This window comes from Bacillus sp. SH7-1 (assembly GCF_008042405.1).
GTDB classification, from domain to species: Bacteria; Bacillota; Bacilli; order Bacillales; family Bacillaceae_G; genus Bacillus_A; species Bacillus_A thuringiensis_N.
The window spans coordinates 1-46,187 of record NZ_QNUD01000058.1 but is presented as its reverse complement, the minus strand read 5'-3'; the positions used below and the strand labels follow the sequence as shown (position 1 = coordinate 46,187).

Genomic DNA, 46,187 nt, shown 5'->3' with positions numbered 1-46,187 from the left:
CAACAGGAGCAACGGGAATAACAGGAGTAACAGGAGCAACGGGGATAACAGGAGTAACAGGAACAACAGGTCCAACTGGAGTTATTGGCCCCATAACAACAACTAATTTATTATTTTACACTTTTTCAGATGGAGAAAAACTTATATATACAGATTCAGATGGGCTAGCTCAATATGGTACAACTCACATATTATCTCCTGATGAGGTTTCGTACATTAATTTGTTTATTAATGGAATACTTCAACCACAACCATTATATCAGGTTAGTACTGGTCAGCTAACTTTATTAGATAATCAACCACCATCACAAGGTTCTTCAATTATTTTGCAATTTATCATTATTAATTAAAAAAGACAGATTCTTAAATGAAAAGAATCTGTCTTTTTGCTCTACATTAAAGTAGTTAAAACTAAGTGACGATAAATTCGATTGTAATTGGAATTCCACCGTCTAATGCATCTCCGCCAGGAATTGTAATAGCACCAGTAGGTCCAGTAGTAACACTGGAGTTCACACTAGGTTGAAGAATGCCGTTTACATATAAGTTGTAATACGTAAAAGTCGGAAAAGCAGTTGCAGTAGTACCAGCATCGTTTAAACAAGCTGTAGCAGCAATTGCAAAAGCTGCACCTGTTCCTGTTCCAGCTCCTAATGTAGATGTAAATCTTCTAGATGCCATAAATGGTTGAATAATTGGCAATTAATTCTCACTCCCTAAATTGTTTTTTGGAACGAAGTATAGAATAACTTGTCCGCTATATTGTATGAAAGTTTTTGATAATAGAAACGGCTTCATGATAATAGAGAGAACACAATTTTAATAAAGATATTATTGTTACTTATCTGAAAAGGTGGTGTTATTACTTGTTGGTTATATGCTAATGTTTAGTTTTTATATTCAGATTAAAATGTGCTTTTGGACCTAAGAGATAAACGTGGAAAAATAAAATAAACTCTTAAGTTTAGGTGTTTAATCTAAGCACTCAATTATTAAAAACATATAATTAATATGTGAGTCATGAACATAATTAAATGACGTTTTCAAGTTTGATTATCATTCATGTTTCCTATTTTAAGAGAAACATATAACTCAACTACTTTTTTCAATCGCATCTTTTATAGTACTTAGAATAGGAAAACACTCAACTATAAGAAAAGTAAGGAGGAAATAAATGAAACATAATGATTGTTTTGATCATAATAACTGCAATCCGATTGTTTTTTCAGCAGATTGTTGTAAAAATCCACAGTCAGTTCCTATTACTAGGGAACAATTAAATCGATTAATTACTTTACTAAACTCATTAGTATCAGCTATTTCAGCATTTTTTGCAAATCCAAGTAATGCAAACAGATTAGTGTTACTCGATTTATTTAATCAATTTTTAATTTTCTTAAATTCCTTATTACCTTCCCCAGAAGTTAATTTTTTGAAACAATTAACTCAAAGTATTATAGTTTTATTACAATCTCCAGCACCTAATTTAGGACAATTGTCAACATTATTGCAACAATTTTATAGCGCCCTTGCACAATTCTTCTTCGCTTTAGATCTTATCCCTATATCCTGCAACTCAAATGTTGATTCTGCAACTTTACAACTTCTTTTTAATTTATTAATTCAATTAATCAATGCTACTCCAGGGGCGACAGGTCCAACAGGTCCAACAGGTCCAACGGGCCCAGCAGGAACCGGAGCAGGTCCAACGGGAGCAACAGGGGCAACAGGCCCAACAGGAGCGACAGGTCCAGCAGGTACTGGTGGCGCAACAGGTTTAACAGGAGCAACAGGCCCGACGGGAGCAACAGGTTTAACTGGTGCAACAGGCTTAACAGGCCCAACAGGAGCGACAGGTCCAACAGGAGCAACAGGCCCAACGGGAGCAACAGGTTTAACAGGAGCAACAGGAGCAACAGGAGCAACAGGAGCAACTGGTGCAGCTGGTGGCGGAGCTATTATTCCATTTGCTTCAGGTACAACACCATCTGCGTTAGTTAACGCGTTAGTAGCTAATACAGGAACTCTTCTTGGATTTGGATTTAGTCAGCCTGGTGTAGCATTAACAGGTGGAACTAGTATCACATTAGCATTAGGTGTAGGTGATTATGCATTCGTAGCACCACGTGCAGGAACTATCACGTCATTAGCAGGTTTCTTTAGTGCAACAGCTGCATTAGCTCCAATATCACCTGTTCAAGTGCAAATACAAATATTAACTGCACCAGCAGCAAGTAATACGTTTACAGTACAAGGCGCACCTCTTTTATTAACACCAGCATTTGCCGCAATAGCGATTGGTTCTACAGCATCAGGTATCATAGCTGAAGCTATTCCAGTAGCTGCTGGAGATAAAATACTGTTATATGTTTCATTAACAGCAGCAAGTCCAATAGCTGCAGTAGCTGGATTTGTAAGTGCAGGTATTAATATCGTCTAGTTTGTTACAACGCCTGTTTGAAATTTGAATTGGCGTTTGTATATAGCCCATCCTAATTTTATTAGGGTGGGCTATATTTTATAGAAAGATAGCTGATAAATCAATTGAGGAATTCCTCTTTGTTAAGTTGGGGTAAAAGGAACAGCAAAATGTATAATTTACACTTTATTGTTTATAAAATAAGTTATAAGATTTGAAAAATTTTCTATAAATAAAAAAGATGAATTCTATTAAAAATAGAATTCATCCATAGAATAAACTTGTATACAGGGAAGTAAATTATTTATCGTGAGCGTTGAAATGCTATAGTTCAAATTAGTAATAAACTATTTGTTTTTATTACAGTTACATCCTTTTTTCTTTACATAGCCTTGCTCGGCTAAATCTCTTTGCGATTGGGAATTGGAAGATTGAGAATTTGAAGACTGAGAGGATGTTGATGAACTACTATTTTTATTATGAGAGTAGTTTTTTCGATAGTTATAATTACTCATAGTACTATCACCTCCAATTAAATATATAACTATTATATGTATGTACTCTATTAATTGTTACGATAAAAAATAGGAATGGGGATATACAATAAAAAATCTCCTACGTATTTTCCGAGGAGATAAATAATTGTCCTGTCATAATATAAATTAATATCCCCAGTAAAGAGGAAAATAATACGAATCTTGGTAATATAAATTTTGTTGTGGATTAGGAGGCTGAGTTGTTGGGTTTATCGTTCCACGGTTTTTATTACAATTTACTGGGGGACCAATTACTGTAGTGGATTGAATAGGGGATACCGCTTGTTTCCATTGTTGCTCATCGAGACAGTAAGTATGGGCCATTATATTAGCGGGAGTTAATCTTAAAATATCAGAACCAAAAATAACTTCTGGTGTTGGGGCATCGAAAATTGCTAATAAATGAGTATTATCTGCTGTAGCAATTTCATAATGCCACCACGCTTGTGGAATGTTGGCAACTTGCCCTGGTTTTATCGGTAAGTTTAATAGTTGATTCGTAAAAGGATTAAGTAAAGAAACAACCGCAGCTCCTGAAATACAGTAAACCAATTCAGCTGCATTTTGATGAATATGCGGTTCTACAACATTACCTGAACTTAAATAAATATCTAATAAAGAAGTGTTTTTTAACGTATTTAATTGTTGCATGCCAAGTACATTTATATAATTGTGGGCATCTTTCTGAAAAAAATTACTTTTATTTAAATCATAAGTGAAATTAGTTGAGGGGGAGGTGTAGTCGATATTGGAAGTCAATTGTATTACCTGCCTTTCTATTAGTAAGTAAGGTTACAAAATTAGGATATGTGTCTAGTGTTTGTTATGTGCAGTTGTTGGTATCATAATAAATTTACCTATTTCATAAAGAGTATGGGGCGTATTTCGTATCTTAAATAACAGACCAATACTTTTTATAAGAAGCATTGGTCTGTTATTTAAGATAGTTTTTGCTGAATAATTAATTATGATTTAAAGACATTTTATTTGGTCTGTTATTTAAGATAGTTTTTGCTGAATAATTAATTGTGCTTTAGCGGTATTGGCGTAATTTAGCCACTCTAATGCCAAGTTCTGTTTTAAGTCAAAATAGATTTCTATGACGTCAAAATGAGATACCTTTGTTTTAAGGGGAACAAGTATACCATTTATTTTTGCTTTTTTCATGTTATGTGCAATTTTTGGAAATGCAGAGAAAGTAAAATCAATAATTGTAGCACCATCTGGTAAATAAATAGGTTGTAAATCTGAAGTATAAGCCGTTATGGTATTTTCAAATAGTTCATACGATACTAGATTGTGGAACGCAATTGGATCTGTAGTTAATAAATTGTTATTCACAATTATATCATTCATTATTTTAAAAGATATTGCTTGAACATTTGCAGTTCTATTATTCAATAAAGAAAAAATGCCGTTATCTTTTAATGTTTTTGCTAATTGTGTTTGAATGATAATTGTTTGTTCAGTATTATTCATATTGACTTTAGTTTTTAAATTGTTATTAAAATAGCTATTTTCAAGTGCTATATTGTCTTCGAAATAGTTTATAGTTGGATTGTATAATTGATGTATCATTCCAAGAATTTTATAGCAATCTAGTACACTTGTAGTTGTAATACAAATTTGTGAAACCTCTGATACGTTTTGTATTTCTTGTAATTGTGAGTAAGCAGTATAAATCGGAGGGAACTCATAGCTTATTTCAAATGAAAGGTTAGTATCACAAAAAGAATGAATTCCTTTGCTTAAATCGGTTATATTTTTTTGAAGGTGTGGAACATATCCCGTTAAGAATTTAAGTACCTTGCTATATCTTTCTTTATGTAGATATTGAAAAGCAAGATTTTCTAATTCATATTGGATTGTATATAGTCCTAGTCGCTTTGCAAGTGGCGCAAAAAGTGTTAATGTTTCATTCGCATATGCTACTTGTTTTGCGGGTTTTTTAACACTCAATGTTTTTATATTGTGAAGGCGATCTATAACTTTAATAATGCCAACACGTATATCTTGTTGAGAGGCTAGTAGCAGCTTTTTAAAATTAATTGCTTCGTATAATGTTTTCTTTTGATCTTGTTGTTTTTTTCCTTTTGTTAATCCATTTACAATATATTGAATAGTTGCACCAAAATACGATTCAATTTCTTCTAAAGAATGTTCTGTATCTTCTACAACATCGTGTAATAACGCAGCAATCAAAGTTGTAATGTCAGCTTTATAATTTAGCAGTATTTCTGCAATTGCGAAAGGATGAATAATATATGGTTCTCCAGTTTGACGGTATTGTCCATCATGCGCTTGCTCTGCAAAATGTATAGCTTTTTTCAAGAGTTTTAATTCATTAGATTGTAGATAATTTGCCTTTTGTAATAATACCTCGCTCATATAAATCCGTCCCTTAAAATTATTTTTAATAGTAATTCTATATAATAGAATTAATCCCCTTTGAAATTATTTTAATTATGTAAAAAATAAAGGTATTGAGATTAAACTATATTCGTATATCCATTCATACTTTAGATTGATGGAAAAAAGTAATGGACGTGTTAATTTAATATTACATCAATCATTAATAAGGAGTGAAGATTCATGTCATTTAGTGAAATGATTAGAAATGAAGTGCTTGGCTGGGCAGGTGTCTCTGAAAAACCGCATCGATTTGGTGGCATTGAAATAAATTATGGTAAGAAAGAACTTGGTCATCTGCATGGAGATAAGTTAGTTGATTTACCATTTCCAAAGTTAAAGCGGGATGAATTAGTAAACCAAGGATTGGTCAAACCACATCACGTATTACCCGAATCAGGGTGGATAAGTTATTATATAAAGAGTGAAGAGGATATACCATTTGCAATTGAGTTATTTCGTATGCAATATGACAGAATAAAAAAATAATGAAATAGAATAGATGAGTAAAAATATATTTTCATGTCACATCCCTCCTTAATCGTTCGTCTTGTATGTAGAACGATAAGGAGGGATTTTATTATGAAGAAATTTGATGTAGCAATTGTTGGTGGTGGCCTTGCTGGATTAACAGCATCTATATATTTGGCGAAAGCTGGGAGGAAAGTGATTGTGTTAGAAAAGTCCAGTCGCTTTGGTGGTCGAGGGATGACTATAAATAAAAAGGGGATCTGCATGAATCTTGGTGCACACGCCTTATATAGAGGAGGAGCAGCATTTTTAACTTTTAATGAGCTCGGTATGAATCTTCCAGGTGGAATGCCATCTACAAAAGCACATGGAATATGGAAAGGGGATCTATTCACCATCCCAACAGATTTCCGCTCAATTTTATCAACACCACTACTTTCGTGGTCTGCAAAAGTACAATTCTCACGTCTTATGATTCGTTTAGGGGGTTTAGATGTAAGAGAAGTTCAAAAAGTGAGCCTAACTACATGGGCAGAAAATGAAATAAAAGATCCGATGGTTCGCAATATATTTTATGCGCTATGCCGAACAACAACATATACGTTTGTTCCTACAATACAATTAGCATCATCTGTACTAAAGCAAATACAGCTTTCGATAAAAGAAGGGGTATTTTATGTAGATGGTGGCTGGGAGACGATAATAACAAAATTAAGAGACATAGCAAATCATGCCGGGGTGCAATTTTTGGCAAAAAAGCATGTTTTGGAAATAGAGCATTACGAAGATAAACAAAGAATATATTGTTTTGATGATGAGGTGTTTGAAGTAGGGACAGTCATTGTGACGACTCCACCGAAAGAAGCTTGTAACATAATAAAAGGTGCAGAAGGAACAAGTTTGCATAGATGGAGTGAACAATCGGTACCGGTTACCGTTGCTGCATTAGATATTGGTTTGAGACGATTACCAAATCCTACACATCAATTTGCATTAGGGTTAGATCAGCCTATATTTTTCACGAATCAATCAAGAGCAGCTAAATTAAGTGATGATGGATCAGTTGCAGTGAGTTTAATTAAGTACCATAATCCTATGCTAGAGATGAATCATATTCATGATGATAAAGAACAGTTAGAAAGCACGATGGAGTTGTTACATCCAAATTGGAAAAGAGAAGTTGTTGCACAGCAGTATTTACCGAAAATAACAGTAGTATATGATTTTCCTCATATTAACCGAGTTGAAACCCCAGGTCCTAATATCCCTGAAATGCCAGGTGTTTACGTTGCAGGTGATTGGGCTGGGCATGATGAAATATTAGCTGATGCTGCGGTAGCGAGCGGGAAACGTGCAGCGTTACACATTTTAAAGCAATTAGAAAGCGAGGGTGTTCATCATGGAAACGGAGCAATTATATGAAGCGTATCAACCATTATTATTTTCGTTATCATATAGAATTCTTGGAAGTGTTATGGATGCTGAGGATATCGTTCAGGATATATTTATCTCGTTAAATAATATAGAGGATCTTCAGTCTATAGAAAATATGAAAGCATATTTGTGTAAGATGGCGACAAATCGTTCAATTGATAAATTACGTTCGGCAGCGCATAAACGTAATGTGTACGTGGGGATGTGGTTACCAGAGCCACTTGTAGAAGAGAGTGATGAGCCATCAGAGTCATTTGTAATGAAAGAATCTCTTTCCACAGCATATTTATTACTTTTACAACAACTGTCTGAGGTAGAAAGAATTGTTTTCATATTGAGAGAGGTTTTCAGTTATGGATATGAAGAAATAGCTTCGATTGTTGATAAGAGTAGTGTGAACTGTAGGAAGATCTTTGAACGTGCACGAAAAAGTATATTGGAGAAGCCGAAGCAATCAACATTAAGTACGAAGAAGATGGCTGATTATGTTGAAAAGTTTGTATCATCATTACAGTGCGGGGATGCGCAAGGCATGTTAGAAGTATTAAAAACAGATGCGATATTGAAAGCAGATGGTGGTGGGAAAGTTACGACTGCGATTCATCCGATTTATTCTGCGGATCGAATTATACGTTTGTTCTTTGGGATTGCACAACGATTGACAGAAGAGTACACTGTTGATTTCAAAATAGTAAATGGTATGCCAGGAGTTATAGTTACAATAAATAATAAAATAACTTATGTTCTTTCTTTTGCATTTGAGGATGAGAAGATTTCAAACATTTATATGGTGGTTAATCCTGAGAAACTTATGCATTTAAATGTAAAAATATAAAAAACGCATTTCTTCAGAAATGCGTTTTTTATTATTTTTCTAACATTTCAAGAGGTACATCTTTTTCGCCAGCTACCTCAAATTTAATTTCCCCGTCTTCTTCATAAATACGTGTAATAATCGGTATAGTAATCATTAATTTTTTATGCTGCTTTCGTTTTCGAGCAGCATCTAAGCTAATCACGTTCATTTGTAAGCATCCTTTCTTCTAGAAATATATAAACAAAGAAAATGCGTCCGAAAAGGGCGCTTAATTGAATTTGAAATACCGATTCATTTAAATGGGGTTTATATAATTTAATAACTGCAATTTTAATATGAAATAATATGAATGGAATAATTGCACGTAGAAATTAACTTTACCAAAAAACGAAACAATATGCTATAAAAAATTATAAATCTTTGTCATATAACAGGAAAAAGGATTTCGTTTCGCATATAATAAAAAGTAGACGGGCAGCAAGAGCTTTTTCATCATATTGCTTGGAAAGGCGATGAAAAAATGGATACGTTAGATTCATTATTATTTCAACTTGAACAATATGGAGAAGAGCATGATCGAAATAAAAAAACACGGGAAGAAAAATTGCGGAATATTACTCGTGAGATGGGACGATTTTTATCAATTTTAGTAAAAGGGTGTAGCGCAAAAAACATTTTAGAAATCGGAACTTCTAATGGCTATTCTACATTGTGGTTAGCTAATGCGGTAGAAGAAACAAATGGAAATGTAACAACTGTAGAGCTTTCTTCAGAACGAGTTGGAGAGGCACTTGTCAATTTTGAAAAGGCAAACCTTTTACAAAGGATTGATGTTCATAATCAAGAAGCAGGGGCATTTTTAGATGCGCAATTAGATCATTCATTTGATTTTATTTTCCTAGATTCAGAGCGTACGCAATACATGTGGTGGCTTGAGCATATAAAACGCATTTTACAACCAAAGGGTTTTCTTGTTGTTGATAACGCAACCTCTCATACAAGTGAATTAGCAGAGTTTAGAAAAATGATAGAAGAAGATGAAATGTTTGAAACGGTTTTATTGGCATTTCAAAATGGAGCATTTGTAGCGCGTAAGAAGAAATAGGATATAGCGTAATATAATTATCACATTGAAAAAGGGTGTATGTCAAAACATTGAGTACAGTAGGATAGGAAGAACTTAATTTATATACGTAACATACGAAGAATCCGCCTTCAGCATGTTGTTCTCTAGGTCTTAAGTCTGAGGAAAATAATGTTGAGAACAGGTATACTTATAGTAAGAAACAGGGAATGACTGCATAAGCAGGTATTTCTTGAAAATTGATTTCATATAGGCTGTTTGCACATGAAATACAATATATTAGATGAAATATAGTGCACATAAATTCGCACATATAAATAAAGGAGCGATTTTGTTGACTGAACTCGAGAAAAAAGAACCTGTATCGATTGTGAAAGATAATAATGTAGAAGTAGTGGTTGATACAGTAATAAAAGATGCAGAACTAGAGGAACTGAATAAAGAAGCTGATCTTTATGTACAAAAGTTAAATAGCGAGCAAAATACGGATTTATCGAAAGTATTGTCTCAGCTAGGAGATTTAGGGGATAAAGAGCAACAAGCAGCAGGACAAACGTTATCAGCTCTAAAACGCCCTGTAACAGCGATGATGAATGGGAAAAATGAAGAAATTCCAAATACATTGTTAGAATTACGAAAAGTAGTGTCGGAGCTTGATCCGAATTCATTAAAAGCAAGTGGTATGAAGAAAATTATGTTTAAAGTATTCAAGAAAAATCCACTTGAAACATACGTGCATAAATATCAATCTATAGATAAGCAAATTGAGGAGATTATTAGATCCCTTCTAATTGGCCGTGATAACTTACAAGAAGATACTGTTGGCCTAGAGATGCTTAAGGAGCAATCGCACGATAAAATTCACGCTCTTGATAAACAAGTATACTTAGGGAAAAAACTTGCTGGTATGCTCGAAGCCGAGAAACAAAATCCAGAACGTCAAAGAGACATTCCATTAATTAATGATGCATTAGAAAAGATACTCGTACGTACCCGTAATATGCAGCAAGCGAAAAGCGTGTTATTACAATCTATCGCATCTGTAGACATCATTAAGAAAAATAATGAAAAATTAACAGAAGCAATTCGTAATGCAATTACGATGACGCAAAACGTTGTAACAGTTTCAGCTGCTATCCAACTAGCATTAACGAATCAACGTAAAACAATTGATGCTGTCAATGCGACAAATGAAGCAATTGAATCAATGGTATTAAGTAACTCACAAGCATTAAAACAAAATACAGAAGAAACAACAAAACTTCTTGAAAATCCTGCTATTAGCATGGATAAATTACGTGAATCATTCCAAAATGTGTTCGCTGCGATTGAGGCATCTGAAAAATCGTCAGAACGTATTATTGAGTCAAGTAAGAAGTTCGTTATTGAACTAGACACATTTAATGATGAGATGAAGCAGAAACTTATTCAGCGTCCAAGGAAATAGCAGATTATTAGAGGAGGTGAAAAAATGAGTTTCATTCAAACAGTACTATTACTACTCGGTACTTTGCTTTTAATAGCATTTACTGTCGTTGTTTTAGTCGTATATTTCGGGCGGAAACTGTATTTTTCATGGACGAAGCCATATAAAAGAGCACACGAATCTTTAGAAAAGTTATCGAATAAATCATTACCATTTCTACAAGAATTTACACAGCACCCACTCTTTTATCGCTGGATTCGTACGGAAGGAAAAAAAGAGCAACATATATTAAACACTCTTTTCTGTGCATCGGGCCAACGTACGAGAGAACAAGTATTCTCAATGTTACCGAAAGAAAAACAGAAAAAAGTACATGTAATGGCAAAAACAACGAAAAAACTTACAAACGAAGATATTGATGTAGCGGCTATGAAAGTAAAAGATTTTTTAAGACAAGAAACGCAGCAAACAGTAAAGCCGACAGACTTATCGTTTTATAAATTGTATTTTTATGATCGATATCCAGATGCATTAAACACAATTCAAGCTTATAAACGCTCAATAAATCCTTCATTACAAAGAACGGTTGATGATATTACAATTTCAGTATTGAATGCACTGCCGTACTATCAAGAGCAGCGTATGTTTGAACAACAACATAAACTTGAAACGTTCTTAATGAAAGATTTAACAGCGATATTATCTTTAGTGGTACAATTACCGCCATCACAACGACCAGAAAAAGAAGAAGAATTAAAAATCTACTTGCAAAATTTCCAAAAAGAAATGGAAGTAGTCGAGCGGGATATTCGTGACTCGATTGATCACGATTTGAATGTGAAGATGAGAGCAGCGACTGAGAAGTTTAAGAATAAATAAAAAGGCGCCTTAAAAGCTATAATACTTAGCTTTTAAGGCGTTTTTTATTAACTATTATTTTGCTTTAACGGTAGTATGACTAGAAGCAATACTTTCATTATGCAATCGATCAACTGCAGTTACTACATACGTATACGTTTCTCCAGAAATAGCTGTTTTATCTACATAAATTTCTCCAAGTTTTGTTTTTCTTACAGTAGTAAGCAAATTTTTTGGGTTTTGTATATCTACTTCATTTTTTCCATTCATGCGGTAAATAGCGTAATAAGCAGAATCATTCTCTCTATTATCAATGATACCTACAGCGATACCTTCATCTCTTGGGATAGCACCTTTTAAAGTCGGTTGTTTTGGTGGATTGTGATCAAGCCAAGGCATAGGCGGGATTAATGCAGGATGTTTATATAAGTCGTTTGTGAGTCTATCTTTCACTCCGAGTGGATTGTTATTAATATCTTTTAAGCTAAAATGCATACTACCTTTTATTTCAGGGAATAACCGGTTTAATGCAATCTGCCTTGGATATTCTTCCGGATCAAACCAGGCGGGGACAGAGTTATTATTAATTTTATAGGCTGCCTGACCGATGTATAGGTGAATCGGTTTATTATTTGTTTCTTTTACCCACCAATCTACTAATATGTCATATGCAGCGGGAGTGAAACCTATATTCCAATATATTTGCGGTGTAATGTAGTCAATGTAACCTTTTTGTATCCACTCACGTGTATCAGCATAAAGATCATCAAAGTTTCTTTGGCCGGCAGTTGTGTTTGAGCCAGTAGGATCATCAGCTATATTTCGCCATACGCCAAATGGGCTAATGCCAAACTTTACGTATGATTTTTCTTGTTTGATAGTAGCATGTAAATCTTTTACAAGCTCATTTACGTTGTCACGTCGCCAATCTTCTATATTTGTAAATTTACCGTTATTATATGTTTCGTACGTTTTTTGATCGGGGAATTGTTCGCCCGCTACTTTATATGGATAAAAATAATCGTCCATATGCAACGCATCAATATCGTAATTTTGTACGATTTCTAAAGCACCTTCAGTTATAAACTTTTTCACTTCTGGAATGCCAGGGTTGTAATATAATTTTCCGCCATAAGGTACAACCCAATCCGTGTGCTGTCTTGCAGGGTGATTATTTGATAATCGATTTATATCAGTGTGATTCATCGTTATTCGGTATGGATTAATCCATGCGTGGAATTCTATATTTCTTTTATGTGCTTCTTCAATCATAAATGCTAGTGGGTCGTATCCGGGATCTTTTCCTTGTATGCCCGTAATGTATTCAGACCAAGGACCGTAATTTGAAGGGTAAAAAGCATCAGCGGTTGGTTTTATTTGTACAACGACTGCATTCATACCGGTGTTTTTTACATTGTCTAATAATTTAATAAATTCTTGTTTCTGATTTTCGATGGGTAAGCCAGTCTTTGAGGGCCAATCAATATTAAGAACAGATGCGATCCATACAGCACGTAATTCGTGTTTTTTGTACGTAGTATTTACTTCAGCATAAGTAGAGTGAGGGGAAATGAAAGAGAAAGGGATGAACAAGATGACGATACAACATATCATAAATAAACGTTTAACGATCATTTATACGCCTCCCTATCATATGATTATCTAAGATAATATACGAGGTGAGGTTGGCCTTGCAATAGAGAAAATTGCATATTGAAACATTAATTTAATAGGAAAAATATTTTTAATGAAATTTACTTTCAATATAACTAAATTCATTTACTACTTCATATGCTTGTTAGTAAAGTGAAACTTCCTTTCATTTGAAGGGTAGTAAATTATAAGTATAGGAGGATTCATAAATGAAGGTTTTGTTCGTTTGTTCTGGAGGAATGTCCAGCGCAATTGTTGTAAACGCTTTAAAAAAAGAGGCGGAGAAAAAGGGTATGAACATGGAAGTGCATGCGATTGGAACAAGTGAGGTGGAAGAAGAAGTAAAGAATGGTTGGGATGTTGTAATGGTTGCACCACAAGTAAGACATCGATTTGACTCTGTAAAAAAATTTGCAGAAGAGGAATCTATTCCATGCGGTATTATACCACCGCAAGCATATACGCCGCTTGGTGGACCAACTTTATTAAAAACTGTAAATGATTTAATTAGTTAGGGGGAAGTGTTATGAATAAGTTTGTCACGTTTCTTGATAAAAACTTATCTGGACCGATGGCAAGACTTTCTGAACAGAGACATTTACAAGCAATCCGTGATGGAGTTATTTCAGCATTACCATTTATTATTGTAGGAAGTTTCTTTTTAATCGTAGCATTTCCACCATTACCGAAAGATAGTTTCATATCAGTTTGGGCATTAAAGAATCAAACAAGTATATTAATACCATATCGGTTAACGATGTTTATTATGTCTTTATATATAGCATTTGGAATAGGATATAATCTAGCGAAGAGTTATAAGTTAGATGCTTTGTCGGGAGCGCAGCTTGCAGTATGTTCACTGCTATTAACATTAACGCCTGAATTAATTGATAAAAAAGGATTTATGCTTCCGATGACAAATCTCGGAGGTCATGGATTATTCGTGACGATGATTGTTTCTATTTTATCCGTAGAGATATTAAGGTTTTGTAAGAAGAAAAATGTAATGATTAAAATGCCAGAACAAGTACCGCCATCTGTGTCGCGTTCATTTGAAGCACTTATACCTGCTGCATTCGTTATTATTATAATGAGTCTAGTAACTGTCGTTTTTAGCATTGATTTACACCATGTTGTTGATAAATTAGCAGCGCCATTAGTAAAAGCTGGGGATAGTTACTTCGGTGTAATGATTCCAGTGTTTTTAATTACGTTTTTTTGGTCATTCGGAATCCATGGTGTGTCGGTTGTTGGAACTGTTGCTCGGCCATTATGGGAAGTATACCTAGGGAAAAATGGTGAAGCAGTTGCTAGTGGAGCAGATCAGTTGCCATTTATTTCACCAGAGCCGTTATATCAATGGTTTATATGGATTGGCGGTTCTGGTGCGACATTAGGGCTTGTATTAGCTATGATTGTATTCGGTCGATCAAAATATTCGAAAGCATTATCAAGAACTTGTATTGTTCCGGGTATTTTTAATATAAATGAGCCAGTCATATTCGGATTACCGATTGTACTAAATCCAATTTTAATTATCCCATTCATCATTACACCACTTGTAACGGCAACTGTTGCATATTCAGCAACTGCGATGGGATTTGTAACACCAACACATATTATGCCACCGTGGACATTACCAGCTCCAATTGGTGCGTATTTAGCTACAGGCGGAGATTGGCGTGCAATAGTATTAGTTTTTATAAATATAGCAATATCGTTCCTTATATATTTACCATTCTTTAAAATGTACGACAAAAATATGCTTGAAATTGAGAAGAATGGTGAAGGCGAATCTGTTAATCCATAATCGTTATGCTTTAATTTATGAGTGATAGGTATTTTGCCTATCACTTCTTTCACATGAAGTCCAGAGAGGATGAAATGGAATGAATATAAAATTTAGTTATAAAGGTGTATTTTTATTATTATTTGGAGTGATATGTGCGAATTTACTTTTTGTGCCTTTATTAAGAATGCTACATCTATCACAAATGCATAGTATATGGCTCGTTACAAGCATTGCGGCAAGCATTTTGCTTACAGTAGTTGTTTCTTTCATTGATGGATCGTTTGCATCGAAAGCTCAGTTGTTTTTTAGATTTATATTCTTTTCGATCGGTTGTACGTTTGTAACTTACATGATTGTTTTTTAATAAATAGGAGGTCACGCATGTTATGTATATTGCAGGGGTAATGTCCGGTACGTCATTAGATGGAATAGATGTAGCGCTCGTTCGTATAGAAGGGAGTGGTGTAGATTCTAAGGTTAAACTCATCCATTTTACTACAGTTCCATTTCGTAATGATATAAAAAGTGAAATACAACAAGCATTATCAATAGAAAATTCAAATGTCCAACTCATATGTAGTTTAAATTTTAAGTTAGGTTTATGTTTCGCCAACGCTGTAAAAGAAGTTTGTAAAGAGGCCAATTTTTCTTTGGAACAATTAGATTTGATAGGTTCTCACGGACAAACGATTTACCATCAGCCAAAGCAAGATGGCAATATGATACCTTCCACATTGCAAATTGGGGAACCAGCAGTAATAGCATACGAAACGAATACGACGGTTATCTCGAATTTTCGAACGATGGACATGGCAGCAGGGGGACAAGGTGCACCACTTGTGCCATATTCAGAGGTCATTTTGTATCGTCATCAAACTAAAAATAGAATGCTACAAAATATTGGCGGGATTGGTAATGTTACAGTAATACCAAGTCACCTAAGTGATAAGAGCGTTATAGCTTTTGATACTGGTCCAGGGAATATGATAATTGATGAAGTATGTAAAAGATTATTTCAGTTGTTATATGATCAAAATGGTAGGATTGCAAAACGGGGAGTAGTTGTAGATGAAATTTTAACTTATTGTATGAACCATCCGTTTTTGAAAATGAATCCACCAAAATCAACAGGGAGAGAACAGTTTGGAGAAGAATTTGTAAGTGAATTATTGAAGCGATATGAAAAGCATAGTAAAGAAAATATATTGACGACTGTCACGATGTTTACAGCAAGTTCAATTGTTCATCATTATAAGGAGTTTATTCTGCCGTATTATGAAATCGATGAGGTGATATTAGGTGGTGGCGGCAGTTATAATAACACACTTGTTGAAATGTTGCGAAATGGATTGAAGGAAGAAAAGTGCGCAATTTTTATTCAAGAAGATTTAGGGTATTCTTCTGCAGCGAAAGAAGCAATTGCCTTTGCAATTTTAGCAAACGAAACGTATCATCGTAATCCGAGTAATGTGCCAAGCGCAACAGGTGCAAAGCAATTTGTAGTTTTAGGGAATATAACATTCCCGCCAATATGAAGAAAATGAGGCGAATATATATGAAGTATATGATTGGAGTAGATGGCGGGGGAACGAAGACAGAAGCAATTGCCTTTGATCAAGACGGAAAGGAAATTATAAGGGGTAAGGGCGGTTTTGGAAATATATTAATAGATTTTGAAGAAGCTCTTGTGCATATTATGGAAGCAATCGATCATTGCCAGAAAGCTTTAATAAATAACAATTGCGTTTGTATTTGTTTAGGATTAGCAGGTATAAGTGGAGCAAATACAAATGAATTAATATTACGTCTACAAAAGAAGTACGGAACACAAATTGAAGTTTTTAATGACGCAATGATTGCACATGCAGCTGCTTTACAAGGAAAGGATGGAATTTTAACAATTGGCGGCACAGGTGCGATTTGTCTAGGGAAAAAAGGAGAAGTGCACGAGTATAGCGGTGGATGGGGACATATTTTAGGAGATGAAGGAAGTGGATATTGGATTGCATTACAAAGTTTAAAGAGAATGGCAAATCAATTTGATCAAGGCGTTGCACTTTGTCCATTAAGCTTAAGGATTCAAGATGAGTTTCAACTTTTGACGTCGTCTCATATAAAAAGACTAGTTTATAGTTCTTCAAAAGATAAAGTTGCAGCAATTGCACCATTAGTTATTCAGGAAGCGAGAAATGGGAATGATGATGCACATGAAATTATGATGCAAGCTGGTAAGGAATTAGCGAGAATTACAGTAAATCTTTATAATAAGATGCAATTTGAGTTTGCAACTCCCATTGCAGTAAGTGGAAGCATATTGCGTTTAGTTCCTGAAATATATACTGAATTTAAGAAATGCTGCGTAAAGAGTATAGGAGAAGTTACCTTTGTATCACAATCAGAACCAGCAACGAAAGGAACCTATTATTTAATGAAGAATATATATTTTAAAAAATAGAAGCATGAGAATTTTTGTATGATTTGTAAATATATGATGTTAAAATGTATAAAGGGATGTAGATAAAAAAGTACAATATACATAGTCCTTGAATATTGTATAAGTACTCCTACGTAGAAAGTGAATGATTACATGATTAATAGTATGCAATTTTTGTATTTGGTGGCTTCTTATTTATTTGGAAACATATTGACCGCTTATATAGTCACGAAATGGAAACATAACGTTGATATTCGGGATGAAGGAAGTGGTAATCCTGGCGCAAGAAACATGGGGCGCGTATATGGAAAAGGGTATTTCGTTGCTACATTTTTAGGTGATGCAATTAAAGGGGCAATTGTAGTTTCTATTGCAAAATACCTTTTTGAAGATTCTACATTTATAATGTTAGCTTTACTGGCTGTTTTACTTGGACATATTTATCCAATTTTATTTAAAGGCAAGGGCGGTAAAGGCATTTCGACATTTATTGGAGGGCTAATCGCATTTGATTACTTGATAGCGCTTACTCTTGTTGTTGTTTTTATTATTTTTTATTTAATCTTTAAAGGATTTACGAAGCCAGGTTTAATTACAATCGCTTGTTTGCCAGTTTGCATGATTTTGTATTCGTACTCTATTGTTACGACTATTTTAAGTGCTCTCATAATTGTATTTATTTTATATGTAAACCGAGAATGAAATGAACTTTTAATAAGTGGAGTAAATCTCCACTTATCATTTTATTAAATATAAAAAGGAGATAAAACATGGGGTTAATTTATAAAGTTGCTGATAAAGCTTGGGAATTTGAAAGTATACATAAATTGAATTATAAAACATTTGTAGAAGAAATTCCGCAACATGAAGAAACGAAAGAGCGTGTTCGTATAGATCGTTTTCACGAAGAAAATACATATTTAATTTGTTTAGATGACGATAAGTTAGTAGGTATGGTTGCGTTGCGAGGAAAACGACCATTCTCGTTAGATTATAAAATTTCAAATCTAGATTTTTATTTGCAAGAACATGGAGAAAATGTATATGAAATTCGTTTACTTTCAGTAGAACGTGAATATCGAAATGGGAGAGCGCTGTTGGGATTAATTCGTTTTCTACATCGTTATCTGCTTCTAAATGGATATGAATTGGCACTCATTTCTGCGACAACACGTGAACTACCTTTATATGAGCAAATGGGATTCAAACCTTTCCATACGTTAGTTGGTACAGAAGAAGCTGCTTTTCAGCCCATGTATGTAACACCTGCTATGTTTGAAGAATCAAGTGTTGGGGGGATTATGACGAAAGAATATACGTTTTTACCTGGCCCAGTAGACATTGAAGCGAATGTCCAAAAGGCATTTTCTACGAAGCCTGTTTCGCATCGCTCTAAGTCATTTCAAGTGACGATGGGCAATGTAAAGAAACGATTACTGCAGATGACAAAAGCAAAGCATGTACAAATAATGTTAGGAACAGGGACGTTAGCGAATGATGCAATTGCTTTACAATTACGTTCTTTAAAAGGAAAAGGACTAGTATTAACAAATGGGGAATTTGGTAATAGATTAGTTGGACATGCAACACGTGCACAATTACATTTTGATACGTATAAAAAAGAAATAGGAGAACCGTTTATTTATACAGAATTAGAAAAGATAATGGGAACTGGAAATTATGAATGGCTTTGGTTTGTTCACCATGAAACATCAACTGGAATGTTAAATGATTTAGACGAGCTGAACACCATTTGTAACAAGCACGAAATGAAACTTTGTGTAGATTGTATCAGTTCGATTGGAGCAATACCGATAGATTTAAAGGATGTATATTTTGCAAGCGGTGTTAGTGGAAAGGCAATTAAATCGTTTACTGGAGTATCTTTCGTTTTTCATAATCATAATGTGAAAGTAAACGAGACATTACCGGCCTATATGGACATTGGTATGTACGAAGAAAATGAAAGTATTCCATATTCTCATTCATGGAATTTAATTTATGCTTTGCAAGAAGCATTAAAGAGATTTGAAGTTGAAACAGCATTTGTAAAAATAAAAGAGACATATGATTATATGGAAGAAGCTATTACAAGTATAGGACTAAACCTTGTTTCACTTAAAGAACATGCCGCACCAATTATACTTACGATTCAATTAGATGAGGATCAGTCTTCTAAAACAGTAGGTGATGCGTTAGCATTACAAGGATATATTATCCATTATGAATCAGCATATTTACAAAAGAATAACTGGATTCAAATTGCATGTTTAAATGATTATAAAGAACGTGATATGAAGAGGATGTTAAATTGTTTGCAAATGTATATATTACAGAGTGGGGTACATATATAAAGACTTTTTCTTAACATAGATGCTTTCGTATAAAGGAGCTGCGACTTACGAAAACTTAGGAATAGAACATTGGAAGAGGTGCTAGTATGATAACTAAAAAATTACCATTACATATAGACGATATTAAAAAAGCTCAAAAAATTCTGGATAGAAATGCTCGTAAAACTCCATTAGTAAAATCATTTTATTTGACTAGTAAAACGGGTGGAGAAATTCACTTGAAATTAGAAAATATGCAATTAACAGGTTCGTTTAAATTCCGTGGTGCGTTTAATAAAATGTCACAGCTGACAGATCAAGAAAAAGAGAGAGGAGTAATTGCTTGTTCTGCTGGTAATCATGCGCAAGGAATTGCTTTATCTGCTCATTTACTCGGTATTAAGAGTAAAATTGTTATGCCGATTTCTGCACCTCAGGCGAAAGTTGATGCAACTAAAGGATATGGATCTGAAGTGGTTTCACATGGTGAAACCTTTGATGATGCGAAGGCAAAGTGTGAGGAGATTATTAGGGAAACAGGTGAAACATACTTACATCCATATGATGATGTGGAGGTAATGGCTGGTCAAGGTACAATAGGATTAGATATTCTTGACGATATGTGGGATGTTGATACTATTATTGTACCAATTGGTGGAGGCGGAATTATTTCTGGTATTGCTGTTGCATTAAAATCTTTTAATCCATCCATTAATATAATTGGTGTCCAGGCAGACAATGTTCATGGGATGAAGGCATCTTATGACAAAGGTACGATTGTAGAACATTATGAGGCACCTACTATAGCAGATGGTTGCGCGGTAAAAATACCAGGCAATTTAACTTTTGAAGTTGTAAAAGAATTAGTAGATGATATTGTAACAGTATCAGAAGGCGAATTAGAAGTAGCGATGAAAGACCTATTACAGCGTGGTAAAGCTGTTGTAGAAGGTGCAGGTGCATTAGCTACTGCTGCTTTACTTGCAGGGAAAGTGGATACATATATTAAAGGGAAAAAAGTAGTAGCGGTTATATCTGGTGGGAACGTAGACTTACAGCGCATTTCGAGTGTCTGTGAGCAATTTTTTGTAGCGAATGAAGTGAAATAGTTTTATGAAAAAGGAGCTAAGTGAAATTATATTAGCTCCTTTTTCATTATGTTTGTGCGGGAGTAAATAATGACTCCATTTTTAATTTGCTCTTTTCACGAATTTCACTGTCTGCATGGCGCATTACAAATTTATGCGCTATAGCGATTGCTAAAATATCATCTAATAAGCCAATCCCAATAATAGCAGCTATATCTGGAATAAAGTCAATTGTTAATACGTAATAAGATAAAGCGGCTAATATGATAAATTTTGCTTTAGTAGGTAACTCTTTTTTTCTCATTGTGTAGTATAAAATAATACTTTCATATACGCTAGATTTACCGAGATCTGCTGAGCTTTTCTTGAATTTTTTCCAAAGTGTTTGTTTCTCCATATAAACACCCCTTTTACAAAAAATAGATTTTTTAAAAGGATAGACAAAGAAGAGAGAGATTAATCAATTTTATAGTTTTTCTTAATGTATATTTCCATAAAAATAGAGAATTACCTGTTCAAAATAAGAGAATGTTGGCTATGTAACGACTTATAGTGTATATGTTCGTTCTAAGTAAAGGTACTACGCAGATAACGTTCGGTGGTAATACGTATTTAGGTTCATTTTTTACATTAACCTTTGCATTCGTACAATGTTAAATTACTTCTAAATAATCTAATGGTACAACTATTGATGAGAAGTTTTGTAATTCTTGAATAGCCTCTTTATTCCCTGGTGATTCATAAGCTTCTAATGTGATTCTGGTATTATTTGCACGATTAGCCACTTCTTCTAGCATTTCAGATGTTACTTTGATTTAAACTATTTTTCCTCTATTTTCTCTCATTTGCTTGAAAGTTGTCGCTTTGTTGATGGGTTTTTTATTTTCTCAGATGAAGCCGATGAGTTTGAGTTTTAGAATTTTATCGTGGTATTATTTATGTAACAAGGGGATGTTGTAAGAAAAAATACAATTTGAGGGGAAAATGAGAATGGGAATTTATAATTATGAAGCGAAAGAGGATTTGCAAGTAGGAGATGTTTGTTTAGAACGAGATATTTATGAAATTATAAATTTTTATAAGAAAGGATCAATAGTTTTATGTGATTCAGTATCTCGTTTCAGTGCGAATTCAGACAGAATGTTTGAAGTGATAAATAGGATAGAAACATATATGCATAAAAATGAAGACTATACATATCAGGTTTCGGATAGGCTCAAGTTGATTTATGTAGTTGAACAGGTAAGATAAGGAAGCATCCATAACGGGTGCTTTTTTCTTTGTTTTATAGAAAGTACACATTAAATGTGACTTTGAACGAAATGGAAATTTGGATTCGAATTATTTGTGATATGTATAGTAAAATGTATATGGATGATTTAGTTATTATTAAACGTTTAATAAGCGGTATGGGGGAAGAAAAATGAAGATAATAGAACTACCAATTGAATTCGAATTTAACGAGCAAAAACAATGTGTTTATCCAAGTTTAATTATATTACATAATGAATTAACATTAGTCGATACAGGATATACAAATTTTTTACCTTTAATTGAAAATGCGATATTAAAACATGGGTATGAGATGAAAAACTTAAAAAATATAATAATTACTCACTATGATGACGATCATATAGGCTCTTTATACGATTTAAAAGTGAAATATCCTCAAATTAATATTATTGCGAGTGAAATTGAATCAAACTATATTAATGGTGAAATAAAATCAGAGAGATTAGTTCAAGCGGAAGAAATGTTACAACGTATGCCAAATGAAGAAAAAGAATTTGGCAAATGGTTTATACAACAGTTAAAAAATATTAAACATATTTCCGTCGATGAAAAAGTACATGATGGTCAAATGATTTTGAATAATGAATGTCAAATAGTAGCAACGCCAGGACATACTTCAGGACATATTTCATTATATTTTCCGAATTTAAACTGTGTAATTACAGGAGATGCGGCCGTTCAAGAGAATCGTGAGTTAGTAATAGCTAATCCGAATTTTTGTTTAGATATTGAAAAAGCGGAAGAGTCTTTAAAGAGGATTAAAAGTCTTAAAGTCGTAAAGTATTATTGCTATCATGGAGGGAAATTCATTATATAAAATAATAAAAAAACGATCTTTCTTATATAGAAAAGATCGTTTTTTTAATTCATAGATTCTGCAATTCTTATTAAATTAGGAACATTGTATTTTCTTTTTATGTATAGTTTGTTACCAAGGGCGATTTTATATTGAAAACCGTCCTTCTGAAAGATAAGTTCGTATGCTAAATCAAAATGAGGATTATATACTGCCTTTATATTATGTTTTAAAATGTAAAATTTAGTGCCCTTATGTACATATTGATCTAATTTATGTTGAACTGGTGAAACAGTGATTTTAAAAATCCCATTACTATCTTTATTGTAGTATCGTAGTTCTAAGTAATCGTTATAGATGTACCCTTGAAATTCATGAATTTCGAACGGGAATTTTGTAGGAGTAAGTATATGTTCCTTACACTTCATTTCATATTCTTTTACAATAGTAGCTTCCTTCATAAATGGATTCGTTCCATCATAAATTTGATTAATTTGAGATATTTTATTATTCTTTGTTACTATTTCTAAAATGCAACCGATAGTAAATTCATTATCAGTGTCTTTGAAATAAGAAATAAGAATTGTTGTATCTTCTTTTGGAGATGGTACTATTTTAATTTCATGAATAGGTTTTTCCTTTTGAAAATTAGGTAGTTCAACTCCTTCTGTTACATATGACTGCATTAATTTTTTATCATTTTTGAGTAAAGCTTGTTTAAATTCACTGATTACATCTGTTTGAGATTTCGCCATTATAATTGTGGTGGATTGAAAATATAGTAAGAAAAATAAGCAAAAAATTTTTATGAATGTAGTAGTTAATTTTATTATCATATAACTATCTTTCTATAAATTTGAAATATATATGTATAGGAGGAGAAAAGATGAGTTTATTGCTTGATGTAATAATGGATATAATTTTATTTTACCCTCGAAATGACATGAAATTAAAACATCATATCGCAAAATTAAGTGAATTTGAGTGGTTTCGAAATCTACATGAAGATCCGAAGTATACAAGTTTAATTTGGAGTAATAAAAAAATTAAGAAGTTCATTTTGTCTTCTACTAACATGGAAGCACTAATAAAATCTGAGAAAAAGCAAAAAGAATTTGTTCACCTAGTACACGATGAATATAAAAAAAGCAGATAAGAATTTTTTTATTTTTCATATTTGGCGAAACAAATGGTACAATGGAAGCTAATGTGAAAAATAAGGAAAAGAAGTGGTCTATTTGAAAAACTTTTTAGAATTAGGAATTAGTGAAACTTTTAATCATACATTACGTGAAAATGGAATTACAGAAGCAACACCGATTCAAGAGAAGGCAATTCCTGTTATACTGTCAGGTAAAGATATTATTGGGCAGGCGAAAACAGGAACGGGTAAAACGTTAGCATTCGTGTTACCGATTTTAGAAAAAATCGATCCAGCGTCTAGTGATGTTCAAGCTTTAATTGTTGCACCAACAAGGGAACTAGCCCTGCAAATTACAACTGAAATTAAAAAAATGCTTGTTCAAAGAGAAGATATTAATGTACTAGCGATTTATGGTGGGCAAGATGTAGCACAACAATTGAGAAAATTAAAAGGTAATACACATATTGTTGTTGCAACACCAGGACGATTATTAGATCATATACGACGTGAGACAATTGATTTAAGTAATCTTTCAACGATTGTACTAGATGAAGCGGATCAAATGCTTTATTTCGGTTTCTTATATGATATTGAAGATATTTTAGATGAGACACCTGGTAGTAAACAAACGATGTTATTCTCAGCAACGATGCCAAAAGATATTAAAAAATTGGCGAAGCGTTATATGGATGAACCGCAAATGATTCAAGTACAAAGTGAAGAAGTAACGGTAGATACAATTGAGCAGCGTGTCATTGAGACGACAGATCGTGCAAAGCCAGATGCACTTCGTTTTGTTATGGATCGTGATCAGCCATTTTTAGCTGTTATTTTCTGTCGTACAAAGGTTAGAGCAAGTAAGTTGTATGATAATTTAAAAGGACTAGGTTATAATTGTGCTGAACTTCATGGTGATATACCTCAAGCGAAACGTGAAAGAGTTATGAAGAGTTTCCGCGAAGCTAAAATTCAGTACTTAATCGCAACGGATGTAGCAGCTCGTGGACTTGATGTAGATGGTGTAACGCACGTATTTAACTTTGATATCCCTGAAGATGTAGAAAGTTATATTCACCGCATTGGCCGAACAGGACGTGCAGGTGGATCAGGTCTTGCAATTACATTCGTTGCAGCGAAAGATGAAAAACATTTAGAAGAAATTGAAAAAACGCTTGGTGCACCAATACAAAGAGAAATAATCGAACAACCGAAGATAAAACGTGTAGATGAAAATGGAAAACCGGTACCAAAGCCGGCTCCGAAGAAATCAGGCGAATATCGTCAAAGAGATAGCCGTGAAGGTTCAAGAAGTGATTCAAGACGTGGTTCGAGAAATGGCTCAAGAAGTGATTCAAGAAATAGTTCAAGAAATGAAAACAACCGATCATTTAATAAGCCAAGTAATAAAAAAGGTAGTACAAAGCAAGGTCAGCAAAGACGTGGCCGTTAAATAGTTATAATTGTAAAGAGTCGCAAAATATTGTGGCTCTTTTTTTGTTTGTATAGAAAAAGGATGATGGCAAGAAAAAACAAAAATTTCATTCACCGTATTTAAAACTTATAAAGGAAATTTTATAGTCCAAAACCAGTAGAACAAGGGTATTACAACCATGTCGTAATTCAAGAACAAGTGCAACTTACGTATGGACAATATTTAATCGAAAAAAATTGAGAGAAAGCAATTCGTACTAGCTCCTCTGATGATGATACGAATTATGAAAAAATCAATTGGTATAACGATACGAAAATATCTTTTGCTAATAAAGAATTGGATGATTTGGTGAAAGAAATTTATAACACATTCAAACGATACGGGAATGTTATGCTACAGCAAAAAGAGAACGGAACTTATTATGTCTACTATTTCAGTAGACCACTTTGGTTGAAAGAAAAGGTATTTAAGTGAGCGAGTATTTTCATTACACATTCCGCAATTATCGAAATGGAACAAGAGAAGTTTATGAAGGATTTAACTCGTATGGGGGTACGAACGTTGGAAACTGAAAAACTAATTTGTTAGTTTTGTTCGATGGGGAACTCGAGAAACACAACTGCCATCCTTATTGGGAAATTGCTTACTACGACGATGAAGGTAATGTAATGTAAAGTTACCAGATGAGATAGTATGCGAAATAAGAAAAAAGGACTAGCAGTCTTACCTGCCGTCCTTTAATAGGAGAAAAAGTAATCTTGTTTAGAACTACGCATAAACAGAAAATCTGCTTGTAATTAGTTTTACCCTAAATATACGTGTCTATACAAAAAAGGGATAAGTAAAAAATACTTATCCCCGGAAGGGAAATCCCAAGCACCAAAATGGCTCGTATTGGTCTGCAGGTTCAAAAATAGTATATGTAAAACAAAAAATCTCATACAAAAAGCAGACAACGGTTTTGGTTGTCTGCCAGTGAGTTCAATGAGTTAGCTAATTGTGATAATTTGCATCCCTATTACGAGAAGAGTGAAGCTGCTAGTTCAAATAGCTTGTTGGTATTATTATCGATTTCTTAAAAAATATACAGAGAAAGCAGATAAGTGAAGAGCCTACCTGCTTCTGCTGTAACAAAAGAAGGAAGTATTAGCCGTGGACACGGCGGCTTGAAAATAGTATGTATTTTTATTTGAAAAATATTCAAAGGGTGAAGAAACATGGAATGTTTAATAAATGGTATTTGCGAAATTAATCAGCTAATTAGTAAAACAAAGAGAAAAACAATGAGCAAATATAACAATAAAAAGGTAAATGTTCAAAAGAGTGATGAGTATAAAGTAAAATAGAATAGCTATATTAAAGCTTGATTTTCATAAAAAATAAAGCACACATATAAGTGTACTCTTATGAACGCTTTAGATTTGTGTGACTACATAGTCACCATACAATAAAATATGCTTGTTTGATATAAATGTGTGTCAAATCTATAACATATATTTTGGGGTGTATAAGGAATATTAAATGTTAATTAGCCAAGCATATTGTTTTTATTAACGAATTTGTGCAACTGTTAAAGCGGCAGAACGAATATCTACGGTACCAATTACTTCAACGGGTACAATTTGAATTAAATCGCCAGGGTTTAAGTTTATTAGGATGACACCGCTTGATACATCTACTTGACCAGTGCCAATGATATTAGAACGGACTGCGGTTCCAGATCCTGCAATAATATTCGTTGATGAGTTTAGTGTCAAGAAAAAGCGCGCTGCTTCCGGGGCTACTGGAACATTATCGAGGCTGATTGTTAATGTATAACTGATTTGATAAATACCAGCTACTTGAATTCTAATACCAGTTCCTGTACTAATTGTATCATTGATTACAGGGACAGTAATGTTTGGATTTGGGCCCGTACTAGGTAGTAGTAGTGGTGTGAATAGTGTTGCAAATTGGGGTGAAGTAGCATTAAAAGCAAAACCGAGAGCTGGTAGAGTACTGGGGGCTTGTGCTCCACAATTAAAGTTTGTGAGCTTACAACTAGATGAGCGCATATTTTCACTCCTTTCTTTCATTTAGATTGCGTGAGTAATAACCTCACGTTTTGGACATGCATAATACAATATATGAAAATTTATAGTGAATAGTGCAAAGGTGTACTGTTATGGATAAAACTAACTACCTATTGTACAAAGGTAACACTACGCTTACAGAAATAGTTTGTAACCTAAAGTTGAAAAAATAGTATGAATAGAGTTGAAAATATTATTTAGAAATGAAAGAAAACCAAATAAAAAAGAGCGCGCATATAAGCATACTCTTTGACAAGAAAGGTAGGTTTTTATGAGTGGATTCCTCCATACAATAATATATGCTTGTCCGTTTAATAGTTGAGAAAGGGAGAATGCATATGGAACAAATTGAAGCGTATAAGAAAATAAAAATTTCATTTTGTAGAAAAGGGGAATGGATATATGTATTTATTGGGAAAACGCAGTTAAAGAATTCTTAAAGAAGCAAGAGCAGGAACGAAATAAAAGAGCAGCTAGCAAAAGCTAACTGCTCAATACAAGGAGATACAGAGAAGACTACTTTACATGAATATTGGCATACAGCCTACATTCAGTATTGACCGAATATTTATTTTAAATCCAATTTATTTAAAGTAAACATCCCAACAGATAAAATGGCTGCACCTGCTACAGAACCTAGCCAGTCTCTCCAGCCTAATGTATTTAAAGATGCATCTGTTAAATCCGTAATTAAGAAGATAGCAAACATTAATACACCAAATGCTAAGCATCCCCAAAATGTTTGCAAATATTTAATTATCTTCTTTCGGAACTTGCTCATATAAATCACCCTTATTAATAATCTATATTTTTATAAATAAATTATCACATGTGCAAAAATTAAAAGTATGAAATATGCAAAATTACATATTAGAACTTAACAAAATAATCCATTCATAAGTAAATAGATCGAACAGAGGGGAACCGTATCGTATGAATCAATTGTCACTTTTTGAAGTCATCGATGAAAAGGAGATGCGTAGACTTGTGGTAAAGGAGCTGAAAAAATACAAAGTATTGTGCGTCTGAATGAAGAATCAAGAAAATAGGATCAAGCGGGGGCATCGTTCTTTTCCTAAAATGAAAGGCGACGATAAGAAACATGAGATACGTTTTAAACAAATTGAACGGAAGTTAAAAAATAAAAATTTATAAAGGAAATAGAAAGAAGGATGTTGTATATAAACAATAATTAGGAAACTTTTTACTAACTAAACATATAATTGAAATAGACCGACAGTCGGTCTGGCGGGAAGGAGAACGTGAATGCGCATAGTTAAGGAATATGAGGAGCGACGAAAGGAAATTTTAGAAACTGCTGAACGTTTATTTATTACGAAAGGTTATACGAAAACAACAGTAAATGACATTTTAAAAGAGATAGGGATAGCAAAGGGGACGTTTTATCACTATTTTAAGTCGAAAGAGGAAGTAATGGATGAGATTATTATGAGGATTATTAAAGAAGATGTTGCTAAAGCGAAAGTAATCGTCTCTAATCCAAATATACCAGTATTAGAAAAGTTATTTCGAGTTTTAATGGAGCAATCGCCAAAATCAGGGGATGTAAAAGATAAAATGATTGAGCAATTTCATCAACCAAATAATGCAGAAATGCATCAAAAAAGTTTAGTACAATCTATTATTCATTTATCCCCTGTATTGACAGAAATTTTAGAACAAGGAATTGAAGAAGGGATATTTTCAACTTCCTATCCACAAGAAACGATTGAACTATTACTATCTTCAGCGCAAGTCATATTTGATGATGGGTTATTCCAATGGAAGCCGGAAGAAATGATGAGGAGAGTGAAAGCTTATATTAAAATGATGGAAGTATCTGTTGGAGCGAAAGAAGGATCCTTTAATTATATGATGGAGGTTTTAATGAAACAGAAATAATATTTTTTCTGTTTGCTTATTATAGACCGACAGTCGGTCTATAATAAAGGAAGGGTGTGATTATGATATCTATTAGTATAAAACCTTCGATGAAAGATTTTTATTTAATGGTGAGTGGGCAAATTATTACTATTTTAGGTTCAACACTTTTACGTTTTGCTCTGTCATTATATGTACTAGATATAACAGGGCGTGCTGATATATTCGCAGGATTATATGCGATAACAAGTATTCCATTTTTGTTAGCTCCTCTTGGCGGAGCGATAGCAGATCGTTTCAATCGCCGTAATGTAATGGTTATTTTTGATTTTATAAATGCTGCCATTGTATTAAGTTTTATTGTTTTGTTATTTACTGGATCTGTATCTATTCTATTGATCGGAACAATTATGTTTTTACTGGCGATCATTAGTGCAATGTACTCACCGGTAGTCATGGCGAGTATTCCGCAATTAGTTCCAGAGAAAAAGTTAGAACAAGCGAACGGTACCGTAAATGGTGTGCAGGCATTATCTAATATAGTTGCTCCTGTATTAGGAGGAATATTGTACGGCATAATTGGTTTGAAAATGCTCGTAATAATAAGTTGCTTCGCTTTCTTTTTATCTGCGATTTTAGAAATGTTTATCACAATACCTTTTATAAAGAGAGTGCAAGAAAGCCATATCATACCGACAATTGTAAAGGATATGAAAGAAGGGTTTATATACGTTTTAAAACAGCCATTTATTTTGAAATCTATGCTTTTAGCCGCATTACTAAATTTAATACTGACGCCGCTATTTGTTGTTGGTGCTCCAATTATTATACGAGTAACAATGGAAAGTAGCCACACGTTATATGGAATTGGAATGGGATTAATCGATTTTGCTACTATTATAGGTGCATTATCAATAGGTTTTTTTGCGAAAAAGTTACAAATGAAAACATTGTATTATTGGATGATTTTAATAGCTTTATTAGTAATACCAATGGCACTATCAGTTACACCATTTATTCTTAATTTAGGATACTATCCACCATTTATCCTCTTTATACTTTCTTCTATTCTAATTGCAATGATTATGACAATTGTATCCATCTATGTGATTACTGTAGTTCAAAAGAAAACACCAAATGAAAACTTAGGAAAAGTATTGGCAATTATAACAGCGGTATCCCAATGTATGGCACCGATTGGGCAAGTCGTATATGGTTTTATGTTTGAAGAATTCAGTATGAAAATTTATTTACCTATATTAGTTATTAGTTTCATAATGTTATTAATAGCAGTTGTGACGAAGAAAATACTATCGAATGAAGGGAACTAGCTTTATATGATTAGGAGAATGTTAAAAAGAGATTTCTCTCAAAATAAAATGATAATTACCATTTTATTTATGTTTATCATGTTATCAAGTCTTTTAATGGCTAGTGCTTCAAGTAACGTTTTAAATCTTTTGAACTCAATGGATCAATTAGTTAAAGTATCAAACGCACCGCATTTCGTACAAATGCATGCCGGAGAAGTAAATCAAAAGTCAATTGATTCCTTTGTAGAAAAAACTCCGTTTGTAAAAAAACAGCAAACGGCTGAGATGGTTCAAATAAATGGATCTAACATTTTTATAAAGAAGAAAAATCAAGCGGAACATAATAGTGTAATGGACATAAGCTTCGTTAAACAAAATAGTAAGTTTGATTTTTTATTAAATTTAAATAATGAAGTGGTCGATGTTAGGAAAGGGGAAATAGGTGTACCAATTTATTATATGCAAAAATATAATTTGCGTATTGGAGATAAAATATGGGTTGATAAAAATAAGAATGAACTAGAATTTATTATTTCAGCATTTGTTCGTGATGTTCAAATGAATCCATCAATTGTTAGTTCAAAACGATTCGTAATAAGCAATGAAGATTTCGAAAGAATAGAAAGGAATTTTGGAGAAAGCGAATATCTTATTGAATTCCAGCTAACAGATGTAAATAAAATAAATGAATTTGAAAATCTATACGAGTCATCGAACTTACCTCAAAAAGGTCCCTCTATTACGTATTCACTATTTAAAACACTCAATTCATTAACGGATGGAATAATAGCTTCAGTACTTTTCATGATAAGTGCATTAATAATGTTAATTGCAATGTTATGTATTAGATTTACGATCATTACTTCGATGGAAGAAGATTATCGGGAAATTGGTGTTATGAAAGCACTTGGGATTCATAACAAAGATATTGAAAAACTATATATAACAAAATATGTTGTTATTTTAGCTGGTGGATGTATATGTGGATATATACTTTCACTATTTGTTACAAAGATATTCACTTCTAATATCACTCTTTATATGGGGGCGGCAGATAAAAGTATTTTACACAATGTTGTGCCATTAATAATCACAACATTGTTATTTTTAGTCGTTATCATGTTCTGTCGTATCATTTTGCGGAAATTTAGGGGAATTACAGCAATAGAAGCTTTACGATCAAGAGATAAACTAGGAAAAAGAAAGATTAGAAAATCTTTTTCAATCAAACAAACTAAAATTACAAATGTAAATATATTTATAGGAATACAAGATGTTATAAAAAGATTTAAGTTATATCGCGTATTAAGTATCGTATTAATAATAGCTGTGTTTATGATTGTGGTACCTGTTAACTTTTTGTATACGATTCAGTCACCGAAGTTTGTTAATTATATGGGAACAGGAAAAAGTGATATTCGAATTGATTTACAGCAGACTGAAAATATAGAGGAACGATTTAAGGACGTAATTTCATATATACGAAATGATGAAGAAGTAGAAAAATATGCAGCATTTATAACGAGTACATTTAAAATGGTTAGCGCTGATGGTACACATGAAAACTTAAATGTAGAAGTGGGAGACTTCACTACATTTCCATTAGATTATATTCAAGGTAGGGCACCAAAAAATGAAAATGAAATTGCTCTTTCCTATATGAACGCAAATGAATTAAAAAAGAGTGTAGGGGATTATATCATTTTATTTGTAGATGGGAAAGAGAAAGCGCTAGCGATTAGTGGTATATATCAAGATGTAACGAATGGCGGGAAAACAGCTAAAGCTAGTTTTTCTAATAATAATGAAAATATATTATGGTATGTAGTAAATGTAGATTTGAAGCCTAATGTGGATTTGCAAGAACAAGTGAAGGAGTATAAACAAAATTTTAGTTCTGCAAAAATAACAGATACGGATGATTATTTAACGCAAACTTTAGGAGAGACAATTAAACAATTAAGACTCGTGACGCAAGTGACTATTTTGATTGCTATATTGATATCAGTTTTAATTACTGCAATGTTTTTTAAAATGTTATTGGCAAAAGACTCTTCACAAATATTAATTATGAAAAGTATAGGATTTTCATACAAAGATATTCGTATACAGTATGTCACTCGTTCTATTGTCATTGTATTATTAGGCATTGTGATAGGGACATGTATAGCTGCTACGTTTGGTGAAATGTTAGTAAGTTGGTTAGGGTCTTTTATGGGAGCTGCTCATATAAAGTTTGTCGTGAATCCTATCGTTTCTTATATAATATGTCCAGCTATTTTATTTATAGCTGTGACTGCAACAACACTTTTCAGTAGTTTTACTATAAATCAAACAAATGATGTAAAGCCAAATGGGGAGTAGGGGTGTAAAACTTGAAAAAAATTTTAGAAGTGAAGCAAGTAAACAAAACATATTCAATAGATGGAAATGCAAATTATCACGTGCTAAAAAATATAGATTTAGAGGTTTATGAGGGAGAATTTGTATCGGTTATGGGGCCTTCTGGTTCTGGGAAGTCGACGTTACTATATAATATTAGTGGAATGGATCAAATGTCATCAGGAAGTGTGAAAATTGGTAGTAAAGAAATATCTTGTATGAAAGAAGAAGCGTTAGCCAAATTGCGCCTTACTGAAATAGGATTTATTTTTCAGCAGAGCAACCTTCTTAGAAACTTGAATCTATTTGATAATATCATTTTGTCTGCGTATTTAGCGAAATGTGAGAGTAAGAAAATAGTAAATCAACGTGCTCTGGAACTAATGAGGAAAATGGGGATAAATGATATAGCATCTCATTATATAACCGAAGCATCTGGGGGGCAATTACAAAGAGTCTCTATATGTAGAGCGCTCATTAATAATCCAAATATTATTTTTGCTGATGAGCCAACGGGTGCTCTAAATTTAAAATCAACAGAAGAAGTAATGCAAATCTTATTAAATATTAATCGTGATGGAACGACTATTATGTTAGTGACTCATGATGTAAAGGTAGCAGCGAAAACAGAAAGAGTTCTTTTTATGGCGGACGGAGAAATTGTTAGTGAAATACAGTTAGGTAAGCTTAGGAACGATGATTTAAAAGCGCGAGAAGAGAAGTTATTAAAATGGTTAGCTATTCTTGGATTTTAAAGAGAAAAACTCCTATTGAATGTAGGAGTTTTTTCTTTGTCTTAAAGTTCTGAAAGATATATAATAATTTTCTGAATATTAAAATTGGAGGGATACAAATGAAAAATGAAACGTTGCATAATCAAGAAGATATTTTTAAAATGCTAGATTCATTATTAAGACCGGCAGAACCATTTTGGAATGAATTTTATATGAATAGAGAAAAAAATGTTCCGTTTTTTGAAAACGTTCCAGATGAGAACCTAGTTTCGTATATAAATAAAAAGTGGGTTTCAAAAGGAAAAGTACTAGAACTTGGATGTGGTCCGGGTAGAAACGCAATTTATCTAGCAAATGAAGGATTTGATGTAACGGCAGTAGATTTATCTATAGAGGGCATTAATTGGGCGAAAGAGAGAGCGTTAGCAAAAGGAATAGAAATTTACTTTATTTGTGATTCGATTTTTAATTTGGAGGTTCAAAATGAATTTGATTTTGTATACGATTCGGGCTGTTTACATCATATTCCACCACATAGAAGAATAAATTATGTGGATTTAATTAAAAACTCATTGAAATCAGGTGGTTATTTCGGATTAACATGTTTTGCGGCAGGCGATTTAGATGAGCGAAATGGCTCAGAAATAACAGATTGGGACGTATATAGAGGATGGAGTCTGCAAGGTGGTCTAGCATACTCTGAAGAAAAATTAAGAGAGATATTTAAGGGGTTTGAAGTGATTGAAATTAGAAAAATGAAGCAAATTGAACAACCAAATACTATGTTTGGAGAATCATTTCTTTGGACAGCATTATTTAAAAAGAAGTAAGGAAGTAGATAATTGACAAACTCATCGTTTTTATAGACAATACATTTATAGGAATATACGTTCGGTATTGTCGACCAATGTATATTTTGCATAAATACATAACAAGGAGTTGTCTCTATATGAGTAACACAAATCAAAAAATTACTACGTTTTTAATGTTTGAGGGAAAAGCTGAAGAAGCGATGAATTTTTACATATCACTATTCGATCAATCAGAAATTGTAAATATCTCTCGCTACGATGAAAATGGACCTGGTAAAGAGGGAACTGTAATTCATGCAACTTTTACGTTACACGGGCAAGAGTTCATGTGCATTGATAGTTATGTAAATCATAATTTTACATTTACACCAGCTATGTCTCTTTATGTAACTTGTGATACGGAAGAAGAAATTGAAACGGCTTTTAATAAACTAGCGCAAGATGGAGCGGTACTTATGCCTTTAGGTGCCTATCCGTTTAGCAAAAAGTTTGGTTGGTTAAATGATAAATATGGTGTGTCTTGGCAGTTAACGCTTGCTGAATAAATAGCATAGCTTATTTGTTTAATGGATTAAGTTAAGAACTTTAAAAATTAAATAATATTAAAAAGGCATTCTAACTGTCAACAGGTTTGGAATGCCTTTTTATGTGTAAGTGAGTGGTTTGAAACTACCAATTCTACGGTTATTTTAAGTAAATTGAATGGATATATAATTTTGTGAGTTTTTATAATTTTTAGTGATTATTGTTATTTATCTGTTAATATAAATATAGACAACTATGTAATAACTATCAGGCAGGTTAATAGAAAAAGGAAAGCATAAATAATTAATAAGCTTATACTTAAAATGCAACTAGGTCGTTAGGGGGAATAAACGTAATGGATACTATTCAACAAAACAGTAATGCATGGGATAAGAAGGTTGAAGAAGGTTCTAGATATACGCAACCTGTAAGTAGCGAGGTTATTGAAAGAAGTAAATCAGGTGAATGGGAAATCACAGTCACTACAGAAAAATCAGTTCCTAGAGATTGGTTTCCAAAGTCATTAGAGGGATTAAAGATACTGTGCTTAGCATCAGGTGGAGGGCAACAAGCACCGGTTCTAGCTGCTGCTGGAGCAGATGTAACAGTTACTGATATATCAAAAAAGCAGTTGGAACAAGATAAAAAGGTAGCGGAACGGGATGGTTTAACTTTAAGTACAGTGCAAGGAGATATGTCAGACCTTAGTGATTTTGAAGATGAATATTTTGATATTGTCGTAAATCCTGTTTCTAATTTGTTTGTAAAAGATGTTCATCTTGTATGGAATGAAGTTTCAAGGGTTTTAAAGAATAAAGGTATTCTTATTTCTGGATTTACAAATCCGTTACTATGGATTTTTGATGATAATCAAGAACAAAAAGGTATTCTTGATGTAAAACATTCAATCCCTTCATCGACATTGGATTATTTACCAGAGGATGAAGTTCAAGATTACATCGATTCAAATCAAACAATAGAATATGCGCATACACTAGAAGACCAAATCCAAGGCCAAATTGAAGCGGGTTTTATTATAACAGGTTTTTATGAGGATGATTTTGGTGGGACAAGGATATTAGATAAGCATATTAAAACATTTATTGCTACAAAAGCTATAAAGTTAAAGGCTGATTCAGAATTTTGACTTGTTACACAAGATGTTAGTCGAAGAAAATCCTTAAAATAGTATATACAAAAGGAAAAGGATGGAATTTGCCATCCTTTTCCTTTTGTATAAATAGGTTATGCTTTGTTAATGGCTGATTCAGAATTTTGACTTGTTACACAAGATGTTAGTCGAAGAAAATCCTTAAAATAGTATATACAAAAGGAAAAGGATGGCATCCTTTTCCTTTTGTATAAATAGGTTATGCTTTTTATATTAAGAATTTTGCTTACCAAACCTTTTTCCAAGTTTAGCTAACAATTCGGGCTGATCACCTTGGCTCATTACAACTTCAACAAAGGCAAGTTGATTCTTATCAATACTTATCTTAGTTAAGACTTCTTCTAACTCTGTTTCAATTTCTACTTTAAATGTTTGGCTTTTTTCTTCTGTTCCGAATACGTTCGCTAGTTTCGTGTAATCCCACATTTGTATGTCATTATATGGTTCATTTTGGCCGTGAATTGCACGTTCAACAGTATATCCATTGTTATTGATTAAAAATATAATCGGTTTTAAATTTTGCCGAAGTATAGTGGATAACTCTTGAACAGTTAATTGGAAAGAACCATCACCAATAATTAAAATGTTACGCCGCGATAAGTCAGCGAGCTGTGTACCGAGTAGAGCAGGTAATGTATAACCGATCGATCCCCATAATGGTTGTGCGACATATGTAGTGTTATTAGGTAAAGGGATAGCGGAACTACCAAAGAAAGGTGTTCCTTGCTCTGCAATTAAAACATCGTTTTCTTGTAAGAAATGGTATATTTGTTGCCAAAAACGTTTTTGTGTAACCATTTGAGCTTTTGGATTGAACTCTTCAGTAAAAGATGATGATTCTGAAAGAAATGGTTTGATTTCAAGATCATTTTTATTGCGATGTTCAATTAAATCACTTAGCTGTTGTAAAACATCTTTCATTACAACTGGGCCATATTTTTTATCTATAATTTTGACAGTGTAGGGATGGATTTCTATAACTTGTTCTTTCGTAAAACCTTGTGTGAATCCGCCGGTAATAGTATCAGTCAATTTCACACCAATACTAATAATACAGTCAGATTCATCAATTCTTTTTCTTAAGTACGGAGAACTTACATCACCAGTATAAACCCCTATAAATTGAGGGTGTTTTTCTGGAAATATTCCTTTTCCCATACTTAACGTCGCGATAGGAAACCCAGTTCTTTCTACGAATTGATGCAAATATTCTTCCGCATGAAAACGTGCCACTTCAAAATCAGCTAAAATAACAGGTTTTTTGGCACTGTTTATTTTTGAAGTTGCATGTAGAAGCATTTTATCCAGCGCATCTTTATTACTTAAAACGGGTTTATGTAAAATTGGTTCTGTAGGTTTATTAATGGGTTTATTATACACATCAATTGGTAATTGAATATGAACAGGGCGTTTTTCACTCCAACATGCACGTAACACACGATCAATTTCTTCAGCGGCATGCTCAGGTGTTAATTTTGATTGTGCCACCGTGATTTCTCTATACATATTGGAAAAATGATCGAACTTTCCATCACCTAACGTATGATGAACGAGTGCTCCATTCTCCATTACGGTTGTTGGTGGTGTCCCCGTGATTTTTATAACAGGTACGTTTTCTGCGTATGAGCCAGCAACACCGTTAATGGCGCTTAATTCTCCAACACCGAAAGTGGTAATAAGGGCACCGATTCCTTTTATACGAGCATATCCATCTGCTGCATAAGCCGCATTTAATTCATTACAATTGCTAATCCACTCTACATTTTCATGTGCTAGTACATCATCTAAAAAAGCCAAATTATAATCACCAGGGACACCAAAAATATGCTCAATTCCTAATTCACTTAGTCGGTCTAATAAATATGTACTTACAGTATATTGCGTTTTCAAGTGAATCATCTCCTCATTGTTTTGCTTTCTTGTAATAAACGAAAGCAGCTCTAAAGTATGGATTAAAATATTCATTACTAGAATGTGGTATAATTTACATACAGGGGGAAAGTAGATGACACAACATAAAGAAGAACAGATGAATGAAGCATTAGCCTTATTTTACTTTGCATATAAAACATTTACTGAAAAGCCAGATGAAATTATAAAAGAGTATGGTATTCAAAGAGTACATCATCGAATTTTATTTTTTATCGCACGCTTTCCAGGAATAAGTGTAAATGAGTTATTATCACTGCTAGAAATAAGTAAACAAGCTCTTCACGGACCATTACGACAACTTGTGGAAAAGGGCTTAATTGAGAGTAATGAAGCTACACATGATCGCCGTGTGAAACAGTTATCTTTAACAGAAAAAGGTGCCGATTTAGAGAAAAAATTGAGCGATGTACAAAGACAGCAAATGGGTGCCATTTTTTCAAAATTTGGTGAATCATGTGAAGAAAATTGGCATCAAGTTATGAATGAAATGGCAAATAGCCGATCAGGTTTTGATGCTTGGATGTCGAAGCGGGAAGTTGCAATCGATCAAAAATAATAAGAAATATATCTGTTTTATAGTTTGAAAAAGAACGAATTTTATCCATACATTTGGCAACTATGGTTTGATCATAGAGTGAATGGATAAAAAGATACATTACTAGATACTTTATACGTGTACGCAATGGAACAATAAAATTCACATTTCCGAGAGGGGAATTATTATGATAAAACTTGTACTTATTCGTCACGGACAAAGTTTATGGAACCTTGAAAATCGTTTTACTGGGTGGACAGATGTAGATTTATCAGAGAATGGATTAAGTGAAGCGAGAGAAGCAGGAGCGATATTAAAGAAAAATGGATATACTTTTGATGTAGCTTATACATCTGTATTAAAACGAGCAATTCGGACGTTATGGATTGTACTTCATGAGATGGATCTTGCCTGGGTGCCAGTACATAAATGTTGGAAGCTAAATGAAAGACATTACGGTGCATTACAAGGGTTAAATAAAGATGAAACTGCGCAAAAATATGGTGAGGAACAAGTTCATATTTGGAGAAGAAGTATTGATGTAAGACCACCTGCACTTACTGAGGATGATCCTAGGTATGAAATGAATGATCCAAGATATAAAGCACTGAAAAAAGGTGAGTTTCCATTGACAGAATGTTTAGTGGATACGGAGAAAAGAGTACTTGCTTATTGGCATTCAGAAATTGCGCCGAAATTAAAGAATGGTAACAAAGTAATCATTTCGTCACATGGTAACACAATTCGCTCGCTAGTAAAATATTTAGACAATCTTTCAAGTGATGGTGTTGTTTCATTAAATATTCCAACGAGTATACCACTCGTGTATGAATTAGACGATGATTTACGTCCAATTCGTCATTATTACTTAAGTATGGATGGAGAAGTACCTGAAGGGGAAATTCCGAAACATATTTCTTTTTAACATGAAAATTTGAAACACATGCTTGTCTACATATACAATGTAGATTCAAGGTAAAAGACGTGGCACCTTCTAATGTATATGCGATGTAGCTAAATTTAGAAGCTTGTCCACGTCTTTTGTCATAAAGAGAGCTGCTTGTGCATGTAATGATATCGTGAGTAGTTTTTGAATGGAGGGTGATGTCATTGGTGATCTCTAACATTCGAATCGGCTTATTTATTTTAGCAATCGTTTTTCTAGTACTTGTTTTCTTTTATTGGAAAAACGAAGAGTTGTACGAGGAGAAGAAGCAACGTATTAGAAAGACTTGGTATGGGGTGTTTATAATATCAGTCACCGTGTATTTCATGATAAAAGGAATTGATTTAACCCTCTGGAAAAATCTTTTAATGTTCACTGCAATGGTTATTTTCGTTGATATTGCATTTATTTTAACACCGAATATTTCAGAAATATGGGGAGCGAAATTTAGCGATATCGGCAAGACGGTTCAATCGATAAAACGTTCATTAATTGCTTCTAAAGCAAGAGGAGAAATATACACAACAATCATTCAAAATGTCAATCCAGCAGTGTTCGGTACGATGGAATGGCATACGGAGGAAGAATATACAAAAAGCTTAAACGCATTTTTAGATTCGTATGGGGAAAAGATTGGAGCAAAAATTGTTGTATTTGAAGCGGCAAAGGAATTAAATACAAACTTTCGTGGTATCCGTTCTCAATTTAGTACTATCATTCCGTTAGAGTACATTGAGCAATTGAATGAGCAGAAAGCAGTACAAGTAGAAAATGTCGGAATTATACCAGCAAAAATAGTGAGTGATGTTTTCATTGTTATTGATGGGAAGAAAAATAACCTGCAAGATCGGGATTTTGAAAATGTATATAATTTAACTATACATCATAGTTATTTTAGTAAATAAGGACAGGATTTTTTTCTGTCCTTTTCACTTATACATAAAGGTAAAGCAAATTTAGACAAACTTGTATAAAATCGGACAATCATTCCTACACTAGCACGTAGAGGTGATTGTAGTGATAAAAGATAATAACAATGATTTTTTTAAAGAAGATAATGAAGATACAACGGATTTCTCGTTAATAAAAGGAGATACATTACAGCAAGTAGAAGATTTAGAAGATGAATTAAAAAGAAAATGATACTTGTACATGCTGTTTACATTTACGATATAATATAAATAGAAGATTGTATCTTTTTGAAAAGGGGGAGAAGAGATGGCTGAATTAAATGTACAAAAGTCTTCATTTTTTAAAGAAAAAAAAGAAGAACCGAATACAGATTTCTCTCTTGTGAAAGGTGCATTAACGGAAAATATAAATCGGTTAGAGAAATTAATGAATAATGGTACTTCAAAATATATGAGAGCAAAAAAAGAGAAAGAAAATGCATAGTGCATTTTCTTTCTCTTTTTATATGCAATTTAAATGTTTAACGAGCAGATATTAAAGTATGAAATAGAAAGTGAAAATAATGAATCATGGTATAATGATAAAAGACTTACATATTATTTTGTCATTTTGAGAGGAGCTTAAAAATGTATTCTACTTTAGAACAATTAACAAAGCACCCTGTATTTTATCATTTTGCAGAAATTTCAAAGATTCCTAGAGGATCAGGTAATGAAAAGGAAATTAGTGATTTTTTAGTTGGCTTTGCGAAAGAGCGTAATTTAGAAGTGATTCAAGATGAAGCATTAAATGTCATTATTAAAAAAGAAGCAACTGCTGGTTATGAAAATGTACCAGCTATTATTATTCAAGGTCATATGGATATGGTTTGCGAAAAAAACCAAGCAACCGTACATGATTTTGAAAAAGATCCAATTGAATTACGAATTATTGGGGACATGTTATATGCAAATCAAACAACTTTAGGTGCTGATAATGGTATTGCAGTTGCATATGCATTAGCTTTATTAGATTCAAAAGACATTCCGCATCCAGCACTTGAAGTAGTTATTACTACTGAAGAAGAAACGACAATGGGCGGAGCTTTCGCTGTTGATTCAAATCATTTTGAAGGAAAGATTTTTATTAATATTGATTCTGAAGAAGATCATAAATTACTAGTAAGTAGCGCAGGTGGTGCGAAAGCTGTTGAAACAATTCCAGTAATTTGGGATGAAGCGCCAGCAAATTTGGATGCATACCGTCTATATATCGGTGGTCTAAAAGGCGGACATTCTGGTATGGAAATTGATAAACAACGCGGGAATGCGAACAAAGTATTAGGAAGAGTATTACATGATTTATCAGCAAATATTCAATTTGATATAAGTGAAGTTCATGGCGGATTGAAAACGAATGCAATTCCGCGTGAAAGTGTAGCTACAATTTTATTACGTCAAGAAGATGTAGAGAAGGTAGAAGAAAAGTTAGAGTCATGGACACGAGTATTACAAGAAGAAATGCGTGCTGTTGATCCAGATGTTCATGTTACACTTACAAAATTAGATGAGAAAGTAGAAAAAGTATTTGCTAAAGAAACACAAAAGCAACTTATTTCATCTTTATTCTTAATTCCAAATGGCATTCAAAGTATGAGCATGGATATTAAAGGTCTAGTAGAAAGCTCAACAAATTTAGGTGTTATTGAAACATTGCAAGATGAAATTAAATTACGTAACGAAGTGAGAAGTTCTGTAAGTAGTTTAAAACAGCATATTGCAGATGAGATTAAATGTATTGCCGAATTAGTTGGTGCAACATTTGAAATAGAGTCAGAGTATCCAGAATGGCCATACAATCCGAATTCACAAATTCGTAATTTATTTGAAAAAGTGCATCAAGAAAAATACAATAAAGATGTTGAAATCTTCGCTGTACATGCAGGGATTGAATGCAGTGTATTCGTTCAAAAGATGCCTGAATTAGATGCGATTTCATTCGGTCCAGATATATTCAACGTCCATACTCCAGATGAACATATTAGTATTTCTTCTGTTGTGAATAACTGGGGATTCTTCGTTGATGTAATGAAGGGTACGAAAGAATTAGCTAAGTAATAATGATGAAATGAAAAATAGCCTATAAAACTTTATAGGCTATTTTTTTGTATAGAGTTTTATTAGAAATTCGTTTTTATGTAAGTATTTAATTTTTGCTTTTATTTATAAAAGAGATTGTACCAAAGATTGCTCCGGATATCGCTCCGATTAAAGTCGTAAAAATTGCACTCCATGCTGCAAATGACATTCTTACACCTCCAAATAATAAATTATTGTTTCTTAGCCTTTTGAATAGAAATGATAATTGCGACAACTATTAAGAATATAAGAGGAGACCAAGAAAAAAAAGACATGTAATATTCTCCTTTCAATATTAATTTTAAACCTTTATATAAATAAATTATCGCATGTTCAAAGGGTGAACATATAGAATATGCAATATTGCATATCGAATTGCAGGACATAACGAAGTGAAAACGGTTCGTGAATAAAAATGATAATTTATAAAGAAAGTAAGGATTTTTTCTAACCTTAAAAAGGCAAACAATCAAAAAACTCCTCTATCTTATATAAGGTAGAGGAGTTTTTAAAATGGTTGTTGTTTAAGAAAAATAGTATTCAATATTTATTTACTGGTGAGATAAACGTAAATTATTTTGAGATTTTAAAGCTGCCCCCATAATAATAATTTTCTCCAAGTTTCATAACAGCTACATATGTTCCTGGATTATAAGCCTTAGTAATAGGTGTTACAAATCTACCATAATTATGTTTCAAACCCGAGTCATAAATGGTTTTATATCTATGCAAGTTTATTTCATCATTTTCATTTCCACTCAATTGATATATTTTTACAATACCAGTATCTTTACCACCAGTAAATATAGTAACATCGAATGTATCTCCATGTTTTAAGTCACCAACTGCTAATTCTTCTATAAAATCTGCATTATGATGTAATAAAAAATAGCTTTGCCAACGCCAATTATCTGAAAATCGTGATTCTGTTTGTGTAAGTTGCGATTCAGCAGACACAGGTGGGAGCGTACCAATTGTATTCGAAAATAAAAATCCTCCAACAGTCAATGCACCAATAATTGTAGATTGCCTTAAAAGTTTCATGTTCTAAACCTCCTATTTACTTAAGGATTCAGAAATCGTTTTGTGAAAAACTAGCTGTGAAATCTAATAGATGATAATATCTTTTATAATCATATTAACATTTATTGATTTATCAGACAAATTAAAATGTAATAAGATTATATCGAGGAAGTTACGGCTAATACAGGAAAGAAGTTAGATGTATAGTTAAGAAATCTTTATCATATGTAATTGGGATTTGTTATTTGAAAACTCGATTGTTTTAATGTTTAAATTTCAATTCAACTTTAAGTTTCAGTACATAATTTTACAATTTGACTTATGTAATTTATCACGTTATGATTTTTTTATTATAAAAGAAAGGCTTGAAGACAATGATTCGTCGTTTGAGAAAGCTAAAAAATGTAGCAGTCGTAGTAAGCTTCTAAGTAAATTGCAAAAATCTACACTACTTAGAAGCGAGGAATAAAGTTATGAAGCATCCATTATTTAATCATTGGTCAGAAACAAAGTATATAAAAGATATAGTAACAAATCCACTCATTGAAGTAGGAGAGTACTCCTATTATTCAGGTTATTATGGTCATCAAAATTTTGAAGATGGCTGTGTAAAGTATTTGTGGGGGGATGCTAAGTCTCGAGCGCTTTTCAATCCAATTGAACAAATGGGATGGCATCTTGATAAACTCATTATTGGGAACTATGTTTGTATTGCCAGTGGAGTAGTCATTTTAATGGGTGGTAATCACAATCATCACTCAGAATGGATTACAGTATATCCATTCGCTGAGCAAATTGAACATTCATATGAACCGAAGGGCAATACAATTATAAAAAGTGATGCCTGGATTGGAATGAATGCTATTATTATGCCTGGCGTTACAATCGGTGAAGGTGCAATCGTTGCAGCAGGATCTGTCGTAAGTAAAGATGTTCCGCCGTATACAATAGTGGGTGGAAATCCTGCTAAGGAAATAAAGAAGCGGTTCACAGATACAGAAATGAATATGCTAATGGAGATGCGTTGGTTTGATTGGGATAGAGAAGTAGTTAAAAAGGCAATTCCTTTTTTATCTAGTTCATCTATTGAATTATTATATGATTTTTATTACAAAGAAGTAAAAAATAGATAGATCTGTGAGGAAAACTACGTCCGATATAGGACGTAGTTTTTTGTAGTAAAAAATTAATAGTTTAGATTATGAAAAGTTTATCCCGGATTAATAGATATCCCGATAGATAAGGGTTAATAATCAGTTGGGAAGGGATGCAACCTCTACTGATTAAAGTTTCACTTTATATTTGGTATGAGTATAGCAAGTAGGTTTTCATGTTTTGTTCATGTGAAATATTTTTATTTGTTTATTTATCCTTCTCTATTTTAAAAATCTCCTATGGAATTTAATTGAAATCGAAAACCACATAGAAATAACAATTACGTTGTGAGCTATTGTATAGTATAGATATGGTTCATAATAAAGGGGGAATACATATGTGGAAGCGATTTGTAGCGATTGGTGATAGTTTTACAGAGGGGATAGGGGATGAAGTTGAGGGAATAGCATTAAAAAGCTGGGTAGATCATTTTGTTCAACTGTGTGTAAACGATATAGAATATGCCAATTTTGCAAAGCGTGGGTTAGTAACGCAAGAAATTCGCTCACAGCAATTGGAAAAAGCGTTAACTTTTAATCCAGATTTGGTTAGTCTCATTGCAGGTGCAAACGACGTTTTAAAAGGACGTTGGAATCATAATGCATATAAGAATGATATGGAATTTATGATAAATACATTAAGTAAAACAGGTGCTGATATTATGATAGCAAATCTTCCGGATTTTACAGTAAGGCTTCCTTTCGCTTCTGAAAAAAAACAAATAATAAAGGAACAATTATTAGAGGCAAATGATGTTATACGTTCACTGAGTAGAGAGTATAAGCTTCATCATGTTGACTTTTGGAGTCATCCTTTAGTTAATGACAATACGCTTTGGTCTAAGGATTTAATTCATCCAAACTCAAAAGGATATGTAAAAGTTGCTGAATTGATTTTTAGTAGTGTGCTTGTACAGAAGACAGAATAATAGTTTGCAATGTAACGAATACCATATTAATTGTATTAAGCTATGTTTTTTAGTAAATGGAGAGAACTAAAAATTTAGCAAACAAAGCGTATCTACGCTATATTTCTACAGAAGTGTACAAATGCAGAATCATAAAGAAAGATCACTTATGGAAATAGGTGGTCTTTATACGTTTTTATAACTAAATTAATATATAATATATTGTTAAAAATTTCGCATTACATGTAAATTAAGTTCTCTTATAGAAAAACGGATTTTAAATTATCTTAAAATATATTATATTTTACCCCCAATTATGAATAATGTGTAATTTTTCGAAGTATAAATGTC

At 33.0% G+C, this 46,187-nt stretch carries 50 protein-coding genes; 38 read left to right on the top strand and 12 right to left on the bottom strand.

All coding sequences use genetic code 11. The features are described 5' to 3' along the window. Window positions 1–350: DUF4183 domain-containing protein (locus tag DN390_RS29560; protein ID WP_147809249.1), on the top strand; the 350-nt coding region annotated here is incomplete at its 5' end. 61 nt (window positions 351–411) lie between these two features. Here DN390_RS29560 and DN390_RS29555 read toward each other — a convergent pair. Next, window positions 412–702 (bottom strand): DUF4183 domain-containing protein, encoded by a 291-nt coding sequence (locus DN390_RS29555; protein WP_001121647.1) that lies wholly within the window; start codon window positions 700–702, stop codon window positions 412–414. A 472-nt stretch (window positions 703–1,174) separates the two neighbouring features. Between DN390_RS29555 and exsJ the strand changes: the two genes are divergently transcribed. Further along, the gene (gene exsJ, locus DN390_RS29550) at window positions 1,175–2,440 is read left to right on the top strand and encodes an exosporium protein ExsJ (protein WP_147809248.1); all 1,266 of its coding nucleotides are present in this window, start codon (window positions 1,175–1,177) and stop codon (window positions 2,438–2,440) included. A 641-nt stretch (window positions 2,441–3,081) separates the two neighbouring features. Here the strand turns inward: exsJ and DN390_RS29545 are convergent. Together DN390_RS29545 and DN390_RS29540 are read right to left on the bottom strand one after the other, a co-directional pair. Beyond that, the gene (locus DN390_RS29545; protein WP_147809247.1) at window positions 3,082–3,714 is read right to left on the bottom strand and encodes a cupin domain-containing protein; all 633 of its coding nucleotides are present in this window, start codon (window positions 3,712–3,714) and stop codon (window positions 3,082–3,084) included. A gap of 240 nt (window positions 3,715–3,954) precedes the next feature. Beyond that, window positions 3,955–5,343, bottom strand: a complete 1,389-nt coding sequence (locus DN390_RS29540) for an HD domain-containing protein (protein ID WP_147809246.1) — start codon at window positions 5,341–5,343, stop codon at window positions 3,955–3,957. Window positions 5,344–5,547: 204 nt separating this feature from the next. On the opposite strand from DN390_RS29540, the gene DN390_RS29535 reads away from it, so the two are divergent. The 3 genes from DN390_RS29535 to DN390_RS29525 all read left to right on the top strand — a co-directional run bounded on the left by DN390_RS29535 (window position 5,548) and on the right by DN390_RS29525 (window position 8,104). Then, on the top strand, window positions 5,548–5,853 hold the full coding sequence (locus DN390_RS29535; protein ID WP_097950174.1) for a luciferase domain-containing protein: 306 nt from the start codon (window positions 5,548–5,550) through the stop codon (window positions 5,851–5,853). A 93-nt stretch (window positions 5,854–5,946) separates the two neighbouring features. After that, a complete protein-coding gene (locus tag DN390_RS29530) occupies window positions 5,947–7,257 on the top strand; it encodes a protoporphyrinogen/coproporphyrinogen oxidase (protein ID WP_147809245.1) in 1,311 nt (436 codons plus the stop codon). Beyond that, window positions 7,235–8,104 (top strand): RNA polymerase sigma-70 factor, encoded by an 870-nt coding sequence (locus DN390_RS29525; RefSeq protein ID WP_147809244.1) that lies wholly within the window; start codon window positions 7,235–7,237, stop codon window positions 8,102–8,104. The genes DN390_RS29530 and DN390_RS29525 overlap by 23 nt, the downstream gene beginning before the upstream one ends. A gap of 31 nt (window positions 8,105–8,135) precedes the next feature. Here DN390_RS29525 and DN390_RS30955 read toward each other — a convergent pair whose 3' ends face one another. Continuing rightward, window positions 8,136–8,294, bottom strand: coding sequence for a hypothetical protein (locus tag DN390_RS30955; RefSeq protein WP_001100984.1), 159 nt, complete (start codon window positions 8,292–8,294; stop codon window positions 8,136–8,138). Between the two features lie 312 nt (window positions 8,295–8,606). Here DN390_RS30955 and DN390_RS29520 point away from each other — a divergent pair, with 312 nt between their 5' ends. From DN390_RS29520 to DN390_RS29510, 3 genes are all read left to right on the top strand, one after another. Continuing rightward, window positions 8,607–9,191: an O-methyltransferase gene (locus tag DN390_RS29520; RefSeq protein ID WP_147809243.1), complete on the top strand. Its 585-nt coding sequence runs from the start codon at window positions 8,607–8,609 to the stop codon at window positions 9,189–9,191. A 313-nt stretch (window positions 9,192–9,504) separates the two neighbouring features. Beyond that, window positions 9,505–10,617 (top strand): toxic anion resistance protein, encoded by a 1,113-nt coding sequence (locus tag DN390_RS29515; RefSeq protein ID WP_000137396.1) that lies wholly within the window; start codon window positions 9,505–9,507, stop codon window positions 10,615–10,617. Window positions 10,618–10,641: 24 nt separating this feature from the next. After that, on the top strand, window positions 10,642–11,475 hold the full coding sequence (locus tag DN390_RS29510; RefSeq protein WP_147809242.1) for a DUF3974 domain-containing protein: 834 nt from the start codon (window positions 10,642–10,644) through the stop codon (window positions 11,473–11,475). Window positions 11,476–11,529: 54 nt separating this feature from the next. Here the strand turns inward: DN390_RS29510 and DN390_RS29505 are convergent, their stop codons facing one another. Further along, entirely contained in the window at window positions 11,530–13,089 is a 1,560-nt protein-coding gene (locus DN390_RS29505; RefSeq protein WP_147809241.1) for a glycoside hydrolase family 10-like protein, read from the bottom strand. A gap of 227 nt (window positions 13,090–13,316) precedes the next feature. Here DN390_RS29505 and DN390_RS29500 point away from each other — a divergent pair, with 227 nt between their 5' ends. The 8 genes from DN390_RS29500 to tdcB all read left to right on the top strand — a co-directional run bounded on the left by DN390_RS29500 (window position 13,317) and on the right by tdcB (window position 20,775). Then, window positions 13,317–13,622, top strand: coding sequence for a PTS sugar transporter subunit IIB (locus tag DN390_RS29500; protein ID WP_098760740.1), 306 nt, complete (start codon window positions 13,317–13,319; stop codon window positions 13,620–13,622). An 11-nt stretch (window positions 13,623–13,633) separates the two neighbouring features. Next, window positions 13,634–14,917 carry a PTS sugar transporter subunit IIC gene (locus DN390_RS29495; protein ID WP_001032281.1) on the top strand — a complete coding sequence of 428 codons (1,284 nt, stop codon included), beginning with the start codon at window positions 13,634–13,636 and terminating at the stop codon, window positions 14,915–14,917. 79 nt (window positions 14,918–14,996) lie between these two features. Beyond that, on the top strand, window positions 14,997–15,263 hold the full coding sequence (locus DN390_RS29490) for a hypothetical protein (RefSeq protein ID WP_001021970.1): 267 nt from the start codon (window positions 14,997–14,999) through the stop codon (window positions 15,261–15,263). Window positions 15,264–15,285: 22 nt separating this feature from the next. Next, window positions 15,286–16,434 (top strand): anhydro-N-acetylmuramic acid kinase AnmK, encoded by a 1,149-nt coding sequence (anmK, locus tag DN390_RS29485; RefSeq protein WP_147809240.1) that lies wholly within the window; start codon window positions 15,286–15,288, stop codon window positions 16,432–16,434. A 20-nt stretch (window positions 16,435–16,454) separates the two neighbouring features. Beyond that, window positions 16,455–17,354: a BadF/BadG/BcrA/BcrD ATPase family protein gene (locus DN390_RS29480; protein ID WP_147809239.1), complete on the top strand. Its 900-nt coding sequence runs from the start codon at window positions 16,455–16,457 to the stop codon at window positions 17,352–17,354. Between the two features lie 132 nt (window positions 17,355–17,486). Beyond that, the gene (plsY, locus tag DN390_RS29475; RefSeq protein WP_060630846.1) at window positions 17,487–18,035 is read left to right on the top strand and encodes a glycerol-3-phosphate 1-O-acyltransferase PlsY; all 549 of its coding nucleotides are present in this window, start codon (window positions 17,487–17,489) and stop codon (window positions 18,033–18,035) included. 68 nt (window positions 18,036–18,103) lie between these two features. Then, entirely contained in the window at window positions 18,104–19,687 is a 1,584-nt protein-coding gene (locus tag DN390_RS29470) for an aminotransferase class V-fold PLP-dependent enzyme (RefSeq protein ID WP_147809238.1), read from the top strand. A gap of 86 nt (window positions 19,688–19,773) precedes the next feature. Then, window positions 19,774–20,775 carry a bifunctional threonine ammonia-lyase/L-serine ammonia-lyase TdcB gene (tdcB, locus tag DN390_RS29465; protein WP_147809237.1) on the top strand — a complete coding sequence of 334 codons (1,002 nt, stop codon included), beginning with the start codon at window positions 19,774–19,776 and terminating at the stop codon, window positions 20,773–20,775. A gap of 46 nt (window positions 20,776–20,821) precedes the next feature. Here tdcB and DN390_RS29460 read toward each other — a convergent pair whose 3' ends face one another. Further along, window positions 20,822–21,151 (bottom strand): YkvA family protein, encoded by a 330-nt coding sequence (locus tag DN390_RS29460; protein ID WP_098952882.1) that lies wholly within the window; start codon window positions 21,149–21,151, stop codon window positions 20,822–20,824. Between the two features lie 256 nt (window positions 21,152–21,407). Next, window positions 21,408–21,551 carry a hypothetical protein gene (locus DN390_RS30950; protein WP_179885077.1) on the bottom strand — a complete coding sequence of 48 codons (144 nt, stop codon included), beginning with the start codon at window positions 21,549–21,551 and terminating at the stop codon, window positions 21,408–21,410. Between the two features lie 193 nt (window positions 21,552–21,744). Here DN390_RS30950 and DN390_RS29455 point away from each other — a divergent pair, with 193 nt between their 5' ends. From DN390_RS29455 to DN390_RS29450, 3 genes are read left to right on the top strand one after another with little or no spacing between them, the layout of a single operon-like run. Continuing rightward, complete coding sequence (locus DN390_RS29455; protein WP_000513510.1) at window positions 21,745–22,005, top strand: hypothetical protein; 261 nt, start codon at window positions 21,745–21,747, stop codon at window positions 22,003–22,005. Window positions 22,006–22,034: 29 nt separating this feature from the next. Next, entirely contained in the window at window positions 22,035–22,181 is a 147-nt protein-coding gene (locus tag DN390_RS30945; protein ID WP_170955050.1) for a hypothetical protein, read from the top strand. Next, window positions 22,178–22,864, top strand: coding sequence for an MBL fold metallo-hydrolase (locus tag DN390_RS29450; protein ID WP_147809236.1), 687 nt, complete (start codon window positions 22,178–22,180; stop codon window positions 22,862–22,864). Before DN390_RS30945 ends, DN390_RS29450 begins: the two co-directional genes overlap by 4 nt. 44 nt (window positions 22,865–22,908) lie before the next feature. Here the strand turns inward: DN390_RS29450 and DN390_RS29445 are convergent, their stop codons facing one another. Then, complete coding sequence (locus DN390_RS29445; protein ID WP_147809235.1) at window positions 22,909–23,679, bottom strand: hypothetical protein; 771 nt, start codon at window positions 23,677–23,679, stop codon at window positions 22,909–22,911. A gap of 50 nt (window positions 23,680–23,729) precedes the next feature. Between DN390_RS29445 and DN390_RS29440 the strand changes: the two genes are divergently transcribed. From DN390_RS29440 to DN390_RS31480, 4 genes are all read left to right on the top strand, one after another. After that, complete coding sequence (locus DN390_RS29440) at window positions 23,730–23,999, top strand: hypothetical protein (protein WP_097950158.1); 270 nt, start codon at window positions 23,730–23,732, stop codon at window positions 23,997–23,999. A gap of 73 nt (window positions 24,000–24,072) precedes the next feature. Next, complete coding sequence (locus tag DN390_RS29435; RefSeq protein WP_147809234.1) at window positions 24,073–25,437, top strand: DEAD/DEAH box helicase; 1,365 nt, start codon at window positions 24,073–24,075, stop codon at window positions 25,435–25,437. A gap of 231 nt (window positions 25,438–25,668) precedes the next feature. After that, window positions 25,669–25,893: a hypothetical protein gene (locus DN390_RS31735; protein WP_370513499.1), complete on the top strand. Its 225-nt coding sequence runs from the start codon at window positions 25,669–25,671 to the stop codon at window positions 25,891–25,893. A 743-nt stretch (window positions 25,894–26,636) separates the two neighbouring features. After that, complete coding sequence (locus DN390_RS31480; protein WP_255444304.1) at window positions 26,637–26,765, top strand: hypothetical protein; 129 nt, start codon at window positions 26,637–26,639, stop codon at window positions 26,763–26,765. Window positions 26,766–26,969: 204 nt separating this feature from the next. On the opposite strand, the gene exsF is transcribed toward DN390_RS31480, so the two are convergent. Both exsF and DN390_RS29420 read right to left on the bottom strand, forming a co-directional pair. Next, on the bottom strand, window positions 26,970–27,473 hold the full coding sequence (gene exsF, locus DN390_RS29425; RefSeq protein ID WP_147809233.1) for an exosporium protein ExsF: 504 nt from the start codon (window positions 27,471–27,473) through the stop codon (window positions 26,970–26,972). A 586-nt stretch (window positions 27,474–28,059) separates the two neighbouring features. Then, complete coding sequence (locus DN390_RS29420) at window positions 28,060–28,272, bottom strand: hypothetical protein (RefSeq protein WP_147809232.1); 213 nt, start codon at window positions 28,270–28,272, stop codon at window positions 28,060–28,062. Window positions 28,273–28,757: 485 nt separating this feature from the next. Here DN390_RS29420 and DN390_RS29415 point away from each other — a divergent pair, with 485 nt between their 5' ends. The 7 genes from DN390_RS29415 (at window position 28,758) to DN390_RS29385 (ending at window position 36,285) form a co-directional block, all read left to right on the top strand. Next, a complete protein-coding gene (locus DN390_RS29415; RefSeq protein ID WP_029438347.1) occupies window positions 28,758–29,393 on the top strand; it encodes a TetR/AcrR family transcriptional regulator in 636 nt (211 codons plus the stop codon). Window positions 29,394–29,455: 62 nt separating this feature from the next. Then, window positions 29,456–30,703, top strand: a complete 1,248-nt coding sequence (locus tag DN390_RS29410) for an MFS transporter (protein WP_147809231.1) — start codon at window positions 29,456–29,458, stop codon at window positions 30,701–30,703. A gap of 6 nt (window positions 30,704–30,709) precedes the next feature. Then, the gene (locus DN390_RS29405; RefSeq protein ID WP_147809230.1) at window positions 30,710–33,049 is read left to right on the top strand and encodes an ABC transporter permease; all 2,340 of its coding nucleotides are present in this window, start codon (window positions 30,710–30,712) and stop codon (window positions 33,047–33,049) included. A gap of 11 nt (window positions 33,050–33,060) precedes the next feature. Next, on the top strand, window positions 33,061–33,822 hold the full coding sequence (locus DN390_RS29400) for an ABC transporter ATP-binding protein (protein ID WP_098265995.1): 762 nt from the start codon (window positions 33,061–33,063) through the stop codon (window positions 33,820–33,822). A gap of 98 nt (window positions 33,823–33,920) precedes the next feature. Further along, window positions 33,921–34,631, top strand: a complete 711-nt coding sequence (locus tag DN390_RS29395; protein ID WP_147809229.1) for a class I SAM-dependent methyltransferase — start codon at window positions 33,921–33,923, stop codon at window positions 34,629–34,631. 119 nt (window positions 34,632–34,750) lie between these two features. Continuing rightward, a complete protein-coding gene (locus tag DN390_RS29390) occupies window positions 34,751–35,158 on the top strand; it encodes a VOC family protein (protein WP_098296334.1) in 408 nt (135 codons plus the stop codon). A 335-nt stretch (window positions 35,159–35,493) separates the two neighbouring features. Beyond that, complete coding sequence (locus tag DN390_RS29385) at window positions 35,494–36,285, top strand: class I SAM-dependent methyltransferase (protein ID WP_147809228.1); 792 nt, start codon at window positions 35,494–35,496, stop codon at window positions 36,283–36,285. 237 nt (window positions 36,286–36,522) lie between these two features. Here the strand turns inward: DN390_RS29385 and DN390_RS29380 are convergent, their stop codons facing one another. After that, complete coding sequence (locus DN390_RS29380; protein ID WP_147809227.1) at window positions 36,523–38,208, bottom strand: alpha-keto acid decarboxylase family protein; 1,686 nt, start codon at window positions 38,206–38,208, stop codon at window positions 36,523–36,525. Window positions 38,209–38,314: 106 nt separating this feature from the next. Here DN390_RS29380 and DN390_RS29375 point away from each other — a divergent pair, with 106 nt between their 5' ends. The 6 genes from DN390_RS29375 (at window position 38,315) to pepD (ending at window position 42,730) form a co-directional block, all read left to right on the top strand. After that, complete coding sequence (locus DN390_RS29375) at window positions 38,315–38,797, top strand: MarR family winged helix-turn-helix transcriptional regulator (protein ID WP_147809226.1); 483 nt, start codon at window positions 38,315–38,317, stop codon at window positions 38,795–38,797. A 166-nt stretch (window positions 38,798–38,963) separates the two neighbouring features. Further along, window positions 38,964–39,701 (top strand): 2,3-diphosphoglycerate-dependent phosphoglycerate mutase, encoded by a 738-nt coding sequence (gene gpmA / locus DN390_RS29370; protein ID WP_147809225.1) that lies wholly within the window; start codon window positions 38,964–38,966, stop codon window positions 39,699–39,701. Window positions 39,702–39,889: 188 nt separating this feature from the next. Continuing rightward, window positions 39,890–40,627 (top strand): type II toxin-antitoxin system SpoIISA family toxin, encoded by a 738-nt coding sequence (locus tag DN390_RS29365; RefSeq protein ID WP_147809251.1) that lies wholly within the window; start codon window positions 39,890–39,892, stop codon window positions 40,625–40,627. Window positions 40,628–40,739: 112 nt separating this feature from the next. Next, complete coding sequence (locus tag DN390_RS29360) at window positions 40,740–40,865, top strand: hypothetical protein (RefSeq protein ID WP_060630865.1); 126 nt, start codon at window positions 40,740–40,742, stop codon at window positions 40,863–40,865. Window positions 40,866–40,940: 75 nt separating this feature from the next. Next, window positions 40,941–41,117, top strand: coding sequence for a stage II sporulation protein SB (spoIISB, locus tag DN390_RS30940; RefSeq protein WP_179955797.1), 177 nt, complete (start codon window positions 40,941–40,943; stop codon window positions 41,115–41,117). A 143-nt stretch (window positions 41,118–41,260) separates the two neighbouring features. Continuing rightward, window positions 41,261–42,730 carry a beta-Ala-His dipeptidase gene (pepD, locus tag DN390_RS29355; RefSeq protein ID WP_098265987.1) on the top strand — a complete coding sequence of 490 codons (1,470 nt, stop codon included), beginning with the start codon at window positions 41,261–41,263 and terminating at the stop codon, window positions 42,728–42,730. A gap of 594 nt (window positions 42,731–43,324) precedes the next feature. On the opposite strand, the gene DN390_RS29350 is transcribed toward pepD, so the two are convergent. Continuing rightward, window positions 43,325–43,795, bottom strand: a complete 471-nt coding sequence (locus tag DN390_RS29350) for a DUF5065 family protein (protein ID WP_098229065.1) — start codon at window positions 43,793–43,795, stop codon at window positions 43,325–43,327. A 452-nt stretch (window positions 43,796–44,247) separates the two neighbouring features. Between DN390_RS29350 and DN390_RS29345 the strand changes: the two genes are divergently transcribed. Next, window positions 44,248–44,907, top strand: a complete 660-nt coding sequence (locus DN390_RS29345; protein ID WP_147809224.1) for a CatB-related O-acetyltransferase — start codon at window positions 44,248–44,250, stop codon at window positions 44,905–44,907. A gap of 332 nt (window positions 44,908–45,239) precedes the next feature. After that, window positions 45,240–45,857, top strand: a complete 618-nt coding sequence (locus tag DN390_RS29340) for an SGNH/GDSL hydrolase family protein (protein ID WP_147809250.1) — start codon at window positions 45,240–45,242, stop codon at window positions 45,855–45,857. Window positions 45,858–46,187 lie beyond the last annotated feature (330 nt).

Bases quoted from the DNA above. Each gene is read 5' to 3' on its own strand.
- exsJ (WP_147809248.1), top strand. From the start codon at position 1,175: ATGAAACATAATGATTGTTTTGATCATAATAACTGCAATCCGATTGTT.
- DN390_RS29540 (WP_147809246.1), bottom strand. From the start codon at position 5,343: ATGAGCGAGGTATTATTACAAAAGGCAAATTATCTACAATCTAATGAA.
- DN390_RS29535 (WP_097950174.1), top strand. From the start codon at position 5,548: ATGTCATTTAGTGAAATGATTAGAAATGAAGTGCTTGGCTGGGCAGGT.
- DN390_RS29530 (WP_147809245.1), top strand. From the start codon at position 5,947: ATGAAGAAATTTGATGTAGCAATTGTTGGTGGTGGCCTTGCTGGATTA.
- DN390_RS29525 (WP_147809244.1), top strand. From the start codon at position 7,235: ATGGAAACGGAGCAATTATATGAAGCGTATCAACCATTATTATTTTCG.
- DN390_RS30955 (WP_001100984.1), bottom strand. From the start codon at position 8,294: ATGAACGTGATTAGCTTAGATGCTGCTCGAAAACGAAAGCAGCATAAA.
- DN390_RS29520 (WP_147809243.1), top strand. From the start codon at position 8,607: ATGGATACGTTAGATTCATTATTATTTCAACTTGAACAATATGGAGAA.
- DN390_RS29510 (WP_147809242.1), top strand. From the start codon at position 10,642: ATGAGTTTCATTCAAACAGTACTATTACTACTCGGTACTTTGCTTTTA.
- DN390_RS29505 (WP_147809241.1), bottom strand. From the start codon at position 13,089: ATGATCGTTAAACGTTTATTTATGATATGTTGTATCGTCATCTTGTTC.
- DN390_RS29500 (WP_098760740.1), top strand. From the start codon at position 13,317: ATGAAGGTTTTGTTCGTTTGTTCTGGAGGAATGTCCAGCGCAATTGTT.
- DN390_RS29495 (WP_001032281.1), top strand. From the start codon at position 13,634: ATGAATAAGTTTGTCACGTTTCTTGATAAAAACTTATCTGGACCGATG.
- DN390_RS29490 (WP_001021970.1), top strand. From the start codon at position 14,997: ATGAATATAAAATTTAGTTATAAAGGTGTATTTTTATTATTATTTGGA.
- anmK (WP_147809240.1), top strand. From the start codon at position 15,286: ATGTATATTGCAGGGGTAATGTCCGGTACGTCATTAGATGGAATAGAT.
- DN390_RS29480 (WP_147809239.1), top strand. From the start codon at position 16,455: ATGAAGTATATGATTGGAGTAGATGGCGGGGGAACGAAGACAGAAGCA.
- plsY (WP_060630846.1), top strand. From the start codon at position 17,487: ATGATTAATAGTATGCAATTTTTGTATTTGGTGGCTTCTTATTTATTT.
- DN390_RS29470 (WP_147809238.1), top strand. From the start codon at position 18,104: ATGGGGTTAATTTATAAAGTTGCTGATAAAGCTTGGGAATTTGAAAGT.
- tdcB (WP_147809237.1), top strand. From the start codon at position 19,774: ATGATAACTAAAAAATTACCATTACATATAGACGATATTAAAAAAGCT.
- DN390_RS29460 (WP_098952882.1), bottom strand. From the start codon at position 21,151: ATGGAGAAACAAACACTTTGGAAAAAATTCAAGAAAAGCTCAGCAGAT.
- DN390_RS30950 (WP_179885077.1), bottom strand. From the start codon at position 21,551: ATGCTAGAAGAAGTGGCTAATCGTGCAAATAATACCAGAATCACATTA.
- DN390_RS29455 (WP_000513510.1), top strand. From the start codon at position 21,745: ATGGGAATTTATAATTATGAAGCGAAAGAGGATTTGCAAGTAGGAGAT.
- DN390_RS29450 (WP_147809236.1), top strand. From the start codon at position 22,178: ATGAAGATAATAGAACTACCAATTGAATTCGAATTTAACGAGCAAAAA.
- DN390_RS29445 (WP_147809235.1), bottom strand. From the start codon at position 23,679: ATGATAATAAAATTAACTACTACATTCATAAAAATTTTTTGCTTATTT.
- DN390_RS29440 (WP_097950158.1), top strand. From the start codon at position 23,730: ATGAGTTTATTGCTTGATGTAATAATGGATATAATTTTATTTTACCCT.
- DN390_RS31480 (WP_255444304.1), top strand. From the start codon at position 26,637: ATGGAATGTTTAATAAATGGTATTTGCGAAATTAATCAGCTAATTAGT.
- exsF (WP_147809233.1), bottom strand. From the start codon at position 27,473: ATGCGCTCATCTAGTTGTAAGCTCACAAACTTTAATTGTGGAGCACAA.
- DN390_RS29420 (WP_147809232.1), bottom strand. From the start codon at position 28,272: ATGAGCAAGTTCCGAAAGAAGATAATTAAATATTTGCAAACATTTTGG.
- DN390_RS29415 (WP_029438347.1), top strand. From the start codon at position 28,758: ATGCGCATAGTTAAGGAATATGAGGAGCGACGAAAGGAAATTTTAGAA.
- DN390_RS29410 (WP_147809231.1), top strand. From the start codon at position 29,456: ATGATATCTATTAGTATAAAACCTTCGATGAAAGATTTTTATTTAATG.
- DN390_RS29405 (WP_147809230.1), top strand. From the start codon at position 30,710: ATGATTAGGAGAATGTTAAAAAGAGATTTCTCTCAAAATAAAATGATA.
- DN390_RS29395 (WP_147809229.1), top strand. From the start codon at position 33,921: ATGAAAAATGAAACGTTGCATAATCAAGAAGATATTTTTAAAATGCTA.
- DN390_RS29390 (WP_098296334.1), top strand. From the start codon at position 34,751: ATGAGTAACACAAATCAAAAAATTACTACGTTTTTAATGTTTGAGGGA.
- DN390_RS29385 (WP_147809228.1), top strand. From the start codon at position 35,494: ATGGATACTATTCAACAAAACAGTAATGCATGGGATAAGAAGGTTGAA.
- DN390_RS29380 (WP_147809227.1), bottom strand. From the start codon at position 38,208: ATGATTCACTTGAAAACGCAATATACTGTAAGTACATATTTATTAGAC.
- DN390_RS29375 (WP_147809226.1), top strand. From the start codon at position 38,315: ATGACACAACATAAAGAAGAACAGATGAATGAAGCATTAGCCTTATTT.
- gpmA (WP_147809225.1), top strand. From the start codon at position 38,964: ATGATAAAACTTGTACTTATTCGTCACGGACAAAGTTTATGGAACCTT.
- spoIISB (WP_179955797.1), top strand. From the start codon at position 40,941: ATGGCTGAATTAAATGTACAAAAGTCTTCATTTTTTAAAGAAAAAAAA.
- pepD (WP_098265987.1), top strand. From the start codon at position 41,261: ATGTATTCTACTTTAGAACAATTAACAAAGCACCCTGTATTTTATCAT.
- DN390_RS29350 (WP_098229065.1), bottom strand. From the start codon at position 43,795: ATGAAACTTTTAAGGCAATCTACAATTATTGGTGCATTGACTGTTGGA.
- DN390_RS29345 (WP_147809224.1), top strand. From the start codon at position 44,248: ATGAAGCATCCATTATTTAATCATTGGTCAGAAACAAAGTATATAAAA.
- DN390_RS29340 (WP_147809250.1), top strand. From the start codon at position 45,240: ATGGTTCATAATAAAGGGGGAATACATATGTGGAAGCGATTTGTAGCG.